Source organism: Streptomyces sp. MMG1121 (genome assembly GCF_001280015.1).
Lineage (GTDB): Bacteria > Actinomycetota > Actinomycetes > Streptomycetales > Streptomycetaceae > Streptomyces.
Genome location: NZ_LGDV01000096.1, coordinates 57,672 through 113,394, shown reverse-complemented (window position 1 = coordinate 113,394; position 55,723 = coordinate 57,672). Strand labels below are relative to the sequence as shown.

Here is a 55,723-nt window from a genome sequence, read left to right as displayed (position 1 = left end):
TCTGGGTGAGCCAGGAGGGGTCGATGTCGCACACCGCGACCCGCACCCCCGTGCCGGCCAGCGCCAGCGGAAGGGTGTGGACGACCGTCGACGGGAAGCTGAGGATCGTACGCCCGATCGGGCCGCGGCGGGCGATCAGTTCCAGGGGCAGGTCCGGGCGGACTATCTCCAGGCCGGTCTCCGTCGCCAGGCGGTGGAGCTTGTCCGTGCTCTCGCGGCGGTGGGCGAAGTAGCGGGTCGCCCCGTGCGTCTTCGCCAGGTTCCGGACCGCCTCCACGTAGCGGTCGACGTCCACCACCCCCGTCTCCACCAGCGAGGTGCCGACCATGTCCGCGCCCTTGGTGATGCGCGGCGGGCCGAAGCGGGAGCGGGTCCACGAGAAGTCGTTCACGGTGACCGTCACGCCCTCCGGCGTCTCCGTCACCGGCATCGAGGAGAAGACCTCCACCCTTCGGCGCGCGCTCGGCGTCAGCCGGCGGCGGGCCGAGGACGACACCGGGGCGAAGAGCAGGTCCCTGGGCCCCGGGCGGCCGCCCTTGCGGTGCCAGCGGACCAGGCGCTCGCCGCGTGCCAGTTGGGCCACGAACTCCATCGTCGCCGTGCCGTCGTCCACGACCACCAGGTCGCGGGCGCGGGTGATCGTCAGCAGAAGCTGTACGTAGCGGGAGAACGGGTCTCCCATGACGATGCGGTCGGCCCGGCGGAGGGGCCCCGCCAGGCCGCCGATCGTCGCGAAGGGCGCGGCCGTACCGCCGCGCGCCTCCTCCCAGCGCACCTTGTGCCCCTCGTCCCGGGCCAGGTCCGCCATACGGCGCAGCTGGCCCCGGGTCATGGGATCGGTCGGGGACAGCACGACGACCGTGAGCTGCGCGCCGGCCTGGGGGAGCCCGTCGGCCACCGTCCGCCGTACCTGCGCGGGCACGGACGGCAGGGGGTCCGGCTCCGCGCCGCACAGGCCCTGCAGATGCGCCCACTCCAGTACGTTCAGCAGCTGGACCGGGCTCTCCACGAAAGCGAGCGTGCGGGGAGGGTGGCCGGGCTGGCCGGCGCAGGTGCTCATCGGTGTACGACCGTCCCGTCGTAGGAGACGTAAGGGTCTCAAGAGGCCAGGGATCAGACCGTGACCGGCTCGCCGGCCGCGGCCGCGATCTCCGCCTCGGCCACCACACCGGCGACGCGGCGCAGCTTCTTCATCGGGCCCATCTCGGAGTCGTAGACCTTCTTGACGCCGTCGCCGAGGGAGGCCTCGATGGTGCGGATGTCGCGGACGAGACGCGTGAGACCCTGCGGCTCCACGGAAGCGGCCTGGTCGGAGCCCCACATCGCGCGGTCGAGGGTGATGTGGCGCTCGACGAAGGTGGCGCCGAGGGCGACCGCGGCCAGCGTGGTCTGCAGGCCCGTCTCGTGGCCGGAGTAGCCGATCGGGACGTTCGGGAACTCCTTCTCCAGCGTGTTGATCACGCGGAGGTTCAGCTCCTCGGCCTTCGCCGGGTAGGTGGAGGTGGCGTGGCACATCAGGATGTTGTCGCTGCCCAAGACCTCGACCGCGTGGCGGATCTGGCGCGGGGTGGACATGCCCGTGGAGAGGATGACCGAGCGGCCCGTGCCGCGCAGGGCCTTCAGCAGCTCGTCGTCGGTCAGGGAGGCGGAGGCCACCTTGTGGGCGGGGACGTCGAACTTCTCCAGGAAGGCGACGGCCTCGGTGTCCCACGGGGAGGCGAACCAGTCGATGTTCTTGCTCTTGCAGTACTCGTCGATCTGGCGGTACTCGTCCTCACCGAACTCCACCCGGTGGCGGTAGTCGATGTAGGTCATCCGGCCCCAGGGGGTGTCGCGCTCGATGTCCCACTGGTCGCGCGGGGTGCAGATCTCCGGGGTGCGCTTCTGGAACTTGACGGCGTCGCAGCCGGCCTCGGCGGCCACGTCGATCAGCTTGAAGGCGTTCTCCAGCTCACCGTTGTGGTTGATGCCGATCTCGCCGCAGATGTAGACGGGCCTGCCGGGGCCGACCTCGCGCGAACCGAACGTACGCAGACGGGAGTTGGTGCTCATCAGGGAGATGTCCTTACTTGGGGAGGGAATCGAGAGAGGGGCCGAGGATCCAGCTGGCGATCTCTCGGATCGCGCCGTCACCGCCGGGGAGAGTGGTGACCGCGCGTGCGGCGCCGCGTACGACGTCGTGGGCGCTCGCGACCGCCACGGGCCAGCCGACGAGGGCGAAGCACGGGAGGTCGTTGACGTCGTTGCCGACGTAGAGCACGCGCTCCGGCGCGATGCCCTGCTCCTCGCACCACTGCTTCAGCGCGAGGTCCTTGCGGTCGATGCCGTGCAGCACCGGCAGCTTGAGCTTCCGGGCGCGGGCGGCGACCACAGGGTTCTGTTCCGTGGACAGGATCAGCATCTTCAGGCCGCTTCTGCGCAGCGCCGCGATGCCGAGTCCGTCGCCGCGGTGCACGGAGACGAACTCCCGTCCATCGGAGTCGATCAGCACCCGGTCGTCGGTCTGGGTGCCGTCGAAGTCCAGTACGACCGCGTCGATGTCGTCGGCGGTCGGCAGCGAACCCGGGCGGTCCGCGTCGAAGAGGGGGGCCAGCGCGCGGGCGCGGGCCAGGTCGTGCGGGTCGTCGATCTCCAGCACGCGCGCGGGGTCGGTGCGCACGAGTTCGGTGCGGCCGAAGAAGCGGTGCTGGTGCTTGCGGAACCCGGCCGCGTCCATCGCGTAGGCGGCGCCGGTCTCCAGGAAGTCCTGGGGACGGTCCTGGCGGCGGGGACGGAACGACTTGTCGTGGTTGACGCCCACCCCGCCCTCGGACTCGGCGTCGGCCTCGCGCCAGACGAAGCCGTGGAAGGGCGCGACGGTGACGGCGGTGTCCGCGCCGTTCTCGGCGACCGCGCCGGCCACCCCGTCGATGTCCTCACGGATGATGAACGGGCTGGTGCACTGCACGAGCAGGACCACGTCGACCGCCGCGCCGTGCAGCGCCTCGTGGGCGTCCATGGCGTGCAGGACGGCGGCCTCGGAGGTCGCCGTGTCCCCGGCGATGACGGCGGGCCGCAGCACGACCTCGGCGCCGGCCTCCCGGGCGGCGGCGGCGATGGCCTGGTCGTCGGTGGAGACGACGACGTCGGTCACCAGCCGGGTCGCCCGGCACTCGCGCACCGCGCGCGCCACCAGCGGGACACCGCCGACGGGGGCGAGGTTCTTGGCGGGCACGCCCTTGGAGCCGCCGCGCGCGGGGATGACCGCGAGCACCCGGCGCACCGTCGCGCCTGGGCCCGCTTCCGGGTTGGACATGGGCTCTACTCCTTGGAGGCCTGGAAAGCCTGGAAAGCCTTGGAAGTCTGGTGAGTCCTGGGAGACTCGGGGGTCTTGGGACGCCGAGGTCACAGCTCCCCCATCCGCCGGATCACCGGGGCGACCCGCTGCACGCCGTGGCGGTAGGCACCGCGGGCGGCGCGACGCACTATCTGGCGGACCGGTCCGGGTTCCCTGTCGGCGGCGGGCGCGCCGGGCAGCGGGGCGCCGTCGGGGCCCAGGTGGTGGCGGGCGAGGATGCCGGGCAGGTATCCGGGCGCCGTCTCGGGGGTGTAATAGGGGGCGAGGGGCGCCAGGTCCCCGCTCCGGCCGAGCAGTCCGGCGATGCGCTCGCGGGCGGTGTCGAAGGCCGTGTCGTACGTTCCGTCGGCCGCCACCCCCTGCCGGGCCACCCACTCCTCGTCCGCCGCCGGCCGGTGCCCGGCGTCGAGCTGGTCCCAGGAGGCGAGGCAGCCCGAGCCGGTGAAGTGGTGGTTGCCGAGCACCTCGCGCACGCCCAGGTCGGTCAGGACGACCGTGGGGATCCGGCGGTGCAGCGACTCCAGGGCGGCCGTGGAGCTGATGGTGACGAGCAGGTCGGTGCGGTCCAGCACCTCGCCCATGTGTCCGTACACCAGCCGGAAGTTGGCGGGCACGTCCTTGCCCTGGACCAGCTTCTGGTAGGGAAGCTCCTCGATGTGGGTGGTGTGTTCGCCCGGCTTGGAGCGCAGCTTCAGCAGCACCTCGCGCTCGGGGTGCCTGCGGGCGTGCTCGATGAGGCGGTTCAGCAGGTACGTACGGTCCTTGCGGCTGTCCGGGACGGACGGCTGGGCCGCGAACACCACGGTGTACGGCTCGTGCTCACCGGTGTACGGCGCCCCGCCGAGGAAGGGCAGCGCGACCTCGGTGACCGCACGGGCATCCGCGCCCACCCCCTCGTACACGGCCCGGAACCGGTCCGCGTCGTGGCGGGAGTTGGCGAGGACGAGGTCGGCGCCGTGCCGCAGCAGCAGCCCGTCGGCGAGCTTCTCGTAGACGACACCGACGTAGCCGGTGACGACGACGGGCCGTTCGCCCGAACCCCAGGCATGGCGCAGCCCGTGCAGCATCGCCTGCACTCCGCCGCCGACCAGCGCGAGGACGAGGATGTCGTACGACTGCTCGGTCATCGCACGCAGGAACTCGACGCCGGTGACCTCGCGGAGGGAGTCCGCCCGGACGCCCACCTCCTTCAGCTGACGGGCTGTCGGGGTGGCGCGCCCCCGCAGGAGGTAGCCGTCGAGCCGGATCTCGGCAGTGGCGGGGGCGAGGCGTTGCGCGGTGAGCGCGCCCCACTTCCACCGGGTGTCGGAATCGGCGAGGACGGCGACCCGCAGGGACTTCGTAGCACTTGCTGGCACGTCGAAGACGCTAGGAAGCCATTCCGAGGTTCTGCCCAACCTGAATGCAACAAAGGGTTAACAGCACATCGCCGAATGGCGAATCGGGCCGTGAGGTCAACGGGAAAAAGCCCGGTTCACAGCTTCGCCACGTGTCGTTCACCCGGTATCAAGCAAAGCGTCAAGACGAATGACGGGCTTCCCCCTAACGTCCCTGACGTGGTCAAGCTCTCCGTCATCGTGCCGTTCTACAACGTGCAGCAATACGCGCCCGACACGCTCAGGAGCCTGAAGGCGAACGCGCGTGAGGACTTCGAATTCATTCTCGTCGACGACTGTTCCCGCGATGGGACACCAGACATTCTCGCGCGCGCGGAGCGCGAGCTGCCCGGGGCGGTCTACGTCCGGCACGAGCAGAACGGAGGGCTGGCGACCGCGCGCAACACCGGTATCGACCGGGCGCGCGGCGAGTACCTGACCTTCCTGGACGGCGACGACTGGCTCGCCCCCGGCTACTTCCCGCAGCTGGCCTCGGCCATGGACGAGCTGGGCTGCGACTTCATCCGCACCGACCATGTGCAGTGCACCGCACGCTCGCGCCAGGTGCACCGGGTGCCGGTCGGGCGGCGGGGCGTCGTACTGAACCCGCGCGAGGCGATCCTGCCCGCCGACCGGTCGACGTCCGTGGACTACGCCTACGCGTGGGCCGGCGTCTACCACCGCCGGCTGCTGGACAAGGGGCTGCTGCACTTCACCGACGGGCTGCGCACGGCCGAGGACCGGCCGTGGATCTGGAAGCTGCACCGGGAGGCGGAATCCTTCGCCGCGGTGAGCATGCTCGGTGTGTTCTACCGGCGCGGGGTCGCCTCGTCGCTCACCCAGATCGGTGATGTCCGGCAGCTGGATTTCATTCGCGCGTTCGACCAGGTCGTCGCGGAAACCGCCCAGGACCCGCAGGCGGACGAACTGTTGCCCAAGGCCGTCCGTACCTATTGCGCCATCATTTCCCATCATCTGGGATCCATCGAAAGGTTCGAGCCAGCGGTGGCGAGAAAACTGAAATCCATGAGTGCCGCGGCCCTGCGGCGCATGCCGCAGGGCGTGCTGGACGAGGCGCTGGACTCCATGGACCTCCAGCGCGCCGGCAAGCTGCGCCGGCTGCGCCGCCGGCCCGCCCCCGCGGGAGCCGCCGCGTGACCACCCAGATCTTCCAGGCGTCGACGCTGTACGGCACGGCCACGCTCGCCGCCGCCCTGGACTCCGGCTGCTTCCGCCCGGCCGACCGGCGGATCCTGCTGGTCTGCAACAACGCGGCCACCCCGGAGACGACGCCCGGCCTGGACGAGGCGCCCGGTTTCGAGAAGCTGCGCGACCGGTTCGACGACGTGATCTCGTACAACGAGACGATCTTCCCGTTCCACCCGGGCGGCTGGGCACCGCGCGTGGACGACATGCCGCTGTGGGAACGCTTCCTGCGCCACGAGTGGCGACTGGGCGAGGACGACGTGGAGTTGGTCGTCGAGTCGATCCAGGTCAACCCCTCCCTGGCGCTCGGCCAGATCTTCACCGGCGCCCCGGTGACGGTCTACGCCGACGGTCTGATGAGCTACGGTCCCACCCGCAACAAGATCGACCCGCTGGTCGGCACCCGGGTGGACCGGGTGCTGCACCTGGACCTGGTGCCGGGCCTGAAGCCGCTGCTGCTCACCGAGTTCGGTGTGCCCGACGAGCTGGTGCCGACCGCGGACTTCACCAAGGTGCTCGCCGAACTCGCGCCCGTGGACGTCGAGTTGCCGGCCATCGAGGAGCCGGCGCTGCTGCTGGGCCAGTACCTGTCGGCGCTGGAGATCCTCACCGCCGAACAGGAGGAGAACCTGCATGTGCGGATGCTGAAGGGCGCGGCCGCGCTCGGGCACACCAAGGTGGTGTTCAAGCCGCACCCGTCCGCACCGGCGAGCTTCACCCGCTCCCTGGAGCAGGAGGCGCGGAAGCTGAAGGTCGAGCTGACCGTGCTCGACACCCCGGTCCTGGCCGAGGTGCTGTACCAGCGGATGCGTCCCGCGCTGGTCGTCGGCTGCTTCTCCACCGCCCTGCTCACGGCGAAGGCCCTCTACGGCCTGCCCGTCGCCCGGATCGGCACCGAACTGCTGCTGGAGCAGCTGACGCCGTACGAGAACAGCAACCGGATCCCGGTCACCATCGTCGACGCGCTGCTGCCCGACCTGGGCGAACGCGCCGCCGTCACGGAACAGCGCCAGGGCATGGACGTCGAGGCGCTCGGCTCCCTGGTGCGCGCGGTGGGCTTCGCGATGCAGCCGAAGATCCTGCCGAGGCTGCGCCCGGAGGTCGAACACTGGCTGGCGAAGCACCAGAACGCGCGGACCCTGCGCTACTTCAAGCGCCGGCGGCTGACCTCGCTGGCCCTGCCGGGCGGGGTGCCCGCCCAGCTGGCGTTCATCCCGCGCAACGCCACGGTCCGCCGGGTGGCGCGCAAGGCCCGCAGTCTGCGCCGGGGCGCACGGGGTTAGCGGGCGGGCAGCGGGCCGCACGCGGCCGGCGAGCCATCGGCGGCCGGCCGTGAAACCGACTCTGGAAGGAAACCGCACATGGCTGCTTCACCCCCGGGCCTCGCCGCCGCACCCGGCCCTCTCATATCCCGGACGGCTGCCGCCCCCGCCTCGTCCGGGGGGCGCGGGAGCCGTCTGCTGGCTCTGGACGGCCTGCGGCTCGTGGCCGCCCTGATGGTCTGCCTCTACCACTACACCGGACGCGGAGGCACGGTCTCCGCATCCTGGCACGGCAGCCCGGCCCATATCTTCCCGACGCTGTCCCGGGCGGCCGTCTACGGCAATTTCGGGGTGCAGTTCTTCTTCGTCATCAGCGGTTTCGTGATCTGCATGAGCAGCTGGGGCCGCACCCTCGGCGACTTCTTCCGCTCCCGGATCGCGCGCCTCTACCCCGCCTACTGGGTGGCCCTGTTCCTGATCACCGGAGCGTCCCTGGCCCTGCCCGCCGTGGTCCACGCGGTCCGGCTGGACGAGTTCCTGGTCAATCTGACGATGCTCCAGCAGCCGATGGGCGCGACCCGGGTCCTCGGCGTGTGCTGGACGCTCTGGGTCGAGGTCCGTTTCTACGTGCTGTTCGCGCTGCTCGTCGTCCTGCGCGGGGTGACCTACCGCCGGGTGGTGCTGTTCGCCTGCGTCTGGACGCTGGCGGGCGTGCTGTGCAACTCGTCCTCGAACGAGCTGCTGAACCAGATCATCATGCCCGAGTACGCGCCCTTCTTCGTCGGCGGTCTGGCGCTGTACCTGATCCACCGCTTCGGCAGCGACCTGCTCGCGTGGGGCATCGTCGCGATGTCCTGGCTGCTCGCGCAGAGCGAGGCCACCCACGGTCTGTGGGGCCCGCACCCGCACCGGAACCCGTACGTCGTCATCGCGATCGTCACCGTCGCCTACGCGGCCGTCGCCGCCGTGGCGCTGGGCTGGACCCGCTGGGCCTCCTGGCGCTGGCTGGTCACGGCCGGCGCGCTGACGTACCCGTTCTACCTGGTCCATGAGCACCTGGGCTGGTTCGTCATCCGGGTGCTGCACCGGGGCCTCGGCCTGCCGCCGTGGCCGACGCTCGCCGTGACGGTGCTCGGCATGCTGGTGCTGGCGTGGCTGATCCACCGCTTCGTCGAGAAGCCGTTCGGGCCGCGCCTCAAGCGCGCGCTGAAGCCGCGTCCGGTCGATGCCGAGGCCGCTCAGCCGACCCGGTAGCGCGCCCCGATCCCCGCGATCACGACCGCCAGTCCCTCGTCGAACTGGCGGTCGTAGTCGTCGAAGAGCAGCTCGCCGGCCGCCGCCGCGAGCGGGAAGTCGGCCAGCCGCCGGGCCCGGTCCTCGACGTCGAACCCCTCCCGGCGCTCGCCCGGCAGGGGTCGCACGCCCTGTTCCTCGGTGACGAAGCCGATGGTGTACGCGTTCGCCGTCCGGGCCGCGTCGACCGCCTGGGCGAGGGCGAACCCGGCCTGGGTCAGCAGCCGCAGGTGCGCCTCCAGGGCGGGGGCGTGGTCCGTGCCCGTGAAGCGGGATCCGCTGTAGACCTTGGCGCCGTCGCGGTAGCCGAGCAGCGCGGCCCGCAGTCCTCGGTTGACCTTCGTCAGCCGCTCCTGCCAGGTGTCGGCGGGATCGAGCGCCGCGTCGGCGGCCATCCGCCGCTGCATCTGCGTCGCCATCTCGTCGAGCAGCGCCTGTTTGTCCTTGAAGTGCCAGTAGAGCGCGGGCGCCTTCACCTCCAGCTCGCGGGCGATGCCGCGCAGGGTCAGGCCGTCCAGTCCGGTCTCGTTCAGCAGCCGCAGCGCGGTGTCCGCGACCTTCGCGCGGTCCAGGGGCGCCCTTCGTTCCGTACTCACGCTTGACAGCTTAACAGCGTTAAGGGCATTCTCGTCGGCGACGGCACTTAACGCTGTTAAGGAAGAAGAGGAAAAATGCGATGGATGTTCTGATCGTGGGTGCGGGTCCGACCGGTCTGGCGCTCGGCATCGACCTCGCGCGGCGCGGGGTGGCGGCGCTGGTCGTGGAGCGGTCCGAGCGGCTGTTCCCCGGCTCCCGCGGCAAGGGGATCCAGCCGCGCACCCAGGAGGTCTTCGACGACCTGGGCGTGCTGGCGGCGATCCGCGCGGCGGGCGGGCCGTATCCGCCGCGGACGACCTGGAAGGACGGCGAGCGGGTCGGCGAGGAGCCGGTGTTCGAGCCGTTCGAGGCCGACGAGGGCGCGCCGTACACCGAGCCGCTGATGGTCGCCCAGTGGCGCACCCAGGAGGTGCTGTACGCGCGGCTGGTGGAGCTGGGCGGCGAGGTCGCCTTCGGGCGCGAGCTGACGGGCCTGGAGCAGGACGCGGACGGCGTGAGCGCGCACTTCGCCGACGGTACGACGCTCCGCGCGCGGTACGTCGTCGCGGCCGACGGGGGACGCTCGGCGGTCCGGCGCGCGGTGGGCGTGGCGATGGCCGGAGAGACGGTCGACCCGGCGCCGTTCCTGGTGGCGGACGTAGGGGTGCGGGGCCTGGACCGCGACTCCTGGCACGCGTTCATGGACTCCGACGACACCGGCGTCGTGCTGTGCCCGCTGGCCGGGACGGAGTACTTCCAGCTCCAGGCCCGTCTCGCGGAGGGCACGCAACCCGACCTGACCCTCGACGGCATCCGCAAGCTGGTCGCCGCGTACTCGCACCTCGGCGCCGACGACATCACCGAGCTGCGCTGGGCGTCCGAGTTCCGCCCGCGCGCGGCCCTCGCGGACCGGTTCCGGGTCGGCCGGGTCTTCCTCGCGGGCGACGCGGCCCACGTCCACTCCCCGGCCGGCGGCCAGGGCCTGAACACCAGTGTCCAGGACGCCTACAACCTGGGCTGGAAACTGGCCGCGGTGCTCCGGGACGGCGCCGCGGAATCCCTCCTCGACACCTACGAGGAGGAGCGGCGGGCGACCGCGGCGGCCATGCTCGACCTGTCGACCGGCGTCCACCGCGGCGAGGTACGCCGCGGCAAGGCCACGGTCCAACTCGACCTCGGATACCGGGAGTCACCCCTGGCCGAGGAGAGCCGCCCGCACCCCGGCCCGCTCCGGGCGGGCGACCGCGCCCCCGACGGCACGGTCGACGGCGTACGCCTCTTCGATGCGTTCAGGGGGCCGCACTGGACGCTGCTGGGCGCCACCACCCCGCCCGCGACCGGGGTACGGGTCCTGCCGTCGGCACCGCCGTCGTACGGCCCGGGTGTCTTCCTGATCCGCCCGGACGGCTACGTGGGCTGGGCCGGCGATACGACGGAAGGACTGCGGGCCTATCTGTCCCGGGTCGGCCTGTGAGGCCGGCCGGCTACGAACCGGCCAGCGACAGCTTCACGGCGAAGCCGAGGAACAGCGCGCCCGCCGCCGAAGTCGCCGTGGCCGACAGCCGCCTGCGGCGCCGGAAGGCGGCGGCCAGGCGGGTTCCACCGAATATCAGCGTGCTGAGGTAGAGGAAGCTGGCCAGCTGTCCGAAGGCACCGAGGATGGCGAAGGAGAGGGCCGGGTAGGCGTAGCCCGGGTCGACGAACTGCACGAAGAAGGCGATGAAGAACAGGATCGCCTTGGGGTTGAAGAGGCTGACGACGAGGGCCCGTCCGAAGGGCCGCTCCTCGGCGACCCGCGCGGGCGCCGCCTCCTCCACGGCCTTCTCCTGCCGCGTCCGCCACATCTGCCAGGCGGACCGCAGCATCCCGATCGCCAGCCAGGTGAGATATCCCGCGCCGGCGTACTTCACGATCCCGAACAGCAGGGCGTTGGCCTTCAGCAGGGAGGCGACGCCCGCGGCGGACAGCGTCATCAGCACGGTGTCCCCGCAGAACACGCCCGCGGCGGCGGTGTACCCGGCCCGCACACCGCGCCGTGCGGCGACGGACAGCACGTACAGCGAGTTGGGACCGGGCAGCAGGACGATCAGGGCGAGCCCTGCCAGATAGGTGGGGAGATCGATGACGCCGAACATGAGAAGCAGTGTCGCACGGGGGTACGACACTCAGAAGGTGTCGCTGGGCACGTACCGACCCCACACCTCCCGCAGCGCGTTGCACACCTCTCCCACCGAGGCCCGGGCCCGCAGCGCCTCCTTCATCGGATACAGCACGTTGTCCGTGCCCTCCGCCGCCTTCTTCAGCGCGGCCAGCGCCGAGTCCACCGCCCCCTGGTCCCGCTCCGCCCGCAGCCGCTGCAGCCGCCGCGTCTGCCGGGCCTCGATCTCCGGGTCCACCCGCAGCGGCGTATAGGGCTCCTCCTCGTCCAGCCGGAAGCGGTTGACGCCCACGACCACCCGCTCGCCCGAGTCGGTCTCCTGGGCGATGCGGTACGCGTTGCGCTCGATCTCGGCCTTCTGGAAACCCCGCTCGATCGCCGCCACCGCGCCCCCGAAGTCCTCGACCCGGCACATCAGAGCGACGGCCGCCGCCTCCACCTCGTCCGTCAGCCGCTCCACCGCGTAGGAGCCGGCGAAGGGGTCGACCGTCGCGGTCACGTCCGTCTCGTACGCCAGCACCTGCTGGGTGCGCAGCGCCAGCCGTGCGCTCTTGTCCGTCGGCAGCGCGATCGCCTCGTCGAAGGAGTTGGTGTGCAGCGACTGGGTCCCGCCGAGGACCGCGCCCAGCGCCTGGACGGCGACCCGGACGAGGTTCACCTCCGGCTGCTGCGCGGTCAGCTGGACACCGGCCGTCTGGGTGTGGAAGCGCAGCATCAGCGACTTGGGGTTCTCCGCACCGAACTCCTCCCTCATCACCCGCGCCCAGATCCGGCGCGCCGCGCGGAACTTGGCGATCTCCTCCAGCAGCGTCGTACGGGCCACGAAGAAGAAGGACAGCCGTGGCGCGAAGTCGTCGACGTCCATGCCCGCCGCCACCGCCGTACGGACGTACTCGATGCCGTCGGCGAGCGTGAACGCGATCTCCTGCACGGGCGAGGCGCCCGCCTCGGCCATGTGGTAGCCGGAGATCGAGATCGTGTTCCACTTCGGGATCTCGGCGGTGCAGTACCTGAAGATGTCGGCGGTCAGGCGCAGCGACGGCTTCGGCGGGAAGATGTACGTCCCGCGCGCGATGTACTCCTTGAGGACGTCGTTCTGGACGGTGCCGGTCAGCCGGTCCGCGCCGATCCCCTGTTCCTCCGCCACCAGTTGGTACAGGAGCAGCAGCAGGGCCGCCGGGGCGTTGATCGTCATGGACGTCGAGACCCGGTCCAGGGGGATGCCGTCGAACAGCACCCGCATGTCCTCGACCGAGTCGACCGCCACACCGACCTTGCCGACCTCGCCGTGCGCGAGGGGCGCGTCGGAGTCGTGACCCATCTGGGTGGGCAGGTCGAAGGCGACGGACAGGCCCGTGGTGCCGTGCGCGATCAGCTGCCGGTAGCGGGCGTTGGACTCGGCGGCCGTGCCGAATCCGGCGTACTGGCGCATGGTCCAGGGGCGGCCGGTGTACATGGTCGGGTAGACCCCGCGGGTGAACGGGTAGCCGCCCGGTTCGCCCAGTCTGCGGACCGGGTCCCAGCCGGTCAGGTCGGCCGGCCCGTAGACCGGCTCGATCGGCAGACCGGACTCCGACTCACGCGCCATGGATGCCTCCGCCGTACGTTGTGGCCCCTCCTCACCATGCCCCGTAGTTCGGCGGCGGTCACGCGGGGAAGCATCTCCGGCATGAGGATCAGGGGCTCACTCACCGCCGCACTCGTCTCCTGCGTCACCCTCGCCGCCCTCGCCGGCTGCACCGTGCAGCCGGCGGGCACCGACGGCAAGCGCGGACTCCCGGTGCATGTCCGGCTGCCGTCGAGCCGGAGCTCCGTCACCACCTGGACGGCCCCGCCCCCGGCCCCGCCCGTCAGGCCGGCGCCCCGCGTCCTGTGGTCGCGCGGGGACAGCGGGCCGGGCGTGCGGGAACTCCAGGCCCGGCTGCGCCAGCTGTACTGGCTGTCCGACGGGCCGACGGGGTCGTACGGCCATCTGACCGAGCGGGCCGTCCAGGGGTTCCAGAGCAAGCGCGGGCTGGCGCGGACCGGGCGGACGGACACCGTCACCTGGCAGTTGCTGGTCGGGATGACGCACACGCCGGGCACCTGGGAGCTGTATCCGATGGGCGGTCAGCCGGCCGGGGCGCCCGACGTGCGCTGTCTGACCGGGCGTGTGCTGTGCATCGACAAGACGACGCGGACGCTGCGCTGGATGGTCGACGGGCGGACCGTGTCGACCATGTCGGTGCGGTTCGGCGCGCAGTACACGCCGACCCGGGAGGGTGTCTTCCACATCTTCTGGAAGGCCCGGACCTGGACGTCCACGCTCTACCACTCGCCGATGCCGTACGCGATGTTCTTCAGCGGCGGGCAGGCGGTGCACTACTCGTCCGACTTCGCGGCGCGCGGCTATGCGGGCGCCTCGCACGGTTGTGTGAACGTCCGCGACGAGAGCGCGATCAAGCAGCTGTTCGCTCAGGTGAGGGTGGGCGACAAGGTCGTCGTCCACTGGTGAGGAAGGGAGATACGGGCGCGGGCGGGACCGGGGGAACGTGTCCCGCCCGCGCCGAGTGCACGAGCCGTGGGTACGGGGGGAACCCCGGCTCAGTGCGACGGCCGATGACCAGTCGGCTCACTCTGTACTGCGCCACGGGCTCCAGAAACGTCACACCTCGCGCCGAAAAATTTTCGCCGCTTACGAAATCGCAGGTCAGAGGGGGTGTGCTACGGATGAGGGCAGAGCGCGACGAACGGCGTCGCGGTGCAGCCGGCCCTTGCTGTGCCGGCCGCCGTCGCCACGGTGGCTGTCGTCGTCACCGCCCTGGCCGTCCTCGTCACCGCCTTTGCCGTTCCCCTTGCCCGTGTTGTCGCCCTTGCCCTTGTCCTTGCCCAGGTCTCTTCCCTGGTCGCCACCGTCGCCCTTGCCGCCGTGCGCCCCGCCGGCCGGCGAGTCGACGGCGGTCAGGATCACCTTGCAGTAGCGGCTCACCCGCGCGGATCCGCCGGCCAGGTCCTCCAGCGCGCGCATACGGCCGGAGTCCGGTTGCTTGCCGTCGCGGATGTCCCGGCAGGCCCCGGCGAAGTCCCGCCACCGGCCGCCCGGTCCCCCGGCGGGGTCCCCCGGGCCCACAGTGGCGCTGCCGCCCGGGCCGTTGTCCGGTCCGGTGGCCGTGCCGGAGGCGCCGCCGCCCGGGGGCGCGCCCGTGCTGCCGCCCGGCCCCCCCGGACCGGGGCCCGTGGGGGCCGACGGCGAGACCGAGGCGAGCGGCGTCCCGGAGGTCCGGTCGGCGGAGGCGTCGGGGCCGGGCTGCTCGGTCCCGAACGTGGGCAGCACCCCGCCACCGGCGGCCATGGCGACCCCGCCGAGCGTGCCCGCGGTCACCACCGCGGCGAGCGCCAGGCGCGTCGGCCGGGCCCAGCGGGTACGGCGGACCGGGATTCCGGTACGGGCCGTGCGGGCCGGGTTGCCGATGCGGATCAGGCCCGCGTCGGCGGGCGGGGCGGCCGCGCCGGAGCGCCGGCCGGGGGTGTCGGCGGTGAGGGCGGCGGCGGTCCGCTCTGCCTCGGCGGCTTCGCGGGCCTTGCGGAACGCGGCGAGGGCGGCCTGTTCGCCGGGGAGTTCACCGGTGGCCGCAGCCGCCTGCGCGGACAGCGCGCCGAGCGCCTCGGAAAGGCGTTCGGCCTGTTCACGGGCGCGGGCGTCGACGGCTTCCAGTGACTCACCGCGCAGCAGACGTTCCGCCGTCTCACGGTTCAGCCACTTGTCCTGCTCGTCGGCCATCACATGTCCTTCTGCGTCCGCGCACGCGAATCCGTCACAGCTGCGGACGACACCGCGCCACGACGCGGTTCTCTCTGAGGTGGGAGCGCGCCGAGCGTGCCTACGGATTCCGCATCATCGCCGAGCAGCTCCGCGAGCCGCTTCAGCCCCCGGTGCGCCGCGGTGCGTACGGCACCGGCGCGTTTGCCGAGCGTCTCGGCGGCGGTCTTGGCGTCCAGACCGACCACCACACGCAGGACGACCGCCTCGGCCTGGTCCTGCGGGAGTCGCGCGATGAGGGAGAGCGCGCTGTCGGTGGCCAGGGCCTCGATGGCCTCGCCGGCCGTGTCGGACTCGGCGGCCCGGCCGGTCAGCTCCGTCTCGTCGCCGCCTATGGCGGGACGGCGGCCGCGCATCCGTATGTGGTCCAGGGCGCGATTGCGGGCGATCCGGGCGGCCCAGCCGCGGAACCGGTCGGCGTCCCCGCTGAACCGGTCCAGGTCACGGGCGATCTGCAACCAGGCCTCGGAGGCGACGTCCTCGGCGTCCGGATCACCGACCAGCGTGCGGACGTATCCGAGCAGCCGTGGATGCACGGTGCGGTACACCGTACGAAACGCGGCCTCGTCACCGTCCTGTGCCGCACGCACCGCGGCGGTCAGCTCCGCGTCGTCCCCCAGCACCGCACTCCCTTTGCGCCTGTGTCCTGGTCGGCGCGAAAGGCACGTTACGGCGTGAAAGCGCTCCTCGTCCATGTCCGTAGAAGATGCAACTAACTCGTGACCGGGTCCGGGGCTGCGCAGGGTGAGGGGCGGGACCGGTCAGGGTGTGACAGAAAACGCACCCACGGCGCTGAAGAAGATACGGGCCGCGCGCGGCCCGTCCGCGCGACGGCCGGGGCCTCTCCTGTGGGGGGTGGCGGCCCCGGCCGTTGCCTCGGCGGACCGGAGCGGCTGGGCCGCTACGCCTCCCCCTCGTTCCCCTTGTCCGCCTTGTCGCCGTTCTCCCCCTGTCCGCGCGGCACGCCGGTTCGCCAGTCGTCCCGGCGCCGCGTGCGCAGGCGGCGCACCCCCGCCTCGCGGGCCGCCCGGAAGGCGGCCACGGCCCGGCGCTCACCCTCGGCTTCGACGCCGTCGGCGCGCAGGGCGGCACCGAACCGCGCCTGGAAAAGGGATGATTCCGCCAAATAAGCCGCATACGGGTGCGCGTGGAGGCGGCCGGACACGTTGCCGCCGTGCTGTTCACCCATGCCCGTTCCCGTTCCCGTCGGCGTTCATCCCGCCCCACCCAGCGTCCGCGGGCCCTCGTCCGTCACACCCTCGCCGCCCGCCTCTAGGGCGCGCAGGTTCCGGGCGAGCCGTTTCAGTCCGCGGTGGGCGGCCGTGCGGACGGCTCCGGGTCGCTTGCCTAGGACGCGCGCGGCGGCCGGGCCGTCGAGGCCGACGACCACCCGCAGCAGCACGGCCTCGGCCTGCTCGCGCGGCAGGCCGCGCACCAGTTCCAGGGCGCGTGCGGTGGACAACGCCTCCAGGGCCTGGTCATGGGTGTCGTGCCGGCCCGGCAGCTCCAGCGCGTCCTGTTCGAGGGCGGCCGCCCGGGGCCGTACCCGCTGGCGGCGCAGATGGTCCAGGGCACGGTGGCGGGCGATGGTCGCGGTCCAGCCGCGAAAGCCCGCGCCGTCACCCTTGAACCGGCCGAGGTCCCGGACTATCTCCAGCCAGGCGTCGGCGGCCACGTCCTCCGCGTCCTCGCCGACGATGCCCCGCAGATAGCCGAGGAGACCGGGCTGCACGATCCGGTAGGCCGTCGCGAAGGCGGTCTCGTCCCCGTCCTGGGCGCGCGCGACGGCCGCGCCCAGTTCCCCGTCCCGCGGCTGCGGGCGGCGGGGTTCCCCTCCCTGGCCCAAGACGTCCTCGTTCGTGCCCAGTTCATGGCCACTGCGTGGCGCGTCCCGCACGGTCCGACACGTCCCCCGTGTCTCCGCCCTCCACGATCATCAGCGCCGGGCCGCACAGAAGTGTCACAGCGAGGCGGTGTCCCGTACCGGGGTCAGCGGGCGGTGCTCGCGTCCCGGCACAGCAGGCGCAGCGAGCCGTGGCCGGCGTACGCCCGCCGGGCCTCGTCGACGGGGTCCCACAGCCGGCCGTCGGGGGTGCGCAGCCAGTGCTCGCCGCCCGTCGCCCACCACTCCGCCCCGGTCTGACGGACGATCACCTCGCCGGCGTAGGCGCCGAAGCCGCGCAGCGCGCTCTCGACGGCGGCGTACGGCGGGCTTTCGCGGCGGATCTCCTCGATCATCCGGTCCACCCGCCACAGGCTCTGCGCCGAGTAGTCGAGCCGCACCCGGGCGCCCTCGCGGGCCATCGCCACGGTGTCGGCCGCCCATCGCACCGGCTTCGCCGCGGCGTGCGGTCGGGTCTCCTGCTGCGCTGTCACTTCCTGGGTGGTCACATAAGGAGGAGCGTGCCGGACGCGGTAAGCGTCACCGCATTTCGAAACGTTTCGCCAACCGTCGCAGGACTACCTCACGTCCACCGCACGACGGTCACAGGACCACCGTGGCCGCAGCCGGTCGCGCCGCCCCGGGGCAAGCCGCGCCCCGGGCTGCTCACTCCGCCCCGCTGCGCGCCCGCCGCGACACCACCGCGCGCAGCACCCGGCGCCCCTCGACCGACACGTCCAGGGCGTGGCGCAGCCCCTGGGGGCCGTGCTCGGCGAGGAGCTCGAGGACGGCTCGCTGGCGGCGGAGTTCGGCGGCGACGAGCGGGGGCAGGTCCGCCGTGTCGCCCACGCGTCCGGTGTCGAGGCCGGCGTCGGCCGGCGTGCCGTCGGCCGCGGGGTCGAGCAGCCGGTGGACGCGCAGCGAGGCGACCGAGCAGGCGTCGGCCCAGGGCCGTACCGCGTCGGCGGTGCGCCGGGCCGGTACCGCGTCCAGCATGCGACGGGTCAGCCGCGCGGCCTCGTCGGCGGCGCGTTCCTCGGCGCCGAGGGTGCCGCGGGCCCGGTCCAGGCCCGGGCCCCAGTCGGAGCCGTCGGCGAGGCTCGCCCACAGCGGGCGCAGCAGGTCGTCGTCGGCGCCGAGCAGGGGCAGACACCGGTCCAAACAAGCCAACCCGCTGGCGGCCAGTCCGCGTTCGTCGGCCTGTGCGATCAGGTCCACCAGGCTCATGAAACATCTCCCTCGCCAGGGCGCCGACCGGTACGGAGCCCGCACTTCCCCTTACTGCGTCCGGATTGCTCCCGGTGTCACAGGGGATCGACTCAGCCCAGCTTGGCCGAAAGTCGCTGGAAGTCCGCCCAGGACAGCGAGGGTGTGCCCGGGTCCCACAGCTTCTGCACGGTGGCCCGCAGCGGCAGCCGTATTCCGGCCGCGACCTGCGCCTCCGTCTGCGCGTTGGGGAAGTCGCACCAGACCGCGAACGACCCGCCGAGTATCTGGCCGTCGTACCGCGCCGGTACGGCGGTCGTACCGCGCAGCACCCGCGGGTTCCACTGCTCGTAGATCCGCTGTCCGGTCGGGTAGACGAAGGTCTGCGGCTGGCCGAGCACGTAGTAGAGCAGCTCGTCGTTGTAGTTGAGCACCTTGCGGCCCGCGCTGAGGTACTCCACGGGCTGCCGGGCGCCGATCTCCTTGCCGGTCCAGTAGGCGACCTGGAGATCCCCCGCGGGCTGCACGGAGGTCCCGCGGTAGAAGCCGTCGTTCCAGGCCCGCATGGTCTTCTGGTGGGCGCGGACGGTGTTGGCGCGGTCGTTGAGCCAGCCGGTGGTGAGGTCGGCGACGGTGCCGCCGGAGCCGTACTTCTGCCGGGCGGCGGCCGCGAGCTGCGGATAGGAGGCCTGCGGGTCCTTCACGGTCAGCGCCTGGTACTCGTCGCCGCCGAGATGCCACTGACTGCCGGTGAACAGGCCCGCGTACTCGTTCAGCAGATCGTCGACGATCTTCGCCGAGGCGGGCTTGGAGATGTCGATCGCGCCCTTGGTGGCGACCCCGCTCGCGTTGCGCAGCTGGAGGTCGGGGTGGGCGGCTAGGACGGCGCCGAGGTGACCCGGCGAGTCGATCTCGGGCACGACGGTGATGTGCCGGCTGCTCGCGAGGTCCACGATCTGCTTGACCTGTGCCTTGCTGAGATGGTCCTTGGAGACGATCTCGGGGTGGCTGCTGGACTCGATCCGGAAGGCCTGGTCGTCGGAGAAGTGCAGCCCCAGTTCGTTGAACTTCAGGTCGCCCAGCTCCCGTATCCGGTCCTCGATCCAGGACTCGGAGAACGGTTTGCGCGCGATGTCCAGCATGAACCCGCGCACCGGCTTGGCCGGCTCGTCCCGCACGACCCCCTCCGGCGCCGTACCGCCGCCGTGGACCTCCTGCTTCAGCGTGCGGGTGCCGTAGAAGACGCCCGCGTCGCCGGGTCCGCTGATCTCGACCCGCCCGCCCTGGACGGTCATGGTGTACGACTCCTGGTTCCCGCCCTTGCCGCCGAGCGCGAGCCGGACGTCACCCGCCTTCACGTCGCTCTTCTCCCCCGCGTAGGTGAGCCCGAGCTCCCCGGCTATCAGCCTCCCCTCGTCGGCCAGCGAAGGGTCGCTCACCACGACCCGGTCGCTCTTGCCCGGCTGCCAGCCCGGCCCGCGCGCCGCGGTGAAGGCGCGCACCGCGGGTATCGTCCGCGGCGCCTGGGACAGCGGATAGGACCGGCTCGGCGAGGGACTCGCCGAGGACGCGGCCGCCGCGCCCGAGTCGCGGCCGGCCACCCGGCCGGAGGCCGACTGCGGGGCACCCCCTTCCGTCTTCCCGCCGCCACCGCCCGACGAGGCCCACACACCGACCCCCGTGCCGAGCGCGACGGTCCCGACGAACGCGGCGGCCACGACCGCCCGCTTCCGTATCACCTGCTGCGCCGGTGAACGGCGCTGGTGCTGGTTCACCCTGCCAACGTACGACCGTTCCCCCGTTCACCCGTCACCCAGGCGTTCCGAAACTCTGCCGTCCGGGTGAATTTCAGGCGTCCCACGGACACACCGTGACCACTCTCGATAGCCTGACGACACATCTTTCACAGCATCCCCTGCCGCACCTCATGTGACGCGAGGACCCACGCTGCCCGCCCACCCTCTCCCGCATCTCCCCAAGCCTCTCGACGCCTTCAACACGGCCCCCGCCGACGAGGCCCGCGCCCTGCTCCTGCACTGCCTGCGCAGCCTGCGCTGGTCGCGCCGCATCGCGGACCACCGCCCCTACCCCGACCTGGACGCCCTGCTGGCGGCGGCGGACGAGGCGGCGTACGACCTGTCGCCCGCGGACCTGGCCGAGGCGCTGGCGGGAGAGTCCCTGCCCGAGCTGCCGGAGGACGCCTACTCGGCGGCCCACATGGCCCTGAGCGCGGCCCACGCGGCCTACGAGGCCCGATTCGGACACGTGTTCGTCATCTATCTGGGCGACACCCACCCGGACGAGTCCCTCGACCGCATCCTCGAAGCCATCCGATCACGATTGACAAACGATCCGGAGGAGGAGCGGGTGGTGACGGCGGAGGAGCTGCGGCGCCTCGCGAGAAACAGGCTGGGCAGCTACCTGAGGGGCGCGGGGCACTGCGCGACCAGCCACAACGCACCCGCACCCGGCAGATAAGGGGACACACCACCCTCACAGCCGCCCCGGCTAGCCCGTCCGGTGCCAAATTGATCACACAAGGTAGGCCCCCCGTAAGGCACAGCCCGGCGCATCGCTACGATGCAGAGGGCCGGTGGACCGTACCCGGCCGGGCCCGACCGACAGTGAAGCCGGCGCGGCCCTAGTCCCCGCTCCCGGAGGGTTCTTCCGTGCCGGCTGGAACGCTGTACCGCGGCCGGGAAGGAATGTGGTCCTGGGTGGCTCATCGAGTCACCGGCGTCCTCATTTTCTTCTTCCTGTTCGTTCACGTCCTGGACACCGCTCTCGTGCGTGTCTCCCCAGAGGACTACGACAAGGTCGTAGCCACGTACAAGACGCCGATCGTCGCGCTGCTGGAGTACGGCCTCGTCGCCGCCATCCTCTTCCACGCGCTCAACGGCCTGCGTGTCATCGCCGTCGACTTCTGGTCGAAGGGCCCGCGCTACCAGAAGCAGATGTTCTGGACCGTGATGGGTGTCTGGGTCGTCCTGATGGTCGGCGCGATCTACCCCGTGCTCGGCCACGCCGCTCGTGTCCTGTTCGGGAGCTGACGCCGATGTCCACGACTGAAACCACCGCGTCCGCGATCGGCCCCGTCGAGGGCGCCGTCTACACCGTCGACGACCCGGCCCCGCTGATCGAGGCGCCGCGCAAGCGCACGAAGAAGACCCCGAAGTCGACCCGGGGCAACTTCGAGCTGGCCGCCTGGATGTTCATGCGCCTGTCCGGCGTCGTGCTGGTCGTCCTCGTCCTCGGCCACCTGCTGATCCAGCTCGTGCTGGACGGCGGTGTCTCCAAGGTCGGCTTCGCCTTCGTGGCCGGCCGCTGGGCGTCCCCGTTCTGGCAGGTCTGGGACCTGCTGATGCTGTGGCTCGCGATGCTGCACGGCGCCAACGGCCTGCGCACGGTCATCAACGACTACGCCGAGCGGCCGAACACCCGGCTGTGGCTGAAGGCCCTGCTCTACACCGCCACGGTGTTCACCATCCTGCTGGGCACGCTGGTGATCTTCACCTTCGACCCGAACATCCGCTAGGCACGGGGCTGCGAGAATCATGAAGATCCACAAGTACGACACCGTCATCGTCGGCGCGGGCGGCGCCGGCATGCGCGCGGCCATCGAGTCGACGAAGCGCAGCCGCACCGCCGTGCTGACCAAGCTCTACCCCACCCGCTCCCACACGGGCGCCGCGCAGGGCGGTATGGCCGCCGCGCTCGCCAACGTGGAGGAGGACAACTGGGAGTGGCACACCTTCGACACGGTCAAGGGCGGTGACTACCTGGTCGACCAGGACGCCGCCGAGATCCTGGCGAAGGAGGCCATCGACGCCGTCCTCGACCTGGAGAAGATGGGCCTGCCGTTCAACCGGACCCCGAACGGCACGATCGACCAGCGCCGCTTCGGCGGTCACAGCCGTAACCACGGCGAGGCCCCGGTCCGCCGGTCCTGCTACGCCGCGGACCGCACCGGCCACATGATCCTCCAGACGCTGTACCAGAACTGCGTCAAGGAGGGCGTGGAGTTCTTCAACGAGTTCTACGTCCTGGACCAGCTGATGACCGAGGTCGACGGGGTCAAGAAGTCGGCCGGTGTCGTCGCGTACGAGCTGGCGACCGGCGAGATCCACGTCTTCCAGGCCAAGGCGGTCATCTACGCCTCCGGCGGCACCGGCAAGTTCTTCAAGGTGACCTCCAACGCGCACACCCTCACCGGTGACGGCCAGGCGGCCTGCTACCGGCGTGGTCTGCCGCTGGAGGACATGGAGTTCTTCCAGTTCCACCCGACCGGCATCTGGCGCATGGGCATCCTGCTGACGGAGGGCGCCCGTGGTGAGGGCGGCATCCTGCGCAACAAGGACGGCGAGCGCTTCATGGAGAAGTACGCGCCGGTCATGAAGGACCTCGCGTCCCGTGACGTCGTCTCGCGCTCCATCTACACGGAGATCCGCGAGGGCCGTGGCTGCGGTCCCGAGGGCGACCACGTCTACCTCGACCTGACCCACCTGCCGCCGGAGCAGCTGGACGCCAAGCTCCCGGACATCACCGAGTTCGCGCGCACCTACCTCGGCATCGAGCCGTACACGGACCCGATCCCGATTCAGCCGACCGCGCACTACGCGATGGGCGGCATCCCGACGAACGTCGAGGGTGAGGTCCTGTCGGACAACACCACGGTGGTCCCGGGTCTGTACGCGGCCGGCGAGGTCGCCTGCGTGTCGGTGCACGGCGCCAACCGCCTGGGCACCAACTCGCTGCTGGACATCAACGTCTTCGGGCGCCGCGCGGGCATCGCCGCCGCCGAGTACTCCCACAAGGCCGACTTCGTCGAGCTGCCGGAGAACCCGGAGTCCCTCGTCGTCGAGCAGATCGAGCGGCTGCGCAACTCCACCGGCAACGAGCGGGTGGCCACGCTCCGCAAGGAGCTGCAGGAGACCATGGACGCCAACGTCATGGTGTTCCGCACCGAGCAGACGATCAAGACGGCCGTCGAGAAGATCGCCGAGCTGCGCGAGCGCTACAAGAACGTCTCGATCCAGGACAAGGGCAAGCGGTTCAACACGGACCTGCTGGAGGCCGTCGAGCTGGGCAACCTGCTCGACCTGGCCGAGGTCATGGCCGTGTCCGCCCTGGCCCGCAAGGAGTCCCGCGGTGGTCACTACCGCGAGGACTACCCGAACCGCGACGACGTCAACTTCATGCGCCACACCATGGCGTACCGCGAGGTGGGCGACGACGGCGCCGAGTCGATCCGTCTCGACTACAAGCCGGTCGTCCAGACCCGCTACCAGCCGATGGAGCGTAAGTACTGATGGCTACCCCCGTTCTGGACAAGGTGGAGGCGGAGGCCGCGGCCTCCGCGCACCTGATCACGGTCACCTTCCGGGTCCGCCGGTTCAACCCGGAGGTCTCGGCGGAGGCGGTCTGGGAAGACTTCCAGCTGGAGATCGACCCGAAGGAGCGCGTCCTCGACGGCCTCCACAAGATCAAGTGGGACGTCGACGGCACCCTCACCTTCCGCCGCTCGTGCGCGCACGGCATCTGCGGCTCGGACGCGATGCGGATCAACGGCAAGAACCGCCTTGCCTGCAAGACGCTGATCAAGGACATCAACCCCGAGAAGCCGATCACGGTCGAGCCCATCAAGGGCCTCACGGTCCTGAAGGACCTGGTCGTGGACATGGAGCCGTTCTTCCAGGCGTACCGGGACGTCATGCCGTTCCTGGTCACCAAGGACACGAACGAGCCGACGCGGGAGCGCCTGCAGTCCGCCGAGGACCGCGAGCGCTTCGACGACACCACCAAGTGCATCCTGTGCGCCGCGTGCACGTCGTCCTGCCCGGTGTTCTGGAACGACGGCCAGTACTTCGGTCCGGCCGCGATCGTGAACGCCCACCGCTTCATCTTCGACAGCCGTGACGAGGCGGGCGAGCAGCGCCTGGAGATCCTCAACGACCGTGACGGCGTGTGGCGTTGCCGTACGACCTTCAACTGCACGGACGCCTGTCCGCGCGGCATCGAGGTCACGAAGGCCATCCAGGAAGTGAAGCGCGCGCTGATCACGCGTCGCTACTGATCCCGGACACCCCTCAGCGCCCGGGGGCCCCGTTTCCGACTTCGGAAGCGGGGCCCCCGGGCGTTTTTGCCGGGCTTCCCCGCCCGTCGGTTCTAATCTGACGACATGTCAGACGAAGAGTCGGAAGAGTCGTACGAACTGCTCGGCTTCGACAACGTGCTGCTTCCCGTCGGCGACCTCGCCGAGGCCGTCGGCTTCTACGAGCGCGCCGGGTTCGCCGTGGGGTTCCGGTTCGACGAGGCCGGGATCGCCCTGCTGCAGGTCGGCAAGGAGACGCCCGGGGTCCTGCTGCGTGCCGAGGAGGTGCTGGGGCACCGGTCGCCGCCGTGGCCCTCGCCGCGTCTATGGCTGGAGGTGCCGGACGCGCGGGCGGCGGCGCGGAGGCTGGCCGCCGCCGGCATCGCCCCGCTCGACGAGGCGTTTCCGGGGGCCACCGGGTGGACCGTTGAGGTCGCCGACCCCTGGGGGAACATCCTCGGCTTCACCGACTACACCAAGCGCCCGGAGCTGGGCCGCAGGGGCTGACGGGGGCCCGCACCCCACTGGCTAGGCTCTTCACCGTGCCCGCGAAGAACGACGGCCCCGAGTCGGCCGGCTCCCCCAGCAGCAAGTCCGAGCAGACCCGCGCGCTGATCCTGGAGACCGCGATGCGGTTGTTCCAGGAACACGGGTACGACAAGACCACCATGCGGGCCATCGCCAAGGAGGCCGGGGTCTCCGTCGGGAACGCCTACTACTACTTCGCGGGCAAGGAGCACCTGATCCAGGGCTTCTACGACCGGATCGCCGCCGAGCAGCAGGCGGCGGTCCGTGCGGTGCTGGACCGGGAGACCGATCTGGAGGCGCGGCTCGCGGGTGTGCTGACCGTGTGGCTCGACATCGCCGCGCCGTACCACGAGTTCGCCGTGCAGTTCTTCAAGAACGCCGCCGACCCCGACAGCCCGCTCAGCCCCTTCTCGCCCGAGAGCGCGCCCGCCCGTGAGCAGGCGATGAGCATCCACCGGGAGGTGCTGGCCGGGTCCAAGTCCAAGGTTCCGGCCGAACTGCGGGACGTTCTCCCGGAGTTGATGTGGCTCGCCCAGATGGGGCTCGTGCTGTACTGGGTCTTCGACCGGACCGAGGGGCGCGAGCGCAGCTACCGGCTGGCGCGCCGGGGCGCCCGGCTGACCGCCCGTGGCGTGGTGCTCGCCCGGTTCCGGGTGCTGCGCCCCCTGGTCCTGGAGATCCACGAGCTGTTCACGGACTTCCTGCCGGGCATGACCCGGGCACTGCCCGCTCCACGGGCCAAGGGGCGCGAGAAGAAGGACTCCGGGTGATCAGATCCAGTTCAGGCGCCACAGGCGGAACACGCCGGTGGCGTCGTCCAGGTACTGGCTGCCGCCGATGTCCTCGGTGCTGACGACGTATTCCTTGCTCTGCCACAGCGGGATCAGCGGGACGTCCTGGGCGACGTCCGACTGGATGTCCCTGAAGTCGTTGGAGGCCTCGCTGCGGTCGGCGTACTGCCGGCTGTCCTGGATGAGATGGTCGACCACCTTGTTGCTGTACCCGGTGCTCATGGTGGAGCCGGTGCCGACGAGTGCGGCGCCGAAGGTGTCCGGGTCGGGGTAGTCGGCCACCCAGCCGACCGCCCACGCGTCCATCTTCCCGGCGGCCCAGCTCTTTTGGAAGTCGGTCCACTCGTAGCCCTTGACGTCCACCTTGAACAGGCCGCTCGCCTCCAGCTGCTGCTTGAGCTGGGCGGCCTCCTCCGCGCCCGCGCCCCGGCCGATGCCGTAGCCGAAGGTGAAGCGCACCGGCAGGCTCACCCCGGCCTCGGTGAGCAGCTCGCGCGCCTTGGCGACGCTCTGCGTCGGGTAGTCGTCGAAGAACGACGTGGTGTGGCCGGTGATGCCGGTCGGGATCAGTGAGTACAGCGGGTCGACCGTGCCCTCGTAGACCGTCGCGGCCAGCTGCTCGCGGTTGACCAGCCAGGCCATCGCGCGGCGCACCCGTACGTCGTGCAACGGGGAGCCGGCGCGGGTGTTGAGGTAGAGATTGCGGGTCTCGGAGCTGTCGGACTCGGTGACGCGCTTCTTGGGGTCGCTCGGGTTCAGCTGGGAGAGCACGTGCGGCGGCAGGTTCCGGGTGGCGACGTCGATCTGCTGCGCCTTCCAGGCGCTGTCGAGCTTCGCGGAGTCGGCGTAGTAGCGCAGCTCGATCGGGCGTCCGGTGCCGCTGAGGTAGCCCTTGTAGTGCCCGTTCGGCGCCAGTTCGGCCTTCTGGTCCTTGGTGTACGACGTCAGCGTGTACGGGCCGGTGCCGTCGACCGAGGTGCCCTTGCGCAGGGAGTCGGCCGGGTAGGTGTCCTTGTCGACGATCGATCCGGCACCGGTGGCGACCTTCAGCGGGAAGGTGGCGTCCGCGGACGTCAGATGGAAGGTGACGGTGGTGGCGTCGTCGGCGGTCACCGAGCCGAGCGTGGAGAACAGCGACGCCGGGCCGACGTCGGAGTTGATCTTCTTGACCCGGTCGAAGGAGTACTTCACGTCCTCGGCGGTCATCTTCCGGCCGCTCGGGAAGGTGATCCCGTCGCGCAGCGTGCACTGGTACGTCCGCAGGCCCGCGCCCTGGAAGGCGCAGCTCTTCGCCGCGTCCGGTACCGGCACGACCCCGCCCGACTCGAACGTCAGCAGCGACTGGAACACGTTGCTGAACAGGGCCCAGGAACCGGCGTCATAGGCTCCGGCCGGGTCCAGGTCCGTGACGGCGTCCGTCGTACCGACCGTGATCGTCTTGTCCTTGTTCCCCTGCGACGGCAGCAGCTGCCAGCCGCCGATTCCCACGACCGCGAGCACGAGCAGCGTCACGAGAATGCGCATGCGAACAGATCGCATGGTGGTGCCCTCCCCAGGACCCTTACAGGCCCAACCCCTGGCCAGCACGATTTCGCCACTCCCCCAAGTGACGCGGCTCACCTAATCACACCTGTTTGAGCGGGGGGAAGGGCTTTCTGACCAGATGGGCAAGAACTTGGGCGGTTGCGAGGGGGCTGTGAGTGTGATCGCAAAGAGAAGGTAAGGTAATGCTAAAAAAGGGGGACATGTGATCAAGGTCGAGCGGCGTCCGCGTGTACTGGGGCGGGCGAGACCGCACTCCGCCCTCCTTGTGACACTGCTGCTCCTGACGGGTGTCGCCTGCTCGGGTACCGGACACGCCCCGCCGGGCGAACCGGGAGCGACCGGTGCCGGGGACCCCCTCTTCCCCACCCTGGGCAACGGCGGCTACGACGTCTCGCACTACGACCTGGCGCTCGACTACACCCCCGACACCAACCGCCTGAGGGGCTCCGCGGTGATCACCGCGCGCGCCTCCCAGGACCTGAGCCGCTTCAACCTCGACCTCGCGGGACTGACGGTGCTCGGCGCGACGGTGGACGGCGCGGGCGCCGCCTTCACGCGCGAGAAGAACGAGTTGACGTTGACGCCCCGGAATGTGATCGCGAAGGGCGCGACCTTCGAGGCGACCGTCGAGTACGAGGGCACCCCGCGGATGTCCGAGGACTCCGAGGGGGCGGTGGAAGGCTGGATCGAGACCGACGACGGCGCGACGGCCCTCGGCGAGCCGACCGGATCCATGGCCTGGTTCCCCGGCAACCACCACCCGTCGGACAAAGCGACGTACGACATCACGGTCACGGTCCCCAAGGACGCCGACGGCGACCCGTACGACGTGGTGAGCAACGGCGAACCGACGAAGGCCGAGGACAAGGGGGACCGCGTCACCCATCACTGGCACACCGGGGAGCCCATGGCCGGCTACCTCGCCAATGTCACGATCGGCTACTTCGACATCACGCGAGAGCGGACGCCCGACGGTCTGCCTCTCTACCTCGCCGTCGACCCCGACGAAGCCGAAGGCGCCGAAGACACGAAGGAACTTGTGCCGGAGGTCGTCGACTGGGCAAGTGACCGATTCGGGCCTTACCCCTTCTCCTCCGCGGGCGCCGTGATCGACCACCTTCCCGGTCTCGGATACGCCCTGGAGACCCAGACCAAGCCGTACTTCGACTCCGCGCCCGAGGAATCACTGGTGGTGCACGAACTGGCCCACCAGTGGTTCGGCAACTCCGTCACCCCGCGGACGTGGCAGGACATGTGGCTGAACGAGGGATTCGCCACCTACGCGGAATGGCTCTGGCAGGAGGAGCACGGCGGCAGGACGGCCCGGCAGACCTTCGAGGCCTTCTACGACGGCAGCCATCCCGAGAGCGAAGGGATCTGGGAGTTCCCTCCGGCGGATCCGCCCACCGGCGCCCAGGTGTCCTCCCCGCCCGTGTACGGCCGGGGTGCCATGACCCTGCACCAGGTGCGCGAGGCGGTGGGCGACGACGTGTTCTTCGCCGTCCTGCGGACCTGGACCGAGCGGCACCGCCATGGAAACGCGGACACCTCTCAGTTCATCTCCCTCTGCGAGGAGAAGTCCGGGAAAGAGCTGGACGCCCTGTTCCGCACCTGGCTCCACGAAGAAGGAAAGCCGAGCCGCTCCCGGCTATGACGTACGACGCAGTGCGCGCAGGCCGCGCAACCCGATGACTCCTATGGCCGTCCCCAATACGAAGGACACGACGGCCAGCAGCAGGTGCACCCAGAAGTACGCCGTCGGGTGACCGTTGTCGAAGGCGAGCCCGCTTCCGTCCTTGACCAGGTTCTTGACGAAAGTGATCCAGATGAACCAGCTCCACACCCCGAAAGCGAGCAGGAACCAGGAGATGCGGCGGCTGAGCTTCATGGGTCCAGTATCGCCGTCCCGTGTCCGGTTCCGTGTCGGGGGTGGGGTCGCGGGTGCGGGCGCGAGTGGGATTTCGGCAGCACGTCCAGGTACGTTTCCGACCGTGCCCGCTCCGAAGAAGACCGGCCGGCGATCGCTGCTGGTCACCTCCGCCACGCTGCTGTCCCTGTCCGTCACCGCGCCCGCCGCGCTCGCCGCCCCCACCCCCTCGACGAGCCCGACGGCCACGCCCCCGGCCGGCATGTCGACCGTCGGCGGCGCCCGGCTCGGGCAGCCCGGCACCCAGGTGAACCTCGCCGCGGGCGTCCCGGTCCTGCCCAAGGGCCTCACCGCCCGCTCCTGGATCGTCACGGACGCCGAGTCGGGCGAGGTGCTCGCGGCGCACAACGCGCACTGGCGGCTGCCTCCGGCGAGCACGCTGAAGATGCTGTTCGCGGACACCGTGCTGCCCCGCTTCCCCAAGAGCACCCCGCACAAGGTGGTGCCCTCGGACCTCGCGGGCATGGGCGTCGGCTCCAGCGTGGTCGGGATAAAGGAGGGCCAGACCTACCGCGTCCAGGACCTGTGGCTCGGGGTGTTCCTGCGCTCGGGCAACGACGCCGTGCACGTGCTGTCGGCGATGAACGGCGGGGTCCAGCAGACCGTCAAGGACATGCAGGACCACGCCGACGAACTCCAGGCCCTGGACACGCACGTCGTCTCGCCCGACGGCTACGACGCGCCGGACCAGGTGTCGTCGGCGTACGACCTGACCCTGTTCGCCCGGTCCGGGCTGCAGAAGAAGGACTTCCGGGACTACTGCTCGACGGTGCAGGCGAAGTTCGGGACCGGCGATATCCGCAACACCAACCGGCTGCTCAGCGGTGACACCGACGTGCCCGTCTACCAGGGCATCGCGGGCGTGAAGAACGGCAACACCACGCACGCGGGCGCCACCTTCACCGGAGTCGCCGAGCGGAACGGCAGGGTGCTGCTCGTCACGGTGATGAACCCGGAGAAGCACGACCACAACGAGGTCTACAAGGAGACGGCGAAGCTGTTCGACTGGGGCTTCCAGGCGGCCGGCAAGGTCAGTCCGGTGGGCGAGCTGGTGCCGCCGAAGAGCGCCGTGCCGAGCCCTTCGCCGAGCGGTTCCGGCGCCGCCGGGCAGTCCTCCGGGACCACGGGGGCCAAGCCGGTGGCGGGCGCCACCACCGGCTCCGGCTCCGGTGTCGGCACCGCCGCGGCCATCGCGGGCGGGCTGCTGGTGCTGCTCGCGGGCGGGGCGTTCCTGATCAACCGCCGCTGGCCGCTGCCGGACCTGGTGCGCCGCCGGGACCGGTGAGTCCGGCTCCTTCCTCGCTCTGCGTCGCCGTCCAGGAGGCGCAGAACAGGACGAGTTTCGCGGTGAAGTTGATCCACAGCAGCAGCGCCACGGGGACGCCGAACGCGCCGTACATGCTCTTCGCGGCGACGCCCTGGATATAGCCGCTGAGCAGCAGCTTCAGCAGTTCGAAGCCGATCGCGCCGAGCAGGGCGGCCACCAGCAGGCGGCGGCGCGGCGGCTCGACCCCGGGCAGCAGGGTCAGCACGTAGAGCAGGACGAGGAAGTCGGCCAGCACGGCGACGGCGAACGCGGCGGCCCGCAACAGCGCGGTGCCCCAGCCGTGGTCGGCCAGGCCCAGTCCGCTCGAGACCAGGCCGACCGTGGCCGAGGCGAGTGTGGACGCGGCGAGCGTGACCAGCAGGGCCCCGCCGAGGCCGATGAGGATGCCGGCGTCCTTGGCCTTGGCGAGGAACGGGTTCTCCTTCTGGTCCGGCAGCTCCCACACCGTGCGCAGACAGGCGCGCATCTGGCCGACCCAGTTGATGCCGGTGAGCAGCAGCACGGCGCCGGCGATCACACCGACGGTGCCGGCGTTGTGCACGAGCGAGCCGATGTTCAGCTGCTGGGAGATGCCCGGGAACTGGTCGGCGATGTTGTGCTCGATGCTCTTCTGCCGGGACGGGCTGAGCGTGGCGGCGGTGATCGCGGCGACCACGGTCAGCAACGGGAACAGCGCCACGAAGCTGATGAACGTCATGGCGGCGGCCAGCCGTGACCACTTCACCCGGTCCAGCCGCTCGTAGCAGCGCCACGCGTGCGTCGCCATCAGGCGGGTGACGATCGGCCCGATGCCGGGGAGTCTCTGCAGCCATTCCATGATCCGTTCCTGCCCCTGTCTGCGCGCTCGTAAGACATCCCACTAATCACCCATTGTGTGCAGCGCGCGGATGTTCCGTAACTAACCATCCGCACCTGGGCGATACGGTCACCGACATGCCTGGAGACACGGTTTCCGTCATCCGTCCGCGGACATACGAGGAGGCCGCGGTCGCCGTCCGCGGATGCGGGGCGCGCGGCGCCGTCGCCCGGGGCGGACCGGGCCGGGCCCACGGGGACGCGGCGCGGAACGCGGGCGGCGCCGTCCTGGACATGGCCGGCCTCGACCGCGTCCACGTCGTCGACGCCGCCGAGGGCATCGTCCTGTGCGACGCCGGCGTCCCCCTGCACCGGCTGACCGAACTCCTGCTCCCGCTCGGCTGGTTGACGCCGGTCGTGCCCGCCGCCCGGCACGTGACCGTCGGCGGGGCGATCGGCGCCGACCTGCACGGCGCCGACCACTACGTCTCCGGCTCCTTCAGCGGCCATGTGCTCGCCCTGGAGCTGCTCACCGCCGACGGCGAGGTGCACGCGGTCCGGCCGGGCACCGAGCTGTTCGAGGCGACCGCCGGCGGGCTGGGCCTGACCGGGGTGATCCTGACGGCCACGATCCGGCTGCTCCCGGTGGAGACGGCGTATCTGACCGTCGCCACCGAACGCGCCGCCGGCCTCGACGACCTGCTGGCCCGGCTGACCGCCACCGGCCACCAGCACCGTTACGCGGCAGCCCGCCTCGACCTGACGGCCCGGGGCGCGGCCACCGGGCGCGGGGTCCTCACCCGCGCCGACCCCGCCCCGCAGGGCGCCCTCCGCACGGGCACGCGCGCGTGGCGCCGGCCACTCTCCCCGCGCCCCTACCGGCTCCCGCCCCTGCCTTCCCTCGCTCCGGCCGGGCTGCTCGGCCGTGCCGCCGCCGGCCTCCTCGGCGAGCTGCGCCACCGCGCCGCGCCACGCGCGCGTACCGGCGCACTCCGGCACCTGTCCGCCTTCGCGCACCCGCTGGACAGCGTCCCGCACGGCGGCCCGCCGCTCGGCGGCGGCTGCGTGCGCTACCAGTTCGTCGTCGGCCACGGCCAGGAGGAGACCCTGCACCGCATCGTGCGGCGCCTCGCCGACCGCCGCTGCCCGTCCTTCCACGCCGTCCTCCAGCGCCTCGGGGACGCCGGTCCTGGCTGGCTCTCCTGCGCCGTGCCCGGCTGGTCGCTGGCCCTGGACCTCCCGGTCGCGCTGCCCGGACTCGCCGGTTTCCTCGACGGGCTCGACGAGGAGGTCGCGGCGGCCGGCGGCCGGGTCGGCCTCGCCCGGGACGCCCGGCTGCGCCCCGATCTGCTCACCGCCATGTACCCCCGCGCGGCCGACTTCCGCGCCCTGCGGGCCCGGCTGGACCCGCGCGGAGTGTTCGTCTCCGATCTCGCCCGCCGGCTCGGCCTCTAGTCCCCGCGGTCCCCGCATCCCACGATCTCCAGGAGCTGACGTGAAGGACGCCTTCGGTCTCCCCCAGTCCCTGCTCGTTCTCGGCGGCACGTCCGAGATCGCGCTGGCCACCGCGCGCCGGCTGATCGCCCGCCGCACCCGCACGGTGTGGCTGGCCGGCCGGCCCTCGCCCGCCCTGGAACGGGCCGCCGAGAGCCTGCGCGCGCTCGGCGCGGACGCCCGCACCGTCGACTTCGACGCCCTCGACCCCGAGTCCCACGAAATCGTCCTCGGCAAGATCTTCGCCGAGGGCGACATCGACCTGGTGCTGCTCGCCTTCGGCATCCCCGGCGACCAGGCCCACGACGAGCGCGAACCGGCCCGCGCCGTCCGGGTCGCCCAGACCAACTACACCGGAGCCGTCTGCGCCGGTCTGGTCACCGCCCGGGCCCTCCAGGCGCAGGGCCACGGCTCCCTCGTGGTCCTCTCCTCCGTCGCCGGGGAGCGCCCGCGTCGCACGGACTTCATCTACGGCTCCAGCAAGGCCGGCCTCGACGCCTTCGCCCAGGGCCTCGGCGACGCCCTGCACGGCACGGGCGTACACGTCATGGTCGTACGCCCCGCCTTCGTCCGTACGAAGACGGGAGCGGCCGCGACGGCGGACCGGGCGAAGACTCCGCTCGCGACGACCCCGGAGGCGGTGGCCGCCGCGGTCGAGCTGGGACTGCGCCGGCGTTCCGAGACGGTGTGGGTGCCGGGCACGCTGCGCGTGGTGATGGCGGCGCTGCGGCACACACCGCGAGCGCTGTTCCGGCGGCTGCCGCTCTGACGTCCTCGCGCCTACCGGCTGGCGATCGTCCCGCGCCCGACGTCGGCGTGACCCACCTGCGGCGGTACCACGGATCCCCCGAACGTGTACTCCCGCAGCTTGCGCCAGACCCCGTCCGGGCCCTGCTCGTGAAGGGCGAAACCGGTGCACGACCACTCGGCCCCGAAGCCGGCCAGCTCCTCGAAGGCGCGGTCCATGGCGGCCTCGTCGATGCCGTGCGCGACGGTGACGTGCGGGTGGTAGGGGAACTGCAGCTCGCGCGCCACCGGCCCGGACGCGTCCCGCACCCGCTGCTGGAGCCAGGCGCAGTCCTCGGCGCCCTGGACGACGCGGACGTAGACGACGGGCGACAGCGGCCGGAAGGTGCCCGTGCCGGACAGCCGCATCGGGAACGGCCGGCCGGCTCCGGCGACCTCGGTCAGATGCGCCTCGACGGCGGGCAGGTCGCTCGCGTCGACCTCGGTCGGCGGCAGCAGCGTGACGTGCGTGGGGATGCCGTGAGCCGCGGCGTCGCCGAAGCCCGCGCGCCGCTCCTGGAGCAGGCTGCCGTGAGGCTCCGGGACCGCGATCGACACGCCGATCGTTACGGTCCCCACGTCGTCTCCTGTCGTCCGCGCCTGTGTTCTTCCCGGCCGCCGGCTGTGCTCTTCCAGGCTGTCAGCCGTGCGGGCCCTGCGTGCCGTCTGTGCGGTCCGTGCCGTGTCGCCGTCGCCGCCGTTCGGCCGTTTTGTCGCCGCCGTCGGATATTGACTGTACGGCCACAGGTGTCCTGTGGGCAGGCGCGAGGAAAGTGATGTGCAGCGCTCTGCCCGGTGCGGCAGCCGGCTCAGTGCTTCGCCGGCAGGAATCCCACGCGGTCGTACGCCTGCGCCAGCGTCTCCGCGGCGACGGCGCGCGCCTTCTCCGCGCCCTTGGCCAGGATCGAGTCGAGCGTCTCGGAGTCGTCCAGGTACTGCTGGGTGCGCTCCTTGAACGGTGTCACGAACTCGACCATGACCTCGGCGAGATCGGTCTTCAGGGCGCCGTACATCTTGCCCTCGTACTCGCGCTCCAGCTCGGCGACGGACTTGCCGGTGAGCGTGGAGTAGATGGTGAGCAGGTTCGACACGCCCGGCTTGTTCTCCACGTCGTAGCGGATCACGGTGTCGGTGTCGGTGACGGCGCTCTTGACCTTCTTGGCGGTGGTCTTCGGCTCGTCGAGCAGGTTGATCAGGCCCTTCGGCGTGGACGCCGACTTGCTCATCTTGATCGACGGGTCCTGGAGGTCGTAGATCTTCGCCGTCTCCTTGAGGATGTACGGCGACGGGACCGTGAACGTCTGGCCGAACCGTCCGTTGAAGCGCTCGGCCAGGTCACGGGTCAGCTCGATGTGCTGGCGCTGGTCCTCGCCGACGGGCACCTCGTGGGCCTGGTACAGCAGGATGTCCGCGACCTGGAGGACCGGGTACGTGAACAGGCCGACGGAGGCCCGCTCGGCGCCCTGCTTGGCCGACTTGTCCTTGAACTGGGTCATGCGGCTGGCCTCGCCGAAGCCGGTGAGGCAGTTCATGATCCAGGCGAGCTGGGCGTGCTCGGGGACGTGGCTCTGCACGAAGAGCGTGCAGCGGTCCGGGTCCAGGCCAGCGGCCAGCAGCTGGGCGGCGGCGAGGCGGGTGTTGGCGCGCAGCTCGGCCGGGTCCTGCGGGACCGTGATCGCGTGCAGGTCGACGACCATGTAGAAGGCGTCGTGCGACTCCTGGAGGGCTACCCACTGGCGGACGGCACCGAGGTAGTTGCCGAGGTGGAACGAGCCGGCGGTGGGCTGGATTCCGGAGAGCACGCGCGGTCGGTCAGAGGCCATGCTCATCATTCTCTCAGAGAGCCGGGGTGCCTCGGGTGCGTGGGGAACCACGGCGCCGTCGTCGCTGGTCGCGCAGTTCCCCGCAGCCCTTCAGGGGCGCTGGTCAGCCAAGGTCGATCTCCGGGTAGAGCGGGAACCCGGCGACCAGGTCCGTCGCCCGCTGGGCGATTTCCCGGGAGACCTTCTCGTCCAGGACGTGGGCCGCCTTGGACGGGGCGCCCGACTTGGTGGTGCCCGGCTCGGTGGTCGTCAGTACGCGGTCGATCAGGCCCGCCACCTCGTCCATCTCCGCCGTGCCCAGGCCGCGGGTGGTCAGGGCGGGGGTGCCGATACGGATGCCGGAGGTGTACCAGGCGCCGTTCGGGTCGGCGGGGATCGCGTTGCGGTTCGTCACGATGCCCGAGTCGAGGAGGGCCGCTTCGGCCTGGCGGCCGGTGAGGCCGTACGACGCCGCCACGTCGATCAGGTTGAGGTGGTTGTCCGTGCCGCCGGTGACCAGGGTCGCGCCCCGGCGCGTCAGGCCCTCGGCCAGCGCGCGGGAGTTGTCGACGATGCGCTGGGCGTAGTCCTGGAAGGAGGGCTGCCGGGCCTCGGCCAGGGCGACCGCCTTGGCGGCCATGACGTGCGGGAGCGGGCCGCCGAGGACCATCGGGCAGCCGCGGTCGACCTGGTCCTTGAGCGAGTCGTCGCACAGCACCATGCCGCCGCGCGGGCCGCGCAGCGACTTGTGGGTGGTGGTCGTGACGATCTGGGCGTGCGGGACCGGGTCGAAGTCGCCGGTGAGGACCTTGCCCGCGACGAGGCCCGCGAAGTGGGCCATGTCGACCATGAGGGTCGCGCCGACCTCGTCGGCGATCTCGCGCATGATCCGGAAGTTCACCAGACGGGGGTACGCCGAGTAGCCCGCGACGATGATCAGCGGCTTGAACGCGCGGGCCTGGGCGCGCAGGGCCTCGTAGTCGATGAGGCCGGTGGCCGGGTCGGTGCCGTAGGAGCGCTGGTCGAACATCTTGCCGGAGATGTTCGGGCGGAAGCCGTGGGTGAGGTGGCCGCCGGCGTCCAGGGACATGCCGAGCATCCGCTGGTTTCCGAAGGCGCGCCGCAGCTCGGCCCAGTCGGCCTCGGTGAGGTCGTTGACCTGGCGGGCGCCGGTCTTCTCCAGGAAGGGGACCTCGACCCGGTCGGCGAGGACGGCCCAGAAGGCGACGAGGTTGGCGTCGATGCCGGAGTGCGGCTGGACGTAGGCGTGGCGGGCACCGAAGAGTTCCCTCGCGTGCTCGGCGGCCAGGGACTCGACGGTGTCGACGTTGCGGCAGCCGGCGTAGAAGCGGCGGCCGACGGTGCCCTCGGCGTACTTGTCGCTGAACCAGTTGCCCATCGCCAGCAGGGTGGCCGGGGAGGCGTAGTTCTCGGAGGCGATCAGCTTCAGCATCTCGCGCTGGTCGGTGACCTCCTGGCCGATGGCATCGGCGACGCGCGGCTCCACGGCGCGGATGACGTCGAGGGCGGCACGGAAGGCGGTGGACTCGGTGGAGAGGGGCTGCTGCTCAGGCATGGGGACCTCCGGACGGTGTGCTTACAGCGTTCACGTTCGGCCCAGGCGCACGGCACTCTTCGCGGCACGTCGCACCGCTCGGGCCGCTCCCCGATGGTCGGTCCCATCCCAGCGCGCCAGTCACGGCCCGCTGATCAGCCTACCGGTCGGGCCGCGCACGACAGGGCCCGCGTCCACCATGCGAGCGAGGATGGGAGGGGGCACTTTCGGCACCTTCACCGCCCGGGAGACACCGTGACCACTACAGCCGACCTCATCGCCGCCGCCGACGCGCACTGTGCGCCCACCTACGATCCGCTGCCGGTCGTCGTGGCCACGGCCGAGGGGGCGTGGATGACGGATGTGGAGGGCCGCAGATATCTGGATCTGCTGGCCGGTTACTCGGCGCTCAATTTCGGCCACGGCAACCGGCGGCTGGTCGAGGCGGCGAAGGCGCAGCTGGAGCGGGTGACGCTGACGTCCCGGGCCTTTCTGCACGACCGGTTCGCCGCGTTCTGCACCGAGCTGGCCGAGCTGTGCGGGATGGAGACGGTGCTGCCCGTGAACACCGGCGTCGAGGCGGTGGAGAGCGCGGTGAAGACGGCCCGGAAGTGGGGGTACCGGGTGAAGGGGGTGCCGGCGGAGATGGCGAAGATCGTGGTCGCGGGCGGCAACTTCCACGGGCGTACGACGACCGTGATCAGCTTCTCGACCGATCCCGAGGCACGGGCGGACTTCGGGCCGTACACGCCGGGTTTCCAGATCGTGCCGTACGGCGATCTGACCGCGATGCGGGCGGCGCTGACGGAGAACACCGTCGCGGTGCTGCTGGAACCGATCCAGGGCGAGTCCGGGGTGATCGTGCCGCCCGAGGGCTATCTGCCGGGCGTGCGGAAGCTGACGCGCGAGCGGAACGTCCTCTTCGTCGCCGACGAGATCCAGTCGGGGCTCGGCCGGACCGGGCGGACCTTCGCGTGCGAGCACGAGGGCGTGGTGCCGGACATGTACGTGCTGGGCAAGGCGCTGGGCGGCGGGATCGTGCCGGTGTCGGCGGTGGTGTCGAGCGCGGAGGTGCTCGGGGTGTTCCGGCCGGGCGAGCACGGCTCGACGTTCGGCGGGAACCCGCTGGCCTGTGCGGTGGCGCTGGAGGTGATCGCGATGCTGCGGACCGGCGAGTTCCAGGCGCGGGCGGCCGAGCTGGGCGAACGGATGCACCGGGCGCTGGCGGCCCTGCCGGCCACGGGCGCGGTGACGGCGGTGCGCGGCCGCGGGCTGTGGGCGGGCGTGGACGTCGCCCCGGCGGTCGGCACCGGGCGACAGGTGTCGGAACGGCTGATGGACCGCGGCGTACTGGTGAAGGACAGCCACGGCTGCACCGTCCGGCTCTCCCCGCCGCTGGTGATCGGCGAGGAGGACCTGGACTGGGGGCTGGAGCAGCTGGCGGCCGTACTGGGTGCCTAGAGGATCACGTGCGGCAGGAAGCGGGCGTACTCGTCGGTGATCAGGCCGCAGGACTCGCGGATGCCGAGGCCGGCCGGCTCGTCGCGGACGACCCAGGCGCCGAGGACGACGTGGTTGCCGCCGAAGGCGGGCAGCGGGGCGAACTGCTGGTAGCAGCAGGGCTCGTCCCTGACGACCGCGGGTGCGCCCGGTTCGTGCACGGTCACGCCTTCGCCCTCGCGGCCCAGCAGGGGCTTGGCGACGTAGCCGGCCGAGTGCGCCAGTTCGCGGGGGCCGTCCAGATGGGCGGGGAGGAGGTTGGGGTGGCCGGGGTAGAGCTCCCAGAGGATCGCCAGCAGGGCCTTGTTGCTCAGCAGCATCTTCCACGCGGGTTCGATCCACAGGGTGCTGCCGGTGCCGCCGCCGTTGTCGAGGGTGTCCAGGACGTGCCCGGCGAAGGCGTCGGCGGTGAGCCACTCCCAGGGGTAGAGCTTGAAGATGCCTCGGATGAACCGGAGTTGGTTGTCGACGAAGCGGCCGGAGAGGCTGTCCCAGCCGATTTCCTCGATGGCCAGCCAGTCGGTGTCGAGGCCGGCCTGTTCGGCGGTCTCCTTCAGATAGGCGACCGTCATCACGTCCTCGCCGAGTTCGTCGGCCGAGGAGTGCGCGAAGTGCAGCGGGCCGCCGGGCGCGAGGAGCGGGGCCTGGGACCGCCAGGCGTCGACGAGGCGTTCGTGCAGGGAGTTCCACTGGTCGGCGCCCGGGAAACGCTCCTCCATCCAGAACCACTGCGGGGAGGCGGCCTCCACCAGCGAGGTCGGGGTGTCGGCGTTGTACTCCAGGAGTTTCGCCGGGCCGGTGCCGTCGTAGCGCAGGTCGAACCGGCCGTAGACGGAAGGGAGTTCGGCCCGGCGCCGCCAGGCCTCGGTGACGGCCTGCGCGATGCGCGGGTCGGTGATGCCGAGGTCGGCCAGACGGTCGGTGGCCACGATGTGCTCGGCGGCCGCGAGGCACATGCGGTGCAGCTCCTCGACGGTCTCCTCCAGCGCCTCGACCTCGTCCAGGGTGAAGACGTAGTAGGCGCTCTCGTCCCAGTACGGGCGCAGGGAGCCGTCGGGCTGCCGGGTGAGCGGATAGACGAGCCCCTGCTCCTCGACGGTGCGCTGCCAGCCGGGGCGGGGTGTGATGGTTCGGCGTTCCATGGGCCCGGCCGGGTCAGCCGCCGGAGCTGTGGTGGCCGCCGCCGAAGCCGCCGCGGTGGACTCCGTCACCGCCGCCGGAGGAGCCGCCGGAGCTCTTGTGGGGCTTGGTGAAGGAGCCGCCGTCCACCCAGGAGCCCTGCTTCCTGCCGCCGTAGTACCAGGCGCCGTTCACGGACACCTTGGCCACCCTCGCCGTCTTGCAGTTCTTGTCGGAGACGACCTTGTAGCCCTTGGCGAGTTGGTAACTGCCGCGGTCGACGCAGCGCTTGTCCGGTTCGGACGAGCAGGCGGTCAGGGCCGCGGCGAGCAGGCCCATGCCGCCGAGGACGACCGTGCCGGAGCGCAGCCGGCGGCGCGTGTTCTCCATCGTGGTGCTCCCCCGTGGATTCCTCGGAGGCCCGTGTTCTCGGCGGACCTTCGGTTCAGCCTAGAGATCGGTGAGAACTGTCGTACAGGCGGCCTGCGGCTTTACCTCTCCTCTAGAGTCCCTTTGTGTTGTTTGGAATGGTGTGCGCCCTTGGCGCGGCGGTGTGCTTCGGCACCGCGACGGTGTTGCAGGCGGTGGCCGCGCGAACGGCCGGTACGGCCGGAGGCAGCGAGGCGGCGCTGCTGCTCCGCGCGCTCAGGCAGTGGCGGTATCTGGCCGGACTGGCGCTGGACGGGCTCGGCTTCCTGTTCCAGATCGCGGCGCTGCGGTCGCTTCCGATCTATGCGGTCAGCGCGGCCCTGGCGGCGAGCCTGGCGGTGACCGCGGTGGTGGCGGCGCGCCTGCTGCGGGTGCGGCTGAGCGGTGCGGAGTGGAGTGCGGTGGCCGTGGTGTGCGCCGGGCTCGCGATGCTGGGGCTGGCGTCCGGGCCGGAGGGCAAGGAGGCCGGCTCGGACGTGCTGAAGTACGTGATGCTCGGCATGGCGGCCGGGATGCTGCTGCTCTCCCTCGCGGCCGGGCGGCTGTCCGGGCCGGCGCGGGCGCTGGTGCTCGGGCTCGGGGCCGGGTTCGGGTTCGGGGTGGTGGAGGTGTCGGTCCGGCTGGTCGACAGCCTGGCCCCGGCGGACGTGCTCACCAACCCGGCGGCCTATGCGCTGGTGATCGGCGGCGGCGCGGCGTTCATGCTGCTGACGTCGGCTCTTCAGCGGGGCTCCGTCACCACCGCGACCGCCGGCATGGTGATCGGGGAGACGATCGGTCCGGCGGCGGTGGGTGTGGTGTGGCTCGGCGACCGCACCCGCGAGGGGCTGACCTGGCTGGCCGTCCTCGGCTTCCTGGTGGCGGTGGCGGGGGCACTGGCGCTGGCGCGGTTCGGGGAGGCGCCGGTGGAGCCGGAAACGCCCTGACACCGGTCACGGCAGCACCCTGCACAACGCCTCCAACGCTCCCGCCCACGCGCTGTCCGGCGGTGTCGCGTACCCCACCACCAGTGCGTCCAGCTGCTCGGCGAGGGCCTCGGGGTGGCGGTGGAAGGAGAGGCCGTGGAGGGCCAGGCCCTGCCAGGTCGCGGCCTGGATCACCGACTGTTCCAGGCCCGGTGGCAGGCGGAGCACCGCGTGCAGGCCCGCCGCGATTCCCGTGACCGTCACCTCGGGGGCGCGGGCGGCCACCGCCGCGGCGAGGGCGTCGCGGCGGCGTCGGTAGCGCAGGCGGGAGGAGCGGACGTGGCGGTCGTACGCGCCGGAGGTCATGAATTCGGCGAGGGTGAGCTGTTCGAGGACGCCCACCGTGTCCATCGCGCCCTTCGCCGCTGCCGCCTCCTCCGCCAGGGCCGGGGGCAGCACCGTCCAGGCCAGCCGTAGTCCGGGGGCCAGGGACTTGCTGGTGGTGCCGAAGTAGATCACGCGGTCGGGGTCCAGTCCCTGGAGGGCGCCGACCGGCTGGCGGTCGTAGCGGAACTCGCCGTCGTAGTCGTCCTCCAGGATCAGTCCGCCGGTGCGCCGCGCCCAGTCGACGACGGCGGCCCGCCGGTCGGGGTGCAGGGGCGTGCCCATGGGGAACTGGTGGGCGGGGGTCAGCAGCACGGCGCCGGCTTCGTCGCCCAACTCACCCGTGTCCGTGCCCAGTTCGTCGTACGGGAGGGCCGGGGTGGCCAGGCCGGCCTGCTGGAGCAGCGTCCAGTACGCGTCGAGGCCGTACGACTCCACCGCCACCGTCCGTGCTCCGCGTGCCGCGAGGACCGGGCCGAGGACGCGCAGGGCGTGGGCGAAGCCGGAGGTGATCAGGATGCTGTCCGGGTCGGTGCGGACGCCGCGCACGCGCGCGAGGTAGCCGGCGAGGGCGGTGCGCAGTTCGGGGCGGCCGCGCGAGTCGCCGTAGCCGAGGGCGTCGTGCGGGGCGTCGGCGAGGGCGCGGCGGGCGGCCTTGAGCCACTCGGCGCGCGGGAAGGCGGCCAGGTCGGGGCTGCCGGGCAGGAGGCTGTGGGCCGGGCGGGCCGGTTCCCGGTGGCTCGGCGCCCTGCTCCGGGTCTCAGCCGACGGGGGGACGGCCAGTCGTCCGGCCACGCGTGTGCCCGAGCCCTGGCGGGCCGTGAGCCAGCCTTCCGCCACCAGGTCGGCATAGGCCTCGGCGACCGTGTTGCGGGCGATGTCGAGGTCGGCGGCGAGGGTGCGGGAGGAGGGCAGCCGGGTGCCGGGGGCCAGGCGGCCGGTACGGACCGCGTCGCGCAGGGCGTCGGTCAGGCCGCGGCGCACGCCACCGGAGGCGGTCGGTTCGAGGTGCAGGTCGACGCCCAGAGTGGCCCATGATTCCGCCATGGAAATGGACCATACTCCTGGGCTGCCTCGCTCGTAGGGTCGAGGACATGAACAGTGACACGAGCGCAGAGAAGACCACTGGGAGCGTCGCGTACGCCCCCGAGCACACCCCCCGCATGCAGTTCGCCCAGCACGCCCCCGAGGTCTACAAGGCGATGATCCGGCTGGACGCCGCCGCCAGGAAGGGGCTGGACCCCGCGCTGTACGAGCTGGTGAAGATCCGCGCCTCGCAGATCAACCATTGCGCGTTCTGCCTCGACATGCACACCAAGGACGCGCTCGCGGCCGGAGAGAGCGTGGAGCGGATCGTGCAGCTCGGCGCGTGGGAGGAGTCGCGGCACTTCTACACCGAGAAGGAGCTGGCGGCGATCGCTCTGACCGAGGCGGTGACCGTTCTGACCGACGGCTTCGTGCCGGACGAGGTGTACGAGAAGGCCGCCCGGCACTTCGAGGAGGCCGAGCTGGCCCAGCTGATCGCCGCGATCATGATGATCAACGCCTGGAACCGGATCGGCGTGACCACCCGGATGGTGCCGGGCCACTACCAGCCGGGGCAGTACAAGTGAGCCGTACGCAGGTGCTGGACCAGGAGGTCGGCCGGTCGATGTCCGCGCTCAGCGCGGCCGCCAAGCGGGGGCTCGGCGATCCGGTCCTCGCCGAACTGGTCATGATCCGCGCCTCGCAGCTCAACCACTGCGCGTTCTGCCTGGACATGCACCTCCAGGCGGCCCGGAAGCACGGCGAGTCGGAGGACCGCGTCCAGCTCCTCAACGCCTGGGAGGAGACCGAGGACCTCTACAGCGAGCGGGAGCGGGCCGCGCTCGCGCTGACCGAGGCCGTCACCGTGCTCACGGACGGCGTGCCGGACGAGGTGTACGAGCGGGCCGCGATCCACTTCGGCGAGGCCGAACTCGCCCATCTGATCGGCCTGATCACCGTCATCAACGGCTGGAACCGCCTGATGGTCAGCCGCCGGGTCCCGCCAGGGGGTTACCAGCCGTGACAGCCATGAGCAAGGTCGACGCCTTCCGGGCGCTGCACCTGGGGCGTGCCCCGGGTGATCCGCTGGTCCTGCCCGGCCCCTGGGACGCGGCCAGTGCCCGGGTGTTCGTCGAGGCCGGGTTCCCGGCGCTGGCCACGCCGAGCGCGGGAGTGGCCGCGTCGCTCGGGTACGAGGACGGGTCGACCCCGGCCGACGAGATGTTCGCGGCGGTCGCCCGGATCGCCCGGGCGGTGGACGTGCCGGTGTCGGCGGACATCGAGAGCGGGTACGGGCTCGCGCCCGAGGAGCTGGTGGAGCGGCTGCTGGAGGCCGGTGCCGTCGGCTGCAACCTGGAGGACTCGGCCGGGGGCGCCATGAAGGACCCGCACGAGCAGGCGGAGTTCCTCGCCGAGTTCCGCGCCGCCGCCGCCGGCCGCGTCTTCCTCAACGCCCGCGTGGACGTCTTCGTGCACGGCGACAAGGATCCCGAACGGGCCATCGAGCGGGCCGCGTCGTACGTGGCGGCGGGCGCGGACTGTGTCTATCCGATCCTCGCCCCGGCGGACGTACTGCCGCTGCTGCGGGCCGGGATCCAGGGCCCGATCAACATCAACGCCCGCCTGACCGGCGAGGGCCCCTCGTGCACCGGACTCGGCGAACGAGGGGCCACCCGCGTCACGTTCGGGCCGGGGCTCCAGCGCCTGGCGACGGCCGCACTGCGGGAGATCGCCGACGACCTGGTCTGACCTGGCCCTTCAGGACAGCCACCGCTTCCATACGGAGGGGTGGCCGTCCACCCACTTCCTGGCCGCGTCCTGGGGCGACAGCTTCTGGTCGGCGATCATCAGGGAGACCTCGTTCTGGTCCTCGGTCGTCCACTTGAACTTCTTCAGGAAGGCCGCCGCCTTGCCGCCGGACTTCGCGAAGTCGGCGTTGAGGTACTTCTGCAGCGGGGTGTGCGGATAGGAGCAGGCGACCTTCGCCGCGTCCGCGTCGCAGCCGTCCTTGTACGGCGGCAGCTTCACCTCCGTCATGGGGACCTTCTCGAACAGCCACTGGGGCGAGTACCAGTAGGTCAGGAACGGCTTCTTCTCCTTGGCGAACTGCTTCATCTGCGTGATCTGGGCGGCCTCGGAACCGGCGAAGACGACCTGGTAGTTCAGCTTCAGGTTCTTCACCAGGGCCTTGTCGTTGGTGACGTAGGACGGGGAGCCGTCCATCAGCTGGCCCTTGCCGCCGCTCTCCGCGGTGCGGAAGAGCGAGGCGTACTTGTCGAGGTTCTTCCAGTTCGTGATGTCGGGGTGCTGCTTGGCCAGGTAGGTCGGCACGAACCAGCCGATGTGGCCGGTCACCCCGAGGTCGCCGCCGGGGGCGATGGTCTTCTTGTCCTCGACGTACCGCTTCTCCTGGTCCGGGTGGCCCCAGTCCTCCAGGATCGCGTCGACGCGGCCCTGGCTGAGCGCGTCCCACGCGGGCACCTCGTCGACCTGGACGGTGTCGACGCGATAGCCGAGCTTGTGCTCCAGGAGGTACTGGGCGACGGCGACGTTGGACTGCGCGCCCACCCAGGACTGCACGGACAGGGTCACGGACTTGGCGCCCCGGGCGTTCGCGAACGGGCTGGCCTGTTTGGTCATGTCGGCGGCGCCGCAGCCGGTGGCGGTCAGCAGCAGCGAACCCACCGCGAGTGAAGTACGTACGCGCATGTCAGGCTCCCTTCTCCGCGCGACGTCCGGTCGGCTGGGTCACCCGGTCGAGCATCAGGCCCAGACAGACGATGGCGGCACCGGCCACCAGACCGGTCGCGAGGTCGCCCTGGGCGAGGCCGTAGGCGACGTTGTAGCCGAGGGCGCCGCCGCCGACCAGGCCGCCGATGATGACGACGGCCAGCACCAGGACCACACCCTGGTTGAGAGCGAGCAGCAACGAGCGCCGGGCGAGCGGGAGCTGGACCTGCCACAGCTGCTGCCGGCCGGTCGCGCCCAGCGAGCGCGCCGACTCCAGCGCGGCCGGGTCGACCTGGCGCAGGCCCTGCGCGGTGATCCGGACGACGGCCGGGAGGGCGTAGACGACGGCCGCGGCGACGGCGGGCGCGCGGCCGACGCCGAACAGTGCGACGACAGGGATCAGGTACACGAACTGCGGCATCGTCTGGAAGACGTCCAGGACGGGGCGCAGGGCGCGCTCGACGCGGTCGCTGCGGGCGGCGGCGACGCCGGTCGCGAAGCCCAGGACCAGGGTGACGGCGACGGCGGCCAGCACCTGGGAGAGGGTGTCGAGGGCCGGGTCCCAGACGCCGAGCACGCCGATCGCGGCCATCGCGAGGACGGCGGTCAGGGCGGTGGCCCAGGTGCCGATCAGCCAGGCCAGGGCGGCGACGACGAGCAGCACGGACCACCAGGGCAGCCACTGCAGGCCGTCGCGGACGGGGTCGAGGATCCAGGTGGTGAAGTGGCCCGCCCAGTCGGCCGTACCGCCGACGACGGGGACGCCGGAGTAGAGGTGGGCGGTCATCCAGTCGACGGCACGGTTGACCGGTTCGGCGATGTCCAGGTTCCAGCCGGCGGGCCAGTCGAGGCCGTGCACGAGGCGGGTGGCCAGGGCGACCGCCACCGTGGCGGCGAGGGCGTAGGGCCAGCCGATGGTACGGGGGCGCGTGGTGCCGTCTCCGGCGGCCGCGGTCACCCGGTCCAGGACGACCGCCAGCAGCACGATCGGGATGCCGGCCGCGAGGGCCGCGCCGACGTCGACCGAGGCGAGCGCCTGGTAGACGCGGTCGCCGAGGCCGCCGGCGCCGATGACCGAGGCGATGACGGCCATGGACAGCGCCATCATGATCGTCTGGTTGAGGCCGAGGAGGAGTTCCCCCCGGGCCAGTGGGATACGGGCGGTCAGCAGCCGTTGGCGGCGGGTGGCGCCGAGTGACTCCACGGCCTCCAGGACCTCGGGGTCGGCGCCGCGCAGGCCGAGCGCGGTGAGGCGGGCCATCGGCGGGGCGGCGTAGACGACGGTGGCGAGGACGGCCGCGGGGACGCCGATGCCGAAGACCAGGACGACGGGGAGGAGGTAGGCGAACGCGGGGAGCACCTGCATGGTGTCCAGGACCGGGCGCAGGGCGCGGTCCAGGCGGTCGGAGAGGCCGGCGGCGAGGCCGAGGACGACGCCTACGGCCACCGAGGCGAGGACCGCCACGACCATCAGGGCGAGGGTCTGCATGGTCGGGACCCACATGCCCAGGGTGCCGCAGGCCAGGAAGGCGACGGCCGTGCCGGCGGCCAGGCGGAGCCCGGCGACCCGCCAGGCGGCCAGGGCCGCGAAGACCGTGACACCGGGCCAGCCCGCGGCGAGCAGGACGAGGTAGACGGCGCGCACGGAGAGGACGACGGCGTTGCTGATGTAGCCGAAGAAGTACAGGAACAGGGGGTGGCTGTCCCGGTTGTCGATGACCCAGTTGCTCGCCGTGGACAGTGGCTTGGAGAGGTCGACGGTCAGGTCGTGCGGCCAGGCGCCGCTGCCCCAGCGGGTGAGGAAGGGCAGGAGGACGGCGCTGAGGAGCGCGAGCAGGAGGAGCTTTCCCGCGGCTCGGCTCTTGAGGACGCGGGGTGTGCCGGTGCGGGAGGTCGGGACGGTGAGCGTTGCCATCAGACGGCCTCCGGACTGGTGCGGGGGCCGGGGGTCTTCGCCTGTCCGCGCTCGCGGGGTGCCCCGGTCCGTGCGGCGGGGGCCGTCCCGCCGGCCACGCGTACGTCGACGCCGGCCACCACGTCCAGCAGCAGTTCGTGGTCCACGGTCCCGACGCACTTGCCGTCGTCCACCACGCACGCCGGTGTGCCGGTCTCGGCCACCGTCCTGATGGCGTCCGCGACCACCGCGTCCGGCGCCAGCGCACCCGGGTGCTCCGAGCCGCCGCAGTCGCCCGGCTTCATGGCCGTGCGGACCGTCATGACGTGTTCGCGCGGAACGTCCCGGACGAACTCGCGGACGTAGTCGTCGGCCGGGGAGCCGACGATCTCCTCCGGGGTGCCCAGCTGGACGACCCGGCCGTCGCGCATCAGGGCGATGCGGTCGCCGAGCTTGAGGGCCTCGGCGAGGTCGTGGGTGATGAAGACCATCGTGCGGCCCTCCTCGCGGTGCAGACGGGCCACCTCGTCCTGCATGTCGCGGCGGATGAGCGGGTCGAGCGCGCTGAACGGTTCGTCGAACAGGAGGACCTCGGGGTCCACCGCCAGCGCGCGTGCCAGACCCACCCGTTGACGCTGGCCGCCGGAGAGCTGGCTGGGGCGGCGCTTCTCCATGCCCTCGAGGCCGACCTTCTTGACGACCTCGGCGGCACGTTCCCGGCGCTCGGCCTTGCCGAGGCCCTGGATCTCCAGGCCGTAGGCGACGTTGTCGAGGACCGTGCGGTGCGGGAGCAGACCGAAGTGCTGGAAGACCATGGCGGCGCGGTGGCGGCGCAGTTCGCGCAGCCGGGCCTTGTCCATGGCGCGGACGTCCTCGCCGTCGATGGCGATCGTGCCGGCCGTCGGTTCGATCAGCCGGGTCAGACAGCGGACCAGGGTCGACTTGCCGGAGCCCGAGAGGCCCATGACCACGAAGACCTCGCCCTTGCGGACGTCGAAGGAGACGTCCCGGACGGCGGCCGTACAGCCGGTGCGGGCACGCAGCTCGGCGGGGTCCAGCCCGCTCAGCTCCGGGTCGGCGGGGATCCGCTCCGGCTTCGGGCCGAAGACCTTCCACAGGCCGTTGACAGTGAAAACAGGCGTACTACCCATCACGCATCACCACCGATCAGTTCGACGGCCTTCTCCCCGACCATGAGCACCCCGATCATCGGGTTCACGGCGGGCATGGTCGGGAAGACGGAGGCGTCCGCGATGCGGATGCCGTCCAGACCACGGATCCTCAACTCAGGGTCCACCACGGCGAGTTCGTCATCGGCGGCGCCCATCTTGCAGGTGCCGGCGGGGTGGTAGACGGTGTGCGCGACCTTGCGGGCGTACTCGCTCAGCTCGGCGTCGCCGAGGATCTCCGGGCCGGGGCACACCTCGCGCTTGAGCCAGCCCGCGAGCGGCTCGGACTTGGCGATCTCGCGGGCGATGCGGATGCCGTCGACGAGCGTACGGCCGTCGTAGTCGTCCTCGTCGGTGAAGTAGCGGAAGTCCAGGGCGGGCTTCTCGGCCGGGTCGGCGCTGGTGAGGTAGAGGCGGCCGCGGGACTTCGGCTTGGGGATGTTGGGGGTCATCGACACGCCGAACTCGGGTCGCTGGTAGCCGAGGCGCTCCGGGTTGTCCGTGAACGGGATCTGGTAGAAGTGGAACATCAGGTCCGGGCCCGGGTGCTCGGGGTCCCGGCGGACGAACAGGCCCGCGTCGGAGTCCATCGCGGAGTTCTCCGGGATCGGCCCGTGGGTCTCCCAGACGATCACCGACTCGGGGTGGTCGAGCAGGTTCTCGCCGACGCCCGGCAGATCGTGGACGACGGGGATGCCGAGGGCTTCGAGGTCCCCCTTCGGGCCGATGCCGGAGTGCAGCAGCAGGCGCGGGGAGTCGACGGCGCCCGCACACAGCACGACCTCGTTGCGGGCCCGTACCAGCAGCTCCTCGCCGCCCTTGGTGCGCACGCGGACGCCTTCGGCGCGGGTGCCGTTCAGCTCCAGCTTGTGCGCCCAGGTCTCCAGGAAGACGCGGAGGTTGGGGCGCTCGTCCATGACCGGGTGCAGATACGCCACCGACGCCGACGAGCGCTTGTTGTCCTCGGGGTGGTAGGCGAGGTCGAAGAAACCGACGCCCTCCGTGAACGGCTTCTTGTTGAAGCCCTCGACGCGGGGGACCTCCAGCGCCTGCTGGGCCGCGTCGACGAAGTCGCGGGCGATGGCGTTGCGGTCCTTCTCGTCCACCGGGACGATGTTGTTCTTCAGACGGGCGAAGTACGCCTCCATCGGCACCGCGCCCCAGCCCTTGGCGCCCGCCTGCTCCCACTCGTCCCAGTCGGACGGCAGCGGCTTGAAGGCGATGAGGGTGTTGTGGGAGGAGCAGCCGCCGAGGACGCGGGCGCGGCTGTGCCGGATGTGGGAGTTGCCGCGGGGCTGTTCCACCGTGGGGTAGTCGTAGTCGAGTTCGCCGCCGAGCAGGCCCATCCAGCGGCGCAGGGTGAGGACGTCGTCCCGGCCGACGTCGCTGGGGCCGCCTTCGATGACGGCGACGGTGACGTCGGGGTTCTCGGTGAGGCGGGAGGCGATGACGGAGCCCGCGGTGCCGCCGCCGATGACGACGTAGTCGTATACGTGGGGGGTGGTCTCGGACATGGGGGTGCTACTCCAGAGGGGTCGAGGAAGGGGACTCAGCCGGCGAACCAGCGCACGGGCGCGGGCGCGAGGTTCTGGTAGACGTGCTTGGTCTCGCGGTACTCGGCGAGTCCGGCGGGCCCCAGCTCGCGGCCGGTGCCGCTCCGGCCGAAGCCGCCCCACTCCGCCTGCGGCAGATAGGGGTGGAAGTCGTTGATCCAGACGGTGCCGTGGCGCAGCCGGCCGGCGACGCGCCGGGCCCGGCCTGAATCGGCGGTCCACACGGCGCCGGCGAGGCCGTACTCGGTGTCGTTGGCGAGGGTGACGGCCTCCTCCTCGGTGCGGAAGGTCTCCACGGTGAGGACCGGGCCGAAGACCTCCTCGCGGACCACCTTCATCTCGCGGTGGCAGGCGTCGAGGACGGTCGGCTCGTAGAAGTAGCCGGGTTCCGGGCGGGCCTCGCTCGGCTCGGGCCGCTTGCCGCCGCAGCGCAGCACCGCGCCCTCCGCCAGCGCGGAGGCGACGTACGACTCGACCTTCGTACGCTGCTGCTCGCTGACGAGCGGGCCGCACTCGACGCCCTCGGCGGTGCCGCGTCCGAGCCTGATCTTCCGGGCCCGGCGGGCGAGTTCGGCGACGAAGCGGTCCCTGACGGACTCCTCGATGATCAGGCGGGCGCCGGCCGAACAGACCTGGCCGCTGTGGATGAAGGCCGCGTTGAGCGCCTGGTCGACGGCGGTGTCGAAGCCGTCCTCGGTGGCGCAGGCGTCGGCGAAGACGACGTTGGGGTTCTTGCCGCCGAGTTCGAGCGCGACCTTCTTGACGGAGGGTGCGGCGGCCTGGGCGACCTTGACGCCGCTGGCCAGGCCGCCGGTGAAGGAGACCAGGTCGACGTCGGGGTGCTCGGCGAGCCGGGCGCCGACGGTGTGGCCGGGACCGGTGACCAGGTTCGCGACGCCCTCGGGCAGCCCCGCCTCCGCCAGCAGACCGATCAGCGCGACGGTCGTCATCGGCGTGATCTCGCTGGGCTTGATCACGAAGGTGTTGCCGGCCGCGAGTGCCGGGGCGATCTTCCAGCTGGCCTGGAGCAGCGGATAGTTCCAGGGCGTGATGAGCGCGCAGACTCCCACGGGCTCGTGCACGACGACGCTGTGGATGTCGGACGAGCCCGCGTCCACGACCCGGCCGGGCGCCTCGGCGGCGACCAGGTCGGCGAAGTAGCGGAAGGCGTCGGCGACACAGTCGATGTCGACACGGCCCTCCTCCAGGGTCTTGCCCGCGTCCCGGCTCTCGAGCAGGCCGAGCTCCTCGCGGTCGCGCACCAGCAGATCGGCCACGCGGCGCAGCAGGGCGGCGCGCTCGGCGACCGGGGTGCCGGGCCAGGGGCCCTGGTCGAAGGCCTGCCGGGCCGCGGCGACGGCGCGCTCGGCGTCCTTCTCGTCACCCTCGGCGACCACGGCGAACGGCCGGGCGTCCGCGGGGTCCAGGATCTCGCGCGTCGCACCGGAGACCGCTTCCAGCCACGCGCCCCCCGCGTGGATGGTCGCCCGGGCCTGTCGTTCGGTTCTGTCCGCCATGATCGGTGTTGCCTTCCGTTCCTGATCCGCGCCCCTGTGTCACGCACGTGCCACTCTCGGGGACCGCGACCGCCTGCCCCGGAGCCGTGGATCGCATGCGTAATCGATGGCCGAAAGTGCGCCGCGTCACTGAAAATGTGGTCGAAAAGGGACAAAGGTGGGGCGCGGGACAGGGTGGACGCGTCCGAGGTCTCTGACTACAGTCAAAGAATGCAGACCTTTGACTCAAGTCAAGGAACGGAGCGGGCGGTCCCGGCCGAGGACGTGGCCGCCTTCCGTCGCTTCAACCGCTACCTCACCCGTCGGATCGGCGCCCTGGACGAGCACTACCTCGGGCAGGACCGGCCGCTCGGCGAGGCGCGGCTGCTGTTCGAGATCGGCGACGGCGCATCCCTGCGGGAGCTGCGCACGCGGCTCGGGCTGGACGCCGGCTATCTGACCCGGATGACCAAGACGCTCCAGGCCCAGGGCATGGTCCGGGTCGAGGTGCCCGCGCACGACAACCGGCTGCGGATCGTCGAGCTGACCCCGGCCGGGCGCGCGGAGGTCGCCGAACAGCACCGCCGCTCCGACGCCCTCGTCGCCGGTCTGCTGCACGGGCTCACCCCCGCCCAGCGGACCGAGCTGACCGACGCCATGGCGACCGCACAGCGACTGCTGCGGCTGGCGGGGATCACCGTCGAGGTCGTCGACGGTGCCGCGGCGGACGCCCGGGCCTGTCTGGACGCGTACGCGGCGGACATCGGCGCCCGCTTCCCCGAGGGCTTCGACAAGGCGGCCCTCGTCCGCCCCGAGGAGGTGACCGGGGACGCCGGCGCCTTCCTGGTGGCGTACGAGGAGCGGCGCCCGGTCGGCTGCGGGGCCCTCAGACGCCTGGCACCGGGGGTCGGCGAGATCCGGCACGTGTGGGTGCACTCCGCGGCCCGGCGGCTGGGGCTCGCCCGACGGCTGCTCGACGGGCTGGAGCGGCAGGCGCGGGCGCGCGGCCTGACCGCCGTGCGCCTGGACACGCACGCCGTGCTCACCGAGGCACAGGCGATGTACCGGGCCTGCGGGTACGACGAGATCCCGCGCTACGACGACAACGTCTACGCGGCCCACTGGTTCGAGAAGCGGCTAGCCGGCTGACCCCTCAGTCATCAGGTCCCGTACGCACCCGCGCAGCCAGGCGTGCGCGGGGTCGGCGTCATGGCGGGGGTGCCAGGCGAACCCCACCCTGACCGACGGGAGCCCGAGGGGGATCTCGAAGGCGACGAGGCCGAGCGGCTCGGCCATCGAGCGGCCGTAGGAGGTGATCAGCCCGATCAGGTCGGTCTCGCGCAGCACGAACAGCGAGGCCGGATAGGTGCCCACGCTGCCCACCACCCGCCGGGCGAAACCGAGTTCGGCCAGGGCGTCGTCGATCGGGCCGCGCTGCCTGCCGCGCCGGGAGACGATCAGATGCCCCGCCTCGCCGGCGAACCGCTCGGGCGTCAACTCCCCGGTGAGCAGCGGGTGTCCGGCCCGTACGACCCCCAGCATGCGGTCCTCGTACACCGTCTCCACCCGCACCTCGGGCGAGGTGGTGTCGATCACCCCGATCTCCAGATCGGCGGTGCCCTGGCGCAGGAACGGGGCGTCGACATGACTCTCGGACAGGAAGCGCAGCCGGATGCCGGGGGCCTCGCGGGCGGCCCGGGCGAACAGGGTCGCGCCCTGAGTGGCGGCGATCGCGTCGTGGCCGAGGATCGTGAACGTCCGGGACGCCGTGCGCAGATCGGTGTCCCGGCCCGGCGTGAACAGGGCCCGGGCCCGCTCCACCACCGCGCTCACCTCGGCGCGCACCGCCAGCGCGTGCGGGGTGGGCACCATCTGCCGTCCGGCGCGCACCAGGACGGGATCGCCGAGCGCCTTGCGGATCCGGCCGAGGGTACGGCTCATGGCGGGCTCGGACAGATGCAGCCGCCGGGCGGCGCCCTGCACGCTCTGCTCCTCCAGCAGCACGTCCAGCGCGGCCAGCAGATTCAGGTCCAGCCCGGAGGATTGCGTCATGTGCAGGTGTCCCTTGCAAAGGTTGCACTGGAAAGCAGGTCAGTGGCGAGCCTACGGTGAGAGCGCATCCCACACCATCCACCGAAGCTCCCGGGAGGAGCCGTGCCCGCGCACGCCCTGAAACGCCCCACCCTGCTCGCGCTGTGCGCCTGCGTCCTGGTCGCCCAGAGCATGGTCGCCGCCGTCAACCTCCTTATCCCGCAGCTGAGTTCGTCCGCACTGCACCCCTCGCACACCCAGGTCCTGTGGACGATCGACGCCTATGTCATCGTCTTCGCGGGCCTGCTCGTCCCGGCCGGCGCGCTCGGCGACCGGTACGGCCGCAAGGGCGCCCTGCTCGCCGGGCTCGCCCTGTTCGCGGCGGGCGCCGCCACCAGCGCGCTCGCCACCGGCCCGGCCGAACTGATCGCGGGCCGGGGCCTGTCCGGTGCCGGAGCCGCGCTGATCACACCGTCCACCCTGTCGATCCTGATGCAGCTGTCCGCGCCCGAGCACCGGGTCCGCTCGATGGGCGCCTGGACCCTTGCCATAGGTGTCGGCGGCGCGGCGGGCAACCTGGGCGGCGGGCTGGCCGGGCAGTTCCTCAGCTGGCGGGCCCTGTTCGTGGTGATGGTCCCGCTCACCGCCGTACTCGCCGTGGCCGTCGCCGTCACCACCCCGCGCACCGTACGCTCCGCCCGCAGCAACCCCGACCCGCTCGGCACCCTGCTGCTCACCGCGGGCCTGGTCGCCGTCCTGTTCGGCATCATCGAGGGCCAGACCTACGGCTGGACCTCCGCGCGGATCCTCGGCGCCTTCGCGGCGGGCGCGCTGCTGCTGGCCGCCTTCACCCTGCACGCCCTGCGCTCGGCGGCCCCGCTCTTCGACCCGAGGGTCTTCGGCTCGCCCCGGCTGCGGGCGGCCTCCCTCGGCACCGCGACCGCGTTCTTCGGCCTGTTCGCCCTGTTCTTCGTCAACTCCCAGTATCTCCAAGGCGTGAAGGGCTACGGCGCCGCCGTCACCGGAGTGGCCATCATGCCGCTGGTGATCGGCATGGCGGGCGCGCAGCGGCTGGCCACCCGCTGGGCCGGCCACCCCCGCGCGGTCATCGGCGCCGGACTCGCCCTCATCGGGCTCGGTCTGCTCGGCGCGTCCACGGCCGACGCGTCGACGCCGTACGCGGAGTTCGTCTGCTGGCTGCTGGTCATCTCGGCCGGCGCCGGACTGTCCATGCCCGCCCTGACCTTCGGCGTGGTCACCTCGCTCCCGGCCCACCAGGCGGGCCTCGGCTCCGGCCTCGGCACCACGGCCCGCGAGACCGGCGCGGCCCTCGGCGTCGCGGTCACCGGCACGATCCTGTCCGGCCACACCGACCTCGCACAGGGCATGGGGCCGGCGCTGCGCACAGTCGCCGTGCTGGTGCTGGCGGCGACGGCACTGGTGGTGACGGGGCTGCGCCCCCGCGGTCGGCAACGCTCCACGCCCTACGGCGGGCAGCCGATCATGACGTGGGCCCCGCTCCGGAAAGAAACCGAAGCGGGGCCCACGGAGGTACTTGGACCGTCTTGAGCGTCTCAGATGAGGCCGAGCGCGCGAACCGCCTCGCGCTCCTCCTCCAGCTCCTTGACGGAGGCGTCGATGCGGGCGCGGGAGAACTCGTTGATGTCCAGGCCCTGGACGATCTCGTACCGGCCGTCCTTCGTGGTGACCGGGAACGAGGAGATCAGGCCCTCCGGGACGCCGTAGGAACCGTCCGACGGGATACCCATGGAGGTCCAGTCGCCCTCGGCGGTGCCGTTGACCCACGTGTGCACGTGGTCGATGGCGGCGTTGGCGGCGGACGCGGCGGAGGACGCGCCACGGGCCTCGATGATCGCGGCACCGCGCTTGGCGACGGTCGGGATGAACTCGTCGGCCAGCCACTTCTCGTCGCCCACGACCTCGGCGGCGTTCTTGCCGGCGACCGTGGCGTGGAAGATGTCCGGGTACTGGGTGGCGGAGTGGTTGCCCCAGATGGTCAGGCGCTTGATGTCGGCGACCGTGGAGCCCGTCTTCTTCGCCAGCTGGGTCAGCGCACGGTTGTGGTCCAGACGGGTCATCGCGGTGAAGCGCTCGGCCGGGACGTCCGGCGCGGCGGCCTGCGCGATGAGCGCGTTGGTGTTGGCCGGGTTGCCGACGACCAGGACCTTGATGTCGTCCGCGGCGTGGTCGTTGATGGCCTTGCCCTGCGGCTTGAAGATGCCGCCATTGGCGGAGAGCAGGTCACCGCGCTCCATGCCCTTGGTACGCGGGCGGGCGCCGACCAGGAGGGCTACGTTGGTGCCGTCGAAGGCGACGTTCGGGTCGTCGCTGATGTCGATGCCCTGGAGCAGCGGGAAGGCGCAGTCGTCCAGTTCCATCGCGGTGCCCTCGGCGGCCTTGAGCGCCGGGGTGATCTCCAGGAGGCGCAGCTTGACCGGCACGTCCGCGCCGAGCAGCTGGCCGGAGGCGATGCGGAAGAGCAGGGCGTAACCGATCTGGCCGGCCGCGCCGGTGACGGTGACGTTCACGGGAGTGCGGGTCATGGCGTTCTCCGTATGACAGCTGGCGGTGGGGCGTCACTGCCCCGGTGGATGATCGATCTCTTGGCGTCAAGAGAATCCAGCGTCAGGCTATCGCGCATCCGGCATGCGAGATGTCCGGGGCCGTGTGGCTCACCCCACAAGGCGGGCAGGTGGCGGATATGCGGCGAAAGGAAACGGCGGCCGCCGG

General features: G+C 71.5%; 53 protein-coding genes (1 of these 53 running past the window's edge). 23 read left to right on the top strand and 30 right to left on the bottom strand.

Annotated features, from left to right (window positions below; genetic code table 11):
* From ADK64_RS10345 to ADK64_RS10330, 4 genes are all read right to left on the bottom strand, one after another.
* Positions 1–1,060, bottom strand: partial view of a hypothetical protein gene (locus ADK64_RS10345; RefSeq protein ID WP_053657359.1) — the 5' portion only. 89 nt of this gene lie to the left of the window's left edge; only the first 1,060 of its 1,149 coding nucleotides appear in the window; its start codon is at positions 1,058–1,060; its stop codon lies off the left edge, out of view.
* 53 nt (positions 1,061–1,113) lie between these two features.
* Positions 1,114–2,052 (bottom strand): N-acetylneuraminate synthase family protein, encoded by a 939-nt coding sequence (locus ADK64_RS10340; protein ID WP_053657357.1) that lies wholly within the window; start codon positions 2,050–2,052, stop codon positions 1,114–1,116.
* Positions 2,053–2,065: 13 nt separating this feature from the next.
* Positions 2,066–3,295: an N-acylneuraminate cytidylyltransferase gene (locus ADK64_RS10335; protein ID WP_053657355.1), complete on the bottom strand. Its 1,230-nt coding sequence runs from the start codon at positions 3,293–3,295 to the stop codon at positions 2,066–2,068.
* An 89-nt stretch (positions 3,296–3,384) separates the two neighbouring features.
* The gene (locus ADK64_RS10330) at positions 3,385–4,695 is read right to left on the bottom strand and encodes a DUF6716 putative glycosyltransferase (RefSeq protein ID WP_053657353.1); all 1,311 of its coding nucleotides are present in this window, start codon (positions 4,693–4,695) and stop codon (positions 3,385–3,387) included.
* 198 nt (positions 4,696–4,893) lie between these two features.
* Here ADK64_RS10330 and ADK64_RS10325 point away from each other — a divergent pair, with 198 nt between their 5' ends.
* From ADK64_RS10325 to ADK64_RS10315, 3 genes are all read left to right on the top strand, one after another.
* Positions 4,894–5,871: a glycosyltransferase family 2 protein gene (locus tag ADK64_RS10325; protein ID WP_053657351.1), complete on the top strand. Its 978-nt coding sequence runs from the start codon at positions 4,894–4,896 to the stop codon at positions 5,869–5,871.
* On the top strand, positions 5,868–7,202 hold the full coding sequence (locus ADK64_RS10320) for a polysialyltransferase family glycosyltransferase (protein ID WP_053657349.1): 1,335 nt from the start codon (positions 5,868–5,870) through the stop codon (positions 7,200–7,202). The genes ADK64_RS10325 and ADK64_RS10320 overlap by 4 nt, the downstream gene beginning before the upstream one ends.
* 78 nt (positions 7,203–7,280) lie before the next feature.
* The gene (locus ADK64_RS10315) at positions 7,281–8,435 is read left to right on the top strand and encodes an acyltransferase family protein (protein WP_199829558.1); all 1,155 of its coding nucleotides are present in this window, start codon (positions 7,281–7,283) and stop codon (positions 8,433–8,435) included.
* Here ADK64_RS10315 and ADK64_RS10310 read toward each other — a convergent pair.
* Positions 8,420–9,070: a TetR/AcrR family transcriptional regulator C-terminal domain-containing protein gene (locus ADK64_RS10310; protein WP_053657347.1), complete on the bottom strand. Its 651-nt coding sequence runs from the start codon at positions 9,068–9,070 to the stop codon at positions 8,420–8,422. The two genes, ADK64_RS10315 and ADK64_RS10310, sit on opposite strands and share 16 nt — an antisense overlap.
* Before the next feature lie 80 nt (positions 9,071–9,150).
* Here ADK64_RS10310 and ADK64_RS10305 point away from each other — a divergent pair, with 80 nt between their 5' ends.
* Positions 9,151–10,524, top strand: coding sequence for an FAD-dependent monooxygenase (locus ADK64_RS10305; protein ID WP_053657345.1), 1,374 nt, complete (start codon positions 9,151–9,153; stop codon positions 10,522–10,524).
* 10 nt (positions 10,525–10,534) lie between these two features.
* Here the strand turns inward: ADK64_RS10305 and leuE are convergent, their stop codons facing one another.
* On the bottom strand, positions 10,535–11,185 hold the full coding sequence (gene leuE / locus ADK64_RS10300; RefSeq protein WP_053657409.1) for a leucine efflux protein LeuE: 651 nt from the start codon (positions 11,183–11,185) through the stop codon (positions 10,535–10,537).
* Between the two features lie 30 nt (positions 11,186–11,215).
* Positions 11,216–12,796, bottom strand: coding sequence for an acyl-CoA mutase large subunit family protein (locus ADK64_RS10295; protein ID WP_053657343.1), 1,581 nt, complete (start codon positions 12,794–12,796; stop codon positions 11,216–11,218).
* An 81-nt stretch (positions 12,797–12,877) separates the two neighbouring features.
* Here ADK64_RS10295 and ADK64_RS10290 point away from each other — a divergent pair, with 81 nt between their 5' ends.
* Positions 12,878–13,702 (top strand): L,D-transpeptidase family protein, encoded by an 825-nt coding sequence (locus ADK64_RS10290; protein WP_053657341.1) that lies wholly within the window; start codon positions 12,878–12,880, stop codon positions 13,700–13,702.
* 195 nt (positions 13,703–13,897) lie between these two features.
* Here ADK64_RS10290 and ADK64_RS10285 read toward each other — a convergent pair whose 3' ends face one another.
* From ADK64_RS10285 to ADK64_RS10255, 7 genes are all read right to left on the bottom strand, one after another.
* Positions 13,898–14,968 carry a hypothetical protein gene (locus ADK64_RS10285; protein ID WP_053657339.1) on the bottom strand — a complete coding sequence of 357 codons (1,071 nt, stop codon included), beginning with the start codon at positions 14,966–14,968 and terminating at the stop codon, positions 13,898–13,900.
* Complete coding sequence (locus ADK64_RS10280) at positions 14,968–15,630, bottom strand: RNA polymerase sigma factor (protein ID WP_053657337.1); 663 nt, start codon at positions 15,628–15,630, stop codon at positions 14,968–14,970. Before ADK64_RS10280 ends, ADK64_RS10285 begins: the two co-directional genes overlap by 1 nt.
* A gap of 278 nt (positions 15,631–15,908) precedes the next feature.
* On the bottom strand, positions 15,909–16,196 hold the full coding sequence (locus ADK64_RS10275; protein WP_053657335.1) for a hypothetical protein: 288 nt from the start codon (positions 16,194–16,196) through the stop codon (positions 15,909–15,911).
* Positions 16,197–16,220: 24 nt separating this feature from the next.
* Positions 16,221–16,853 carry an RNA polymerase sigma factor gene (locus ADK64_RS10270; RefSeq protein WP_053657333.1) on the bottom strand — a complete coding sequence of 211 codons (633 nt, stop codon included), beginning with the start codon at positions 16,851–16,853 and terminating at the stop codon, positions 16,221–16,223.
* A gap of 143 nt (positions 16,854–16,996) precedes the next feature.
* Positions 16,997–17,383: a hypothetical protein gene (locus ADK64_RS10265; protein WP_053657331.1), complete on the bottom strand. Its 387-nt coding sequence runs from the start codon at positions 17,381–17,383 to the stop codon at positions 16,997–16,999.
* Between the two features lie 172 nt (positions 17,384–17,555).
* A complete protein-coding gene (locus tag ADK64_RS10260; protein WP_053657328.1) occupies positions 17,556–18,116 on the bottom strand; it encodes a hypothetical protein in 561 nt (186 codons plus the stop codon).
* Between the two features lie 92 nt (positions 18,117–18,208).
* The gene (locus tag ADK64_RS10255) at positions 18,209–19,870 is read right to left on the bottom strand and encodes a beta-N-acetylhexosaminidase (RefSeq protein WP_078992584.1); all 1,662 of its coding nucleotides are present in this window, start codon (positions 19,868–19,870) and stop codon (positions 18,209–18,211) included.
* Between the two features lie 154 nt (positions 19,871–20,024).
* On the opposite strand from ADK64_RS10255, the gene ADK64_RS10250 reads away from it, so the two are divergent.
* The 7 genes from ADK64_RS10250 to ADK64_RS10220 all read left to right on the top strand — a co-directional run bounded on the left by ADK64_RS10250 (position 20,025) and on the right by ADK64_RS10220 (position 25,484).
* Positions 20,025–20,573, top strand: coding sequence for a 2-oxo-4-hydroxy-4-carboxy-5-ureidoimidazoline decarboxylase (locus ADK64_RS10250; protein WP_053657327.1), 549 nt, complete (start codon positions 20,025–20,027; stop codon positions 20,571–20,573).
* 191 nt (positions 20,574–20,764) lie between these two features.
* Positions 20,765–21,145, top strand: coding sequence for a succinate dehydrogenase, cytochrome b556 subunit (gene sdhC, locus ADK64_RS10245; RefSeq protein WP_078992583.1), 381 nt, complete (start codon positions 20,765–20,767; stop codon positions 21,143–21,145).
* 5 nt (positions 21,146–21,150) lie between these two features.
* The gene (locus tag ADK64_RS10240; protein ID WP_053657323.1) at positions 21,151–21,630 is read left to right on the top strand and encodes a succinate dehydrogenase hydrophobic membrane anchor subunit; all 480 of its coding nucleotides are present in this window, start codon (positions 21,151–21,153) and stop codon (positions 21,628–21,630) included.
* 19 nt (positions 21,631–21,649) lie between these two features.
* Positions 21,650–23,404 carry a succinate dehydrogenase flavoprotein subunit gene (sdhA, locus tag ADK64_RS10235; protein WP_053657321.1) on the top strand — a complete coding sequence of 585 codons (1,755 nt, stop codon included), beginning with the start codon at positions 21,650–21,652 and terminating at the stop codon, positions 23,402–23,404.
* Positions 23,404–24,168, top strand: coding sequence for a succinate dehydrogenase iron-sulfur subunit (locus tag ADK64_RS10230; protein WP_053657319.1), 765 nt, complete (start codon positions 23,404–23,406; stop codon positions 24,166–24,168). The genes sdhA and ADK64_RS10230 overlap by 1 nt, the downstream gene beginning before the upstream one ends.
* Before the next feature lie 105 nt (positions 24,169–24,273).
* On the top strand, positions 24,274–24,693 hold the full coding sequence (locus tag ADK64_RS10225) for a VOC family protein (RefSeq protein ID WP_053657317.1): 420 nt from the start codon (positions 24,274–24,276) through the stop codon (positions 24,691–24,693).
* A 35-nt stretch (positions 24,694–24,728) separates the two neighbouring features.
* Positions 24,729–25,484 (top strand): TetR/AcrR family transcriptional regulator, encoded by a 756-nt coding sequence (locus tag ADK64_RS10220; protein ID WP_053657315.1) that lies wholly within the window; start codon positions 24,729–24,731, stop codon positions 25,482–25,484.
* Here ADK64_RS10220 and ADK64_RS10215 read toward each other — a convergent pair whose 3' ends face one another.
* A complete protein-coding gene (locus ADK64_RS10215; protein ID WP_078992582.1) occupies positions 25,485–27,029 on the bottom strand; it encodes an ABC transporter substrate-binding protein in 1,545 nt (514 codons plus the stop codon).
* Between the two features lie 286 nt (positions 27,030–27,315).
* Here ADK64_RS10215 and ADK64_RS10210 point away from each other — a divergent pair, with 286 nt between their 5' ends.
* Positions 27,316–28,704 carry a M1 family metallopeptidase gene (locus ADK64_RS10210; protein ID WP_078992589.1) on the top strand — a complete coding sequence of 463 codons (1,389 nt, stop codon included), beginning with the start codon at positions 27,316–27,318 and terminating at the stop codon, positions 28,702–28,704.
* Here ADK64_RS10210 and ADK64_RS10205 read toward each other — a convergent pair.
* Positions 28,699–28,938 (bottom strand): SCO4848 family membrane protein, encoded by a 240-nt coding sequence (locus ADK64_RS10205; protein WP_053657312.1) that lies wholly within the window; start codon positions 28,936–28,938, stop codon positions 28,699–28,701. The two genes, ADK64_RS10210 and ADK64_RS10205, sit on opposite strands and share 6 nt — an antisense overlap.
* A gap of 103 nt (positions 28,939–29,041) precedes the next feature.
* Here ADK64_RS10205 and ADK64_RS10200 point away from each other — a divergent pair, with 103 nt between their 5' ends.
* The gene (locus tag ADK64_RS10200; protein ID WP_053657310.1) at positions 29,042–30,262 is read left to right on the top strand and encodes a D-alanyl-D-alanine carboxypeptidase family protein; all 1,221 of its coding nucleotides are present in this window, start codon (positions 29,042–29,044) and stop codon (positions 30,260–30,262) included.
* Here ADK64_RS10200 and ADK64_RS10195 read toward each other — a convergent pair.
* Positions 30,213–31,121, bottom strand: coding sequence for a YihY/virulence factor BrkB family protein (locus tag ADK64_RS10195; RefSeq protein WP_053657308.1), 909 nt, complete (start codon positions 31,119–31,121; stop codon positions 30,213–30,215). The two genes, ADK64_RS10200 and ADK64_RS10195, sit on opposite strands and share 50 nt — an antisense overlap.
* A gap of 116 nt (positions 31,122–31,237) precedes the next feature.
* On the opposite strand from ADK64_RS10195, the gene ADK64_RS10190 reads away from it, so the two are divergent.
* Entirely contained in the window at positions 31,238–32,554 is a 1,317-nt protein-coding gene (locus ADK64_RS10190) for an FAD-binding protein (RefSeq protein ID WP_053657306.1), read from the top strand.
* Between the two features lie 40 nt (positions 32,555–32,594).
* Entirely contained in the window at positions 32,595–33,362 is a 768-nt protein-coding gene (locus ADK64_RS10185) for a decaprenylphospho-beta-D-erythro-pentofuranosid-2-ulose 2-reductase (RefSeq protein WP_053657304.1), read from the top strand.
* 11 nt (positions 33,363–33,373) lie between these two features.
* Here the strand turns inward: ADK64_RS10185 and ADK64_RS10180 are convergent, their stop codons facing one another.
* The 3 genes from ADK64_RS10180 to ADK64_RS10170 form a co-directional block, all read right to left on the bottom strand.
* Positions 33,374–33,958 carry a 2'-5' RNA ligase family protein gene (locus tag ADK64_RS10180; RefSeq protein ID WP_053657302.1) on the bottom strand — a complete coding sequence of 195 codons (585 nt, stop codon included), beginning with the start codon at positions 33,956–33,958 and terminating at the stop codon, positions 33,374–33,376.
* A gap of 230 nt (positions 33,959–34,188) precedes the next feature.
* Positions 34,189–35,202, bottom strand: a complete 1,014-nt coding sequence (gene trpS, locus ADK64_RS10175; RefSeq protein WP_053657300.1) for a tryptophan--tRNA ligase — start codon at positions 35,200–35,202, stop codon at positions 34,189–34,191.
* Between the two features lie 103 nt (positions 35,203–35,305).
* On the bottom strand, positions 35,306–36,757 hold the full coding sequence (locus tag ADK64_RS10170) for a glycine hydroxymethyltransferase (RefSeq protein ID WP_053657298.1): 1,452 nt from the start codon (positions 36,755–36,757) through the stop codon (positions 35,306–35,308).
* Positions 36,758–36,991: 234 nt separating this feature from the next.
* On the opposite strand from ADK64_RS10170, the gene rocD reads away from it, so the two are divergent.
* Positions 36,992–38,197, top strand: coding sequence for an ornithine--oxo-acid transaminase (gene rocD, locus ADK64_RS10165; protein ID WP_053657296.1), 1,206 nt, complete (start codon positions 36,992–36,994; stop codon positions 38,195–38,197).
* Here the strand turns inward: rocD and ADK64_RS10160 are convergent.
* Together ADK64_RS10160 and ADK64_RS10155 are read right to left on the bottom strand one after the other, a co-directional pair.
* Complete coding sequence (locus ADK64_RS10160; RefSeq protein ID WP_053657294.1) at positions 38,194–39,378, bottom strand: glutathionylspermidine synthase family protein; 1,185 nt, start codon at positions 39,376–39,378, stop codon at positions 38,194–38,196. The genes rocD and ADK64_RS10160 overlap by 4 nt on opposite strands.
* A 13-nt stretch (positions 39,379–39,391) precedes the next feature.
* Positions 39,392–39,745 carry a hypothetical protein gene (locus tag ADK64_RS10155; RefSeq protein WP_053657292.1) on the bottom strand — a complete coding sequence of 118 codons (354 nt, stop codon included), beginning with the start codon at positions 39,743–39,745 and terminating at the stop codon, positions 39,392–39,394.
* A 137-nt stretch (positions 39,746–39,882) separates the two neighbouring features.
* Between ADK64_RS10155 and ADK64_RS10150 the strand changes: the two genes are divergently transcribed.
* Positions 39,883–40,710 carry a DMT family transporter gene (locus ADK64_RS10150; protein WP_053657290.1) on the top strand — a complete coding sequence of 276 codons (828 nt, stop codon included), beginning with the start codon at positions 39,883–39,885 and terminating at the stop codon, positions 40,708–40,710.
* A 6-nt stretch (positions 40,711–40,716) separates the two neighbouring features.
* Here ADK64_RS10150 and ADK64_RS10145 read toward each other — a convergent pair whose 3' ends face one another.
* Positions 40,717–42,120 (bottom strand): PLP-dependent aminotransferase family protein, encoded by a 1,404-nt coding sequence (locus tag ADK64_RS10145; RefSeq protein WP_053657288.1) that lies wholly within the window; start codon positions 42,118–42,120, stop codon positions 40,717–40,719.
* A gap of 47 nt (positions 42,121–42,167) precedes the next feature.
* On the opposite strand from ADK64_RS10145, the gene ADK64_RS10140 reads away from it, so the two are divergent.
* From ADK64_RS10140 to ADK64_RS10130, 3 genes are read left to right on the top strand one after another with little or no spacing between them, the layout of a single operon-like run.
* A complete protein-coding gene (locus tag ADK64_RS10140) occupies positions 42,168–42,686 on the top strand; it encodes a carboxymuconolactone decarboxylase family protein (RefSeq protein WP_053657287.1) in 519 nt (172 codons plus the stop codon).
* Complete coding sequence (locus ADK64_RS10135; protein ID WP_234384520.1) at positions 42,683–43,123, top strand: carboxymuconolactone decarboxylase family protein; 441 nt, start codon at positions 42,683–42,685, stop codon at positions 43,121–43,123. The genes ADK64_RS10140 and ADK64_RS10135 overlap by 4 nt, the downstream gene beginning before the upstream one ends.
* Positions 43,124–43,128: 5 nt before the next feature.
* Positions 43,129–43,848, top strand: coding sequence for an isocitrate lyase/PEP mutase family protein (locus ADK64_RS10130; RefSeq protein ID WP_053657285.1), 720 nt, complete (start codon positions 43,129–43,131; stop codon positions 43,846–43,848).
* Positions 43,849–43,857: 9 nt separating this feature from the next.
* Here ADK64_RS10130 and ADK64_RS10125 read toward each other — a convergent pair whose 3' ends face one another.
* The 5 genes from ADK64_RS10125 to ADK64_RS10105 are packed head-to-tail and all read right to left on the bottom strand — an operon-like array spanning position 43,858 to position 50,962.
* On the bottom strand, positions 43,858–44,808 hold the full coding sequence (locus ADK64_RS10125; protein ID WP_053657283.1) for an ABC transporter substrate-binding protein: 951 nt from the start codon (positions 44,806–44,808) through the stop codon (positions 43,858–43,860).
* 1 nt (position 44,809) lies between these two features.
* Positions 44,810–46,744, bottom strand: a complete 1,935-nt coding sequence (locus ADK64_RS10120) for an ABC transporter permease (protein ID WP_053657281.1) — start codon at positions 46,742–46,744, stop codon at positions 44,810–44,812.
* Positions 46,744–47,874 carry a quaternary amine ABC transporter ATP-binding protein gene (locus tag ADK64_RS10115; protein WP_053657279.1) on the bottom strand — a complete coding sequence of 377 codons (1,131 nt, stop codon included), beginning with the start codon at positions 47,872–47,874 and terminating at the stop codon, positions 46,744–46,746. The genes ADK64_RS10120 and ADK64_RS10115 overlap by 1 nt, the downstream gene beginning before the upstream one ends.
* Complete coding sequence (locus ADK64_RS10110) at positions 47,874–49,406, bottom strand: GMC family oxidoreductase (protein ID WP_053657277.1); 1,533 nt, start codon at positions 49,404–49,406, stop codon at positions 47,874–47,876. The genes ADK64_RS10115 and ADK64_RS10110 overlap by 1 nt, the downstream gene beginning before the upstream one ends.
* A 35-nt stretch (positions 49,407–49,441) precedes the next feature.
* The gene (locus ADK64_RS10105) at positions 49,442–50,962 is read right to left on the bottom strand and encodes an aldehyde dehydrogenase family protein (RefSeq protein ID WP_053657275.1); all 1,521 of its coding nucleotides are present in this window, start codon (positions 50,960–50,962) and stop codon (positions 49,442–49,444) included.
* A gap of 210 nt (positions 50,963–51,172) precedes the next feature.
* Between ADK64_RS10105 and ADK64_RS10100 the strand changes: the two genes are divergently transcribed.
* The gene (locus ADK64_RS10100; RefSeq protein ID WP_053657274.1) at positions 51,173–52,090 is read left to right on the top strand and encodes a bifunctional helix-turn-helix transcriptional regulator/GNAT family N-acetyltransferase; all 918 of its coding nucleotides are present in this window, start codon (positions 51,173–51,175) and stop codon (positions 52,088–52,090) included.
* On the opposite strand, the gene ADK64_RS10095 is transcribed toward ADK64_RS10100, so the two are convergent.
* On the bottom strand, positions 52,079–52,993 hold the full coding sequence (locus tag ADK64_RS10095; protein ID WP_053657271.1) for a LysR family transcriptional regulator: 915 nt from the start codon (positions 52,991–52,993) through the stop codon (positions 52,079–52,081). The two genes, ADK64_RS10100 and ADK64_RS10095, sit on opposite strands and share 12 nt — an antisense overlap.
* 102 nt (positions 52,994–53,095) lie before the next feature.
* On the opposite strand from ADK64_RS10095, the gene ADK64_RS10090 reads away from it, so the two are divergent.
* Positions 53,096–54,541, top strand: a complete 1,446-nt coding sequence (locus tag ADK64_RS10090; RefSeq protein WP_053657269.1) for an MFS transporter — start codon at positions 53,096–53,098, stop codon at positions 54,539–54,541.
* 5 nt (positions 54,542–54,546) lie between these two features.
* Here ADK64_RS10090 and ADK64_RS10085 read toward each other — a convergent pair whose 3' ends face one another.
* A complete protein-coding gene (locus tag ADK64_RS10085; protein ID WP_053657267.1) occupies positions 54,547–55,536 on the bottom strand; it encodes a malate dehydrogenase in 990 nt (329 codons plus the stop codon).
* Between the last annotated feature and the right edge of the window lie 187 nt (positions 55,537–55,723).

Bases quoted from the DNA above. Each gene is read 5' to 3' on its own strand.
- ADK64_RS10130 (WP_053657285.1), top strand. From the start codon at position 43,129: ATGAGCAAGGTCGACGCCTTCCGGGCGCTGCACCTGGGGCGTGCCCCG.
- ADK64_RS10225 (WP_053657317.1), top strand. From the start codon at position 24,274: ATGTCAGACGAAGAGTCGGAAGAGTCGTACGAACTGCTCGGCTTCGAC.
- ADK64_RS10205 (WP_053657312.1), bottom strand. From the start codon at position 28,938: ATGAAGCTCAGCCGCCGCATCTCCTGGTTCCTGCTCGCTTTCGGGGTG.
- ADK64_RS10285 (WP_053657339.1), bottom strand. From the start codon at position 14,968: ATGGCCGACGAGCAGGACAAGTGGCTGAACCGTGAGACGGCGGAACGT.
- ADK64_RS10115 (WP_053657279.1), bottom strand. From the start codon at position 47,874: ATGGGTAGTACGCCTGTTTTCACTGTCAACGGCCTGTGGAAGGTCTTC.
- ADK64_RS10145 (WP_053657288.1), bottom strand. From the start codon at position 42,120: ATGGCGGAATCATGGGCCACTCTGGGCGTCGACCTGCACCTCGAACCG.
- ADK64_RS10110 (WP_053657277.1), bottom strand. From the start codon at position 49,406: ATGTCCGAGACCACCCCCCACGTATACGACTACGTCGTCATCGGCGGC.
- ADK64_RS10215 (WP_078992582.1), bottom strand. From the start codon at position 27,029: ATGCGCATTCTCGTGACGCTGCTCGTGCTCGCGGTCGTGGGAATCGGC.
- ADK64_RS10290 (WP_053657341.1), top strand. From the start codon at position 12,878: ATGAGGATCAGGGGCTCACTCACCGCCGCACTCGTCTCCTGCGTCACC.
- ADK64_RS10150 (WP_053657290.1), top strand. From the start codon at position 39,883: ATGGTGTGCGCCCTTGGCGCGGCGGTGTGCTTCGGCACCGCGACGGTG.
- leuE (WP_053657409.1), bottom strand. From the start codon at position 11,185: ATGTTCGGCGTCATCGATCTCCCCACCTATCTGGCAGGGCTCGCCCTG.
- ADK64_RS10140 (WP_053657287.1), top strand. From the start codon at position 42,168: ATGAACAGTGACACGAGCGCAGAGAAGACCACTGGGAGCGTCGCGTAC.
- ADK64_RS10190 (WP_053657306.1), top strand. From the start codon at position 31,238: ATGCCTGGAGACACGGTTTCCGTCATCCGTCCGCGGACATACGAGGAG.
- ADK64_RS10105 (WP_053657275.1), bottom strand. From the start codon at position 50,962: ATGGCGGACAGAACCGAACGACAGGCCCGGGCGACCATCCACGCGGGG.
- ADK64_RS10155 (WP_053657292.1), bottom strand. From the start codon at position 39,745: ATGGAGAACACGCGCCGCCGGCTGCGCTCCGGCACGGTCGTCCTCGGC.
- sdhA (WP_053657321.1), top strand. From the start codon at position 21,650: ATGAAGATCCACAAGTACGACACCGTCATCGTCGGCGCGGGCGGCGCC.
- ADK64_RS10095 (WP_053657271.1), bottom strand. From the start codon at position 52,993: ATGACGCAATCCTCCGGGCTGGACCTGAATCTGCTGGCCGCGCTGGAC.
- ADK64_RS10195 (WP_053657308.1), bottom strand. From the start codon at position 31,121: ATGGAATGGCTGCAGAGACTCCCCGGCATCGGGCCGATCGTCACCCGC.
- ADK64_RS10305 (WP_053657345.1), top strand. From the start codon at position 9,151: ATGGATGTTCTGATCGTGGGTGCGGGTCCGACCGGTCTGGCGCTCGGC.
- ADK64_RS10315 (WP_199829558.1), top strand. From the start codon at position 7,281: ATGGCTGCTTCACCCCCGGGCCTCGCCGCCGCACCCGGCCCTCTCATA.
- ADK64_RS10335 (WP_053657355.1), bottom strand. From the start codon at position 3,295: ATGTCCAACCCGGAAGCGGGCCCAGGCGCGACGGTGCGCCGGGTGCTC.
- ADK64_RS10260 (WP_053657328.1), bottom strand. From the start codon at position 18,116: ATGAGCCTGGTGGACCTGATCGCACAGGCCGACGAACGCGGACTGGCC.
- ADK64_RS10170 (WP_053657298.1), bottom strand. From the start codon at position 36,757: ATGCCTGAGCAGCAGCCCCTCTCCACCGAGTCCACCGCCTTCCGTGCC.
- ADK64_RS10085 (WP_053657267.1), bottom strand. From the start codon at position 55,536: ATGACCCGCACTCCCGTGAACGTCACCGTCACCGGCGCGGCCGGCCAG.
- ADK64_RS10230 (WP_053657319.1), top strand. From the start codon at position 23,404: ATGGCTACCCCCGTTCTGGACAAGGTGGAGGCGGAGGCCGCGGCCTCC.
- ADK64_RS10160 (WP_053657294.1), bottom strand. From the start codon at position 39,378: ATGGAACGCCGAACCATCACACCCCGCCCCGGCTGGCAGCGCACCGTC.
- ADK64_RS10340 (WP_053657357.1), bottom strand. From the start codon at position 2,052: ATGAGCACCAACTCCCGTCTGCGTACGTTCGGTTCGCGCGAGGTCGGC.
- ADK64_RS10240 (WP_053657323.1), top strand. From the start codon at position 21,151: ATGTCCACGACTGAAACCACCGCGTCCGCGATCGGCCCCGTCGAGGGC.
- ADK64_RS10125 (WP_053657283.1), bottom strand. From the start codon at position 44,808: ATGCGCGTACGTACTTCACTCGCGGTGGGTTCGCTGCTGCTGACCGCC.
- ADK64_RS10295 (WP_053657343.1), bottom strand. From the start codon at position 12,796: ATGGCGCGTGAGTCGGAGTCCGGTCTGCCGATCGAGCCGGTCTACGGG.
- ADK64_RS10100 (WP_053657274.1), top strand. From the start codon at position 51,173: ATGCAGACCTTTGACTCAAGTCAAGGAACGGAGCGGGCGGTCCCGGCC.
- ADK64_RS10120 (WP_053657281.1), bottom strand. From the start codon at position 46,744: ATGGCAACGCTCACCGTCCCGACCTCCCGCACCGGCACACCCCGCGTC.
- trpS (WP_053657300.1), bottom strand. From the start codon at position 35,202: ATGGCCTCTGACCGACCGCGCGTGCTCTCCGGAATCCAGCCCACCGCC.
- ADK64_RS10275 (WP_053657335.1), bottom strand. From the start codon at position 16,196: ATGGGTGAACAGCACGGCGGCAACGTGTCCGGCCGCCTCCACGCGCAC.